The 57671-nt window shown below is 53.6% G+C and carries 49 protein-coding genes and 1 riboswitch (1 of these 50 only partly in view); of the genes, 35 read left to right on the top strand and 14 right to left on the bottom strand.

Features of this window, described 5'->3' with window-relative positions; all coding sequences use genetic code 11:
• Positions 1-227: 227 nt before the first annotated feature.
• Positions 228-503 carry an AbrB/MazE/SpoVT family DNA-binding domain-containing protein gene (locus KGZ92_02020; protein ID MBS3888061.1) on the bottom strand — a complete coding sequence of 92 codons (276 nt, stop codon included), beginning with the start codon at positions 501-503 and terminating at the stop codon, positions 228-230.
• A 221-nt stretch (positions 504-724) separates the two neighbouring features.
• Between KGZ92_02020 and KGZ92_02015 the strand changes: the two genes are divergently transcribed.
• Together KGZ92_02015 and KGZ92_02010 are read left to right on the top strand one after the other, a co-directional pair.
• On the top strand, positions 725-1615 hold the full coding sequence (locus KGZ92_02015; GenBank protein ID MBS3888060.1) for a DMT family transporter: 891 nt from the start codon (positions 725-727) through the stop codon (positions 1613-1615).
• 211 nt (positions 1616-1826) lie between these two features.
• Entirely contained in the window at positions 1827-2654 is an 828-nt protein-coding gene (locus tag KGZ92_02010; protein MBS3888059.1) for a DUF3825 domain-containing protein, read from the top strand.
• Here the strand turns inward: KGZ92_02010 and KGZ92_02005 are convergent.
• Positions 2651-3313 (bottom strand): GNAT family N-acetyltransferase, encoded by a 663-nt coding sequence (locus KGZ92_02005; protein MBS3888058.1) that lies wholly within the window; start codon positions 3311-3313, stop codon positions 2651-2653. The two genes, KGZ92_02010 and KGZ92_02005, sit on opposite strands and share 4 nt — an antisense overlap.
• Before the next feature lie 82 nt (positions 3314-3395).
• On the opposite strand from KGZ92_02005, the gene KGZ92_02000 reads away from it, so the two are divergent.
• The 5 genes from KGZ92_02000 to KGZ92_01980 all read left to right on the top strand — a co-directional run bounded on the left by KGZ92_02000 (position 3396) and on the right by KGZ92_01980 (position 7054).
• Positions 3396-3728, top strand: a complete 333-nt coding sequence (locus KGZ92_02000; protein ID MBS3888057.1) for a cupin domain-containing protein — start codon at positions 3396-3398, stop codon at positions 3726-3728.
• An 11-nt stretch (positions 3729-3739) separates the two neighbouring features.
• A complete protein-coding gene (msrB, locus tag KGZ92_01995; GenBank protein MBS3888056.1) occupies positions 3740-4162 on the top strand; it encodes a peptide-methionine (R)-S-oxide reductase MsrB in 423 nt (140 codons plus the stop codon).
• Positions 4163-4204: 42 nt separating this feature from the next.
• The gene (locus KGZ92_01990) at positions 4205-4732 is read left to right on the top strand and encodes a peptide-methionine (S)-S-oxide reductase (GenBank protein MBS3888055.1); all 528 of its coding nucleotides are present in this window, start codon (positions 4205-4207) and stop codon (positions 4730-4732) included.
• A 151-nt stretch (positions 4733-4883) separates the two neighbouring features.
• The gene (locus tag KGZ92_01985; GenBank protein MBS3888054.1) at positions 4884-5672 is read left to right on the top strand and encodes a C39 family peptidase; all 789 of its coding nucleotides are present in this window, start codon (positions 4884-4886) and stop codon (positions 5670-5672) included.
• Positions 5673-5794: 122 nt separating this feature from the next.
• Positions 5795-7054 carry an MFS transporter gene (locus KGZ92_01980; protein MBS3888053.1) on the top strand — a complete coding sequence of 420 codons (1260 nt, stop codon included), beginning with the start codon at positions 5795-5797 and terminating at the stop codon, positions 7052-7054.
• Positions 7055-7135: 81 nt separating this feature from the next.
• Here KGZ92_01980 and KGZ92_01975 read toward each other — a convergent pair whose 3' ends face one another.
• Positions 7136-7387, bottom strand: coding sequence for a hypothetical protein (locus tag KGZ92_01975; protein MBS3888052.1), 252 nt, complete (start codon positions 7385-7387; stop codon positions 7136-7138).
• 334 nt (positions 7388-7721) lie between these two features.
• Between KGZ92_01975 and KGZ92_01970 the strand changes: the two genes are divergently transcribed.
• From KGZ92_01970 to KGZ92_01955, 4 genes are all read left to right on the top strand, one after another.
• Entirely contained in the window at positions 7722-9212 is a 1491-nt protein-coding gene (locus tag KGZ92_01970) for a DUF3798 domain-containing protein (protein MBS3888051.1), read from the top strand.
• A 106-nt stretch (positions 9213-9318) separates the two neighbouring features.
• The gene (locus KGZ92_01965) at positions 9319-10893 is read left to right on the top strand and encodes a sugar ABC transporter ATP-binding protein (protein MBS3888050.1); all 1575 of its coding nucleotides are present in this window, start codon (positions 9319-9321) and stop codon (positions 10891-10893) included.
• On the top strand, positions 10894-11934 hold the full coding sequence (locus KGZ92_01960; GenBank protein MBS3888049.1) for an ABC transporter permease: 1041 nt from the start codon (positions 10894-10896) through the stop codon (positions 11932-11934).
• A 1-nt stretch (position 11935) separates the two neighbouring features.
• The gene (locus KGZ92_01955) at positions 11936-13231 is read left to right on the top strand and encodes an ABC transporter permease (GenBank protein MBS3888048.1); all 1296 of its coding nucleotides are present in this window, start codon (positions 11936-11938) and stop codon (positions 13229-13231) included.
• A gap of 84 nt (positions 13232-13315) precedes the next feature.
• On the opposite strand, the gene KGZ92_01950 is transcribed toward KGZ92_01955, so the two are convergent.
• Both KGZ92_01950 and KGZ92_01945 read right to left on the bottom strand, forming a co-directional pair.
• Positions 13316-14164 carry a 2-oxoacid:ferredoxin oxidoreductase subunit beta gene (locus tag KGZ92_01950; GenBank protein MBS3888047.1) on the bottom strand — a complete coding sequence of 283 codons (849 nt, stop codon included), beginning with the start codon at positions 14162-14164 and terminating at the stop codon, positions 13316-13318.
• Positions 14157-15845 (bottom strand): 2-oxoacid:acceptor oxidoreductase subunit alpha, encoded by a 1689-nt coding sequence (locus KGZ92_01945; protein ID MBS3888046.1) that lies wholly within the window; start codon positions 15843-15845, stop codon positions 14157-14159. Before KGZ92_01945 ends, KGZ92_01950 begins: the two co-directional genes overlap by 8 nt.
• A 185-nt stretch (positions 15846-16030) precedes the next feature.
• On the opposite strand from KGZ92_01945, the gene KGZ92_01940 reads away from it, so the two are divergent.
• The 11 genes from KGZ92_01940 to pelG all read left to right on the top strand — a co-directional run bounded on the left by KGZ92_01940 (position 16031) and on the right by pelG (position 28562).
• Positions 16031-16918 carry an RnfABCDGE type electron transport complex subunit D gene (locus KGZ92_01940; GenBank protein ID MBS3888045.1) on the top strand — a complete coding sequence of 296 codons (888 nt, stop codon included), beginning with the start codon at positions 16031-16033 and terminating at the stop codon, positions 16916-16918.
• A 102-nt stretch (positions 16919-17020) separates the two neighbouring features.
• Positions 17021-17133, top strand: a riboswitch (TPP riboswitch).
• Between the two features lie 63 nt (positions 17134-17196).
• Positions 17197-17697: an energy coupling factor transporter S component ThiW gene (gene thiW, locus KGZ92_01935; protein ID MBS3888044.1), complete on the top strand. Its 501-nt coding sequence runs from the start codon at positions 17197-17199 to the stop codon at positions 17695-17697.
• Complete coding sequence (thiD, locus tag KGZ92_01930) at positions 17697-18521, top strand: bifunctional hydroxymethylpyrimidine kinase/phosphomethylpyrimidine kinase (GenBank protein ID MBS3888043.1); 825 nt, start codon at positions 17697-17699, stop codon at positions 18519-18521. The genes thiW and thiD overlap by 1 nt, the downstream gene beginning before the upstream one ends.
• A gap of 3 nt (positions 18522-18524) precedes the next feature.
• Positions 18525-19337: a hydroxyethylthiazole kinase gene (thiM, locus tag KGZ92_01925; protein ID MBS3888042.1), complete on the top strand. Its 813-nt coding sequence runs from the start codon at positions 18525-18527 to the stop codon at positions 19335-19337.
• On the top strand, positions 19324-19971 hold the full coding sequence (gene thiE, locus KGZ92_01920; GenBank protein ID MBS3888041.1) for a thiamine phosphate synthase: 648 nt from the start codon (positions 19324-19326) through the stop codon (positions 19969-19971). The genes thiM and thiE overlap by 14 nt, the downstream gene beginning before the upstream one ends.
• Positions 19968-21272, top strand: a complete 1305-nt coding sequence (gene thiC, locus KGZ92_01915; protein MBS3888040.1) for a phosphomethylpyrimidine synthase ThiC — start codon at positions 19968-19970, stop codon at positions 21270-21272. The genes thiE and thiC overlap by 4 nt, the downstream gene beginning before the upstream one ends.
• A gap of 271 nt (positions 21273-21543) precedes the next feature.
• Entirely contained in the window at positions 21544-22821 is a 1278-nt protein-coding gene (locus KGZ92_01910; protein MBS3888039.1) for a hypothetical protein, read from the top strand.
• Entirely contained in the window at positions 22814-24643 is a 1830-nt protein-coding gene (locus KGZ92_01905) for a DUF2194 domain-containing protein (GenBank protein MBS3888038.1), read from the top strand. The genes KGZ92_01910 and KGZ92_01905 overlap by 8 nt, the downstream gene beginning before the upstream one ends.
• Positions 24644-24652: 9 nt before the next feature.
• Positions 24653-25642 (top strand): hypothetical protein, encoded by a 990-nt coding sequence (locus tag KGZ92_01900; GenBank protein ID MBS3888037.1) that lies wholly within the window; start codon positions 24653-24655, stop codon positions 25640-25642.
• Positions 25633-27048, top strand: a complete 1416-nt coding sequence (gene pelF, locus KGZ92_01895) for a GT4 family glycosyltransferase PelF (GenBank protein MBS3888036.1) — start codon at positions 25633-25635, stop codon at positions 27046-27048. The genes KGZ92_01900 and pelF overlap by 10 nt, the downstream gene beginning before the upstream one ends.
• Positions 27049-27110: 62 nt before the next feature.
• On the top strand, positions 27111-28562 hold the full coding sequence (pelG, locus tag KGZ92_01890; GenBank protein ID MBS3888035.1) for an exopolysaccharide Pel transporter PelG: 1452 nt from the start codon (positions 27111-27113) through the stop codon (positions 28560-28562).
• Positions 28563-28585: 23 nt separating this feature from the next.
• Here pelG and KGZ92_01885 read toward each other — a convergent pair whose 3' ends face one another.
• A complete protein-coding gene (locus KGZ92_01885) occupies positions 28586-29656 on the bottom strand; it encodes a histone deacetylase (protein MBS3888034.1) in 1071 nt (356 codons plus the stop codon).
• Positions 29657-29887: 231 nt separating this feature from the next.
• Between KGZ92_01885 and KGZ92_01880 the strand changes: the two genes are divergently transcribed.
• Both KGZ92_01880 and KGZ92_01875 read left to right on the top strand, forming a co-directional pair.
• Positions 29888-30370: a GNAT family N-acetyltransferase gene (locus tag KGZ92_01880; GenBank protein MBS3888033.1), complete on the top strand. Its 483-nt coding sequence runs from the start codon at positions 29888-29890 to the stop codon at positions 30368-30370.
• Positions 30336-31442 carry a dipeptide epimerase gene (locus KGZ92_01875; protein ID MBS3888032.1) on the top strand — a complete coding sequence of 369 codons (1107 nt, stop codon included), beginning with the start codon at positions 30336-30338 and terminating at the stop codon, positions 31440-31442. Before KGZ92_01880 ends, KGZ92_01875 begins: the two co-directional genes overlap by 35 nt.
• A gap of 49 nt (positions 31443-31491) precedes the next feature.
• Here the strand turns inward: KGZ92_01875 and KGZ92_01870 are convergent, their stop codons facing one another.
• The gene (locus KGZ92_01870) at positions 31492-33882 is read right to left on the bottom strand and encodes an AAA family ATPase (protein MBS3888031.1); all 2391 of its coding nucleotides are present in this window, start codon (positions 33880-33882) and stop codon (positions 31492-31494) included.
• 236 nt (positions 33883-34118) lie between these two features.
• Here KGZ92_01870 and KGZ92_01865 point away from each other — a divergent pair, with 236 nt between their 5' ends.
• The gene (locus tag KGZ92_01865; GenBank protein ID MBS3888030.1) at positions 34119-35489 is read left to right on the top strand and encodes a tyrosine phenol-lyase; all 1371 of its coding nucleotides are present in this window, start codon (positions 34119-34121) and stop codon (positions 35487-35489) included.
• 88 nt (positions 35490-35577) lie between these two features.
• On the opposite strand, the gene KGZ92_01860 is transcribed toward KGZ92_01865, so the two are convergent.
• Together KGZ92_01860 and KGZ92_01855 are read right to left on the bottom strand one after the other, a co-directional pair.
• A complete protein-coding gene (locus tag KGZ92_01860) occupies positions 35578-36027 on the bottom strand; it encodes a hypothetical protein (protein MBS3888029.1) in 450 nt (149 codons plus the stop codon).
• A 30-nt stretch (positions 36028-36057) separates the two neighbouring features.
• Positions 36058-36441: a DNRLRE domain-containing protein gene (locus tag KGZ92_01855; GenBank protein MBS3888028.1), complete on the bottom strand. Its 384-nt coding sequence runs from the start codon at positions 36439-36441 to the stop codon at positions 36058-36060.
• Between the two features lie 175 nt (positions 36442-36616).
• Between KGZ92_01855 and KGZ92_01850 the strand changes: the two genes are divergently transcribed.
• Both KGZ92_01850 and KGZ92_01845 read left to right on the top strand, forming a co-directional pair.
• Positions 36617-37207, top strand: a complete 591-nt coding sequence (locus KGZ92_01850) for a hypothetical protein (GenBank protein MBS3888027.1) — start codon at positions 36617-36619, stop codon at positions 37205-37207.
• 130 nt (positions 37208-37337) lie between these two features.
• Positions 37338-37778 carry an SH3 domain-containing protein gene (locus KGZ92_01845; GenBank protein ID MBS3888026.1) on the top strand — a complete coding sequence of 147 codons (441 nt, stop codon included), beginning with the start codon at positions 37338-37340 and terminating at the stop codon, positions 37776-37778.
• Positions 37779-37813: 35 nt separating this feature from the next.
• On the opposite strand, the gene KGZ92_01840 is transcribed toward KGZ92_01845, so the two are convergent.
• On the bottom strand, positions 37814-39358 hold the full coding sequence (locus KGZ92_01840; protein MBS3888025.1) for a gamma-glutamyltransferase family protein: 1545 nt from the start codon (positions 39356-39358) through the stop codon (positions 37814-37816).
• A gap of 229 nt (positions 39359-39587) precedes the next feature.
• On the opposite strand from KGZ92_01840, the gene KGZ92_01835 reads away from it, so the two are divergent.
• From KGZ92_01835 to KGZ92_01820, 4 genes are all read left to right on the top strand, one after another.
• On the top strand, positions 39588-40019 hold the full coding sequence (locus KGZ92_01835; GenBank protein MBS3888024.1) for a hypothetical protein: 432 nt from the start codon (positions 39588-39590) through the stop codon (positions 40017-40019).
• Positions 40012-41778: an ABC transporter ATP-binding protein gene (locus tag KGZ92_01830; protein MBS3888023.1), complete on the top strand. Its 1767-nt coding sequence runs from the start codon at positions 40012-40014 to the stop codon at positions 41776-41778. Before KGZ92_01835 ends, KGZ92_01830 begins: the two co-directional genes overlap by 8 nt.
• Positions 41779-43518, top strand: coding sequence for an ABC transporter ATP-binding protein (locus KGZ92_01825; protein MBS3888022.1), 1740 nt, complete (start codon positions 41779-41781; stop codon positions 43516-43518).
• A gap of 101 nt (positions 43519-43619) precedes the next feature.
• Entirely contained in the window at positions 43620-45011 is a 1392-nt protein-coding gene (locus KGZ92_01820) for an MATE family efflux transporter (GenBank protein MBS3888021.1), read from the top strand.
• A 52-nt stretch (positions 45012-45063) separates the two neighbouring features.
• Here the strand turns inward: KGZ92_01820 and KGZ92_01815 are convergent, their stop codons facing one another.
• Positions 45064-46512, bottom strand: coding sequence for a glutamate--tRNA ligase (locus KGZ92_01815; GenBank protein ID MBS3888020.1), 1449 nt, complete (start codon positions 46510-46512; stop codon positions 45064-45066).
• Between the two features lie 163 nt (positions 46513-46675).
• Between KGZ92_01815 and KGZ92_01810 the strand changes: the two genes are divergently transcribed.
• A complete protein-coding gene (locus tag KGZ92_01810) occupies positions 46676-47950 on the top strand; it encodes an arsenic efflux protein (GenBank protein MBS3888019.1) in 1275 nt (424 codons plus the stop codon).
• On the opposite strand, the gene KGZ92_01805 is transcribed toward KGZ92_01810, so the two are convergent.
• Both KGZ92_01805 and KGZ92_01800 read right to left on the bottom strand, forming a co-directional pair.
• The gene (locus KGZ92_01805; protein MBS3888018.1) at positions 47947-49269 is read right to left on the bottom strand and encodes an extracellular solute-binding protein; all 1323 of its coding nucleotides are present in this window, start codon (positions 49267-49269) and stop codon (positions 47947-47949) included. The two genes, KGZ92_01810 and KGZ92_01805, sit on opposite strands and share 4 nt — an antisense overlap.
• A 9-nt stretch (positions 49270-49278) precedes the next feature.
• Positions 49279-49944 carry a L,D-transpeptidase family protein gene (locus KGZ92_01800; GenBank protein ID MBS3888017.1) on the bottom strand — a complete coding sequence of 222 codons (666 nt, stop codon included), beginning with the start codon at positions 49942-49944 and terminating at the stop codon, positions 49279-49281.
• Positions 49945-50098: 154 nt separating this feature from the next.
• Between KGZ92_01800 and KGZ92_01795 the strand changes: the two genes are divergently transcribed.
• A complete protein-coding gene (locus tag KGZ92_01795; protein ID MBS3888016.1) occupies positions 50099-51607 on the top strand; it encodes a hypothetical protein in 1509 nt (502 codons plus the stop codon).
• Positions 51608-51650: 43 nt separating this feature from the next.
• Here KGZ92_01795 and KGZ92_01790 read toward each other — a convergent pair whose 3' ends face one another.
• Positions 51651-53426 (bottom strand): M3 family oligoendopeptidase, encoded by a 1776-nt coding sequence (locus KGZ92_01790; GenBank protein MBS3888015.1) that lies wholly within the window; start codon positions 53424-53426, stop codon positions 51651-51653.
• 87 nt (positions 53427-53513) lie between these two features.
• Between KGZ92_01790 and KGZ92_01785 the strand changes: the two genes are divergently transcribed.
• Both KGZ92_01785 and KGZ92_01780 read left to right on the top strand, forming a co-directional pair.
• Complete coding sequence (locus tag KGZ92_01785; GenBank protein MBS3888014.1) at positions 53514-56123, top strand: PAS domain S-box protein; 2610 nt, start codon at positions 53514-53516, stop codon at positions 56121-56123.
• On the top strand, positions 56114-57671 hold the 5' portion of the coding sequence (locus tag KGZ92_01780; GenBank protein ID MBS3888013.1) for a PAS domain S-box protein. Its footprint extends 1091 nt past the window's final position; 1558 of the gene's 2649 nt are visible here — the first part of the coding sequence; the start codon lies at positions 56114-56116; its stop codon lies beyond the right edge, outside the window. The genes KGZ92_01785 and KGZ92_01780 overlap by 10 nt, the downstream gene beginning before the upstream one ends.

Here is a 57671-nt window from a genome sequence, read left to right as displayed (position 1 = left end):
ATGAGACCAGGCCTTGGGTGGGCCGGTGTGTAAACAAGTTCGAAGGGAAGTTGACTCAAAAACAGATCCACCGTTTCAAGTTTGGTGGGAAATTTTCGTCGCACCACACGCATTAACTCGTCGACATGTACGAGGAAAGGACTAGCTGATGTTCGGTAGCCACTTTGTAAAACAATGTATTCATTTGTTTGCTGGGAAGTAACAAGGCAGATATGAGAACGTTAGTGTCAATCATCACGCGCATGTTTATTCTCCCAATCCGTGCGGCGAACCTCTCTTACCAAGTTCACAATATCCTGTTCGGTTTTCAGGTTCTTGCATTCGGCTTCCCCCGCGAACGCATCCTGCGCGCATCTAAGCGCTACCATGGCAGCGTTCTCCATAACAATGCGACCATTTTCCTCCACAAAAATTACTTTGTCACCGTCCTTGACACCTAGTTTTCGACGTATCTCAGCAGGAATAGTGATTTGTCCGCGAGTTGTAATTTTGGCAAGTTCCATGACGTTACCCCCCTGTGTTTTGCATTGGAATCAATGCATTCCTTAGCTACAGCATACGCCTCTGGCCCAATAAAATCAACTGCTTCGGCCTTGTGCCGCAGCGAAGCGACGCATCTGCGATAAATAGAAAGATGCAATAGATTGCAAGAGTACTGCCATTGCTGTAGTCTATATGAGGAGATTCATCGGGCAGGGGAGGCAGGCAAGTGACAGAACATGGCATGAAACCATATCTTGCGGGGGTTGGCTTCGCAACGATATTCGGCTTTTCTTTTCTTTTTGCCAAAGAGGCTCTCGACTATGTGGATCCTCTGCGGTTACTAGCTTTTCGCTTTGCCTTAGCGGCCGTGGTGGTGACTGCGCTCACCCTGTGTGGGGTTGTGAAGGTAAAGCTCCGGGGCAAGGATCTGCGCCCTCTCTTGCGCGTCGCTCTTCTACAACCTGTGGCGTACTTTGTCACCGAGACGGTCGGACTGCGCTTTGTCACCTCGTCGCAAGCAGGTATGATGATCGCCCTCATACCTATCCTCGTCGCTATCTTTAGCGCCTTGTTCCTAAAAGAGAAGACGACCATGACACAGTGGAAGTTTATTTTGCTGTCGGTCAGCGGCGTGGCAGTCATTGTGACCATGCAGAACGCCGGGGCAGAGGGGGCTAATCTTCTTGGCCTACTGCTGCTCTTTTGTGCCGTGACTGCGGCAGCCCTCTTCAACATAGTCTCGCGCGAGGCCACGGGCAAGTTTACGCCTTTTGAGATTACCTTTGTCATGATGTGGACCGGAGCCATCGTATTCAATGCCATGGCCTTTACCAGCCATATGTTGACTGGCTCTCTGGCCACCTTTGGGGATGCCTTGCGCTACCCTGATGTTTGGATTGGCACCTTGTACCTGGGAATACTCTCTTCTGTGGTGGCCTTCTTGCTCGTCAACTACTCATTGTCCAAGATACCTGCTTCTCAATCGGCGGTGTTCGCCAATGTTGGGACAGTGGTGGCGGTTTTTGCGGGGGTTACTCTGCGAGCGGAACCCTTTTACTGGTACAGCGGTCTAGGGGTCTTAATGATACTCACCGGGGTCTGGGGAGCGAACTACTTTGGTGCAACGAAGTAGTTATTCTCGCTCTCAGCACCCTTAGCTGTACTTCCTTGGCTATAGATGAACTTAGATTTGAGCGGCCCGCAGTTACTTGCCTAGCCGAGAACAGACCCTGTCCGCATAAACGCTGGGCAGGGTCTTAGTATGTCCCTCATCTTGGTCATAAACTGGTAGGCCGCTAAATATAACTTAGAGACGTGAAAGTAAAAATCGAAGGGGTGAGTGCATGGGGGAAGAGAGAAATTGGCCGCTATTTGAGTATGCCTTCTGCCCGAGGTTTTCGGAGGAACTACTGCCTAGGTTGGCTTACGAGGCGTCCCCGGAAACCTGGAGTCTACCGAGCCAAGATGCAAGTCAGCCATTTTTTATACTCTACTACTATATCCACTGCACATTTAAGCGACTAAAGGAGCAGTACGATGCTGCCCCAACTGCGAAGGAAAGAGACGCGGCTATATTTGAATGTGGTGAGCATGCCTGTTTTGATACCGGTCTCTTCACCGCTAACTATGAAGCACTATATGGTTACTTCGTAGCCAACAGAATTGCCAACCAGCAAAAATGGTTTCTACGAGGCTTCTACAAAGAAAGCGATCCCTGTCTTAACAGGTTTTTTCCCTTGCCAGCACGCGCGCAGTACCTAAGAAACACGGTGGATATCGTCTATGATTACCGACTAGAGTGGCGCATTAATGTCGACCATATAATCGATCATCCCGAAAACATAAAGCGCCTACCAGCCAGATTTCAGAGCCTAGAGAACAGGGTGCTCGCCAGCAATGCCTTTAAAGGGGCCGTTGTCACTGCTAAAAAAAGGCTCTTAGCAAATTACCGACTGGCAGTGCCGCAGTACTACGAGGGATCGGTGCAGCTACTGGTGCCCATTTGTCTGGAGGACGAAAGCCGGGCTGATGTCTCCCTGGTTATATATCGGCAAGACAATATCTATCAGGGCCGTACCTGCCTGTCGCTCGATATGGCCTACAACAATGCCCGCCTGCTAGCCAAGCCAGAAAGCGACTGGCTGAGCGGACTGACCATGAGGGCCATCTAAGGGGCATCGTCGCTCCGTCTTGACGCAGAAATGCTGGGCGCGCCACTGTCGCGGAAGAGGTGGTAAACATCCACCCCTGCCGCCTTGGCGTGCCCTACAACCTTGTAGCCGCAGTGCTCATAGAAACGTAGGCTACTCAGGGCCGTGGTGTAAAGGTAGATGCCTGAGGCGGCAGAGTCCTTTGCTACCTTCTCTTCTACTGCGACGAGTAGTTCGCGAGCCACCCCCATCCCTTGAAACTCGGGTGAGACGGCCAGCATAGACAACTCGCAGGAATCAGGGGGGACAAGCTGCGGACGTCTGGTCGCCTTCAGCATAGCCAGGCCTACGCCAATATTTAGGCCCCAGACCATGCTCAACATGGCGGGTAAGATTTGGCGCAGGGACCAGCGCACGGCGCTGCCGTTTAAGCCTGCCAAGCCCACGACACCGACTAATTGCCTGTCTATGCTCACCCCCAGCAGGTTGTGGCCCTCGCTAAGGGAGTTATCTACCCAGGTGGCCATAAAGCGGCGATAATGGGCGTCCTGATCAGGAGTAGTGCCCTTGAACAGGCGGACAAAGGCGGGGTCGTGGCGGAAAGCGGCGGCGAGTATGGTCGCCATACTTAAGCGTGACTCAGGGCCCAGAGTGACCACCTCGCGTGTATGTTCTTGCATTGTTTTACTCTCCTCCTTGCCATTGCGGGGAACTAAGTTTGTGGTAAGATTTATATAGAATGCGGGAAAGCGAGTGAAAAACATGGAACACAAAAGTGAAAACATTAGGGGCCAGGTGCTATGTACGGCGACTTTAGCGGATTATCAGGCGGCTTCGGTGGTGAGCCGTACTCTCATCAACAAAAAGATTGGCACAGTTACTTTCTTTGCTTTTGCAGCAGGGCAGGGGCTAAGCGAGCACACCGCACCCTACGACGCTATGGTTCAGGTGCTAGAGGGCGAAGCCGAGGTAACTATTTCGGGTCAGCCACTCTGCGTGCGAGAAGGTGAGATGATCATCATGCCCGCCCACGAACCGCATGCCTTGCAGGCTGTCACCCAGTTCAAGATGCTACTCACCATGATTCGCGCCTAGCTGTGAGCAACATACATCCCTTTCGCGTTGCCAAGAGCGAGGAGGAGTGGCGCCAGATTTTAAGCCCAGAGGCGTACCGATGTTTACGGCAGCGTGGCACCGAGCCGCCCTTTACTAACGCCTACTACCACCACAAAGCAGAAGGTGTGTATGTGTGCGGGGCTTGTGGTGCCGCTTTGTTTAGCTCTAGCACTAAGTACGAATCGGGCTCTGGCTGGCCAAGTTTTACAGAGCCGCTCTCGTCGCAGGCCTTGCAAGAAGATGTCGACCTGCGCTTTGGCATGACGCGACGCGAGATTAACTGCGCGAACTGCGGGGGGCATATCGGGCATGTCTTTACCGATGGCCCCGCGCCACTAGGACTCAGGTATTGCACCAATTCGGCTGCGCTTATGTTTAAGCCTCTCTCTACCATCACGCTTGGCATGGGCTGATTTTGGGGCCCAGATGCCCAGTTTGGGCTAGTGAACGGCGTGGTGCGTACTCGTGTCGGCTATGCCGGTGGGACAACCATGAGTCCTACTTACCACAGTATGGGCGACCACACCGAGGTGGTGCAGATCGATTACGATATGACGCGCGTAGGGCTCAAAGAATTGCTGGAGATTTTCTGGCATAGTCATCGCCCGCGGGCGCGCGCGTATGGCCGTCAGTATATGTCACTAATTCTCTGCGCCGAAAAAAAAGATCAAGATGTCGCTATCTTAAGCAAGGCGGAGTACCAGATGCGCTATGGCGATGTGCTGACCGAAATACGCTTGCTGGACAAGTTTCATCTGGCCGAAGCCTACCACCAAAAATACTACTTGCGTCGCCTACCCGCAGTTTTTAAAGAGGTTGAGGCGGAGCACAAAACTCTCGCCGGGTTACTAGACAGCACCGAGGTGTCACGGCTAAATGGCTATGCGGGAGGCTTTGGCTCGACAGCAGAGCTAGAGGCCGATTTAGCTATCTTTAAGTTAAGCCTAGAGGCAGGGGCTCGGCTACGCGCGCTGCTCGAGTAAGTACCTACTTCCATGACGGTTTCGCAAACACCTTCCCGCACAGGCTGAATTTTTTCGCGAGCACATAGTAGTAACGTTGTCGTAGCGCGGACAAGCCTGGCATTAAAGAATGAGGCCACGCATCCGATTACTAAGTTGGGAGGGGATGCAAGTGAAAACAGTAGGAGGAGTTGCGCTATTTCTTTTGCTCTGCGCAGTTATGGTTGCCTCCTTACAGGTGATGCGAGAGGACTTCTTGAGTGGGAGGCGACTTGCTCCCGCCAGCCGTCAGGCTCGAGCTGAGACTAAGATTGCGCTCCCCGTAAAAGCAAGTGAAAACTCTCCCACGCCTGCACCGGCACGTTTTCTGCGGGACGCCATTGTTATAGAGGGAGTACCGGTAGTGCATCAAATGCCGCGCTGGCCTACGGGGTGTGAAGTCGTATCCATTAAAATGCTGGCCGAATTTTATGGAGTTAGTAAGAGTGTCGACGAATGGATTGCTCGTATGCCACAGGGGGACATTTACTGGCGTGGTGGTAGAAGACATGGACCGGACCCAAGGCAAAAGTTCGCCGGTAGCCCCTACTCCGTGCATAGCTACGGGGTATATCATCAGCCGATGTTGGCCATGCTTAAGCCCTACTTTGGTGACCGCCTCGTAAATATGACAGGCAGGCCGTGGGGTGAGTATGAAGACATGATCATTGCCGGAAACCCAATTGCCATCTGGGGCACCATTGAAAATCTCCCAGTGGTTTTGCGTGGCACTTGGCTTACCCCAGCAGGTGATGAGTATCAGTGGCGAGGCAATGGTCACACCATGTTGCTCGTGGGTTTCAGCAAAACAGAGGTAGTGGTGAACGATCCCTATACTGGCAGGCAGAGAAGGTTTGATAAAGAAGTCTTTTTGCAGCGCTGGGCCGCCATGGGCCAGCAAGGAATCGCGATCAGGCCTTAGTTAAGGCAAAATGAGACCCTTCTAGCAAAAGGTAGCTCTATTTGCGACCAGTTTTGCCTTCTACCCTTGCTCAAAAGGTAGTACTTCGCTACACTAAGTAAGTGAGCGGGGAGGAAGTTGTTATGTCTTTCATCTATGACTATGTGCAGAAGATCAAATCTTTTAGTTACAATGCGCGACTGTTCTTGCTGGCGGGCATTATCGGAGCCCTTTACCAGAGTGTCTATGGAGTGCTGGGCAATTTGTATATTTTGCAGGCTGGGCTGGGAGAAGACTTTCTCGGACTTATGATCTCGCTTTCGTCGTTTGCCAGCGTGTTGTTTGCCTTGCCTGCGGGCATGCTCAGCGACTACGTAGGGCGTCGTCGCTCCCTGCTTAGCGCTGCGGTCATGGCTGCGGCCACCCATGTGGCCATAATTTTGCACCCTACAGAGCTTGTCATTGTGGCCGCTACAATTATAGGCGGAGCGGCTGGAGCGGTGATGATGGTGACCTCCTCGCCGTTCCTCGTGGAGAACAGCTCGCGCGAGGAGAGAAATCATCTCTTTAGCGTCAATGGCGCCACCTGGACTATAAGTGGCATCATCGGTAGCTTTCTTGGGGGCGCCTTGCCCCTTTTATGGGCGACATGGCTCAATGATGTGCCAGATTCATTTGCAGTTTACAGGGCGACACTGCTTATGACATCGCTCTTGTTGGTGCTTTCCGTCGTTCCTTATGCGCTGCTACGTGATACGCATGCGGCAGAGAAGGCGAAAGGCAAGCGCGCATCAGGCATTAATTTTCCGCCATGGCGGCTTGGAGTACAGTTTCTTGTGCCAGAGTTTATCATGGGTTTTGGCGCCGGGATGATTATTCCGTTTCTCAATGTCTACTTTGCCCATCATCTGCAGGCTACTGCCGCTGAAATAGGTCTTATTTTTTCTGTGATGATGTTAGTTACTACGGTGGCCATCTTGGCGGCGCCCCTACTAGGCGCGCGCTACGGCAAAGTGCGCGCGACAACAATTACTCGGCTTTTGTCGGTGCCGCTCCTCTTAACCATCGCCCTGACCAATAATCTATGGGTGGCTTCTATGGCAGCCTGGTTTCGGTCCGCGCTGATGAATATGAGCGGCCCACTGGTGAGTAGTTTCACCATGGAGATTTTAGACCCCGCCGAACGTGCCACCATGAGTAGCGCTCTGAGTATGACTTGGACACTAGCCTGGGGCATCAGCGCACGGCTGGGCGGGCACATTATGAAGACTTATTCCTACAACTTGCCTTACTTCTTCACCGCCGTACTCTATGTACTAAGCGCCTTGGCCTTCTACTATTTTTTTGCGCCCCGCGAGGCAAAGATGATGGCTGATGCGTCAGCCCTAGTATCCGCAGACTAGTGAGAAAAGTGAGCGCCCCGCGTGGGGCGCTCACTTTTTTGGTGCTTCTGGCGAAGGGCCAGTCTTTACGAAGAGGCGAGGCTATTCAAACCGAATGTACTTTGCCTGCACTTTCTCTAGGGAGTTAAGCTCTGCGAGCAGTTCGTCGCAGACGGCCACGCCGCCATCCATCTGTAGAATGATTAGTCCGTCCTCCGTACAACTGTCTTGCGACGTATGATGAAAACCCACGCGCGTTCTGATATGGCAGCCGTACTGAGTGAGAATATGCTGCACTGCCGAGGCACTAGCGGAGCGATTAGCAACGTTAATGGCGAGAACATAAAGTGGCATGTAAATTCTCCTCTCGCGTGTTTCTGTGCTCAGCATAGCCGAAATCTTTTTCTCGGGCAAGGGTAGCGGTCGGAGTTCGCGGGGGCAAAGAGGGAAGCAGCAATAAAAGTCTGGGCCAATAAAAAAAGTCGCGAAACTGTGTCTAGCAAGCAGGAATATTGCTTTTAATTCTGAATAGTACACATTGTACCACATGCGCAAATGTTCAGCCCACAGGCGCGACTTCAAGCACCAAGATGGGGGAGATTTTAGGGGGGGGGATGCGCTCGCACCATGTTCTGGGGGAGGCAGAGTCATTTCACTAGTGGGAAGAACTAAGGGGAGGGTAAGTTTAGTGAAGAAAGTAGCAATAATCGCTTCTGTAGTCGCCTTGCTGGCAGTCGGGTTCTTAGTACCGAACATGCAAGTGTCAGAGGCATCGGCCATCCGCGTGATGCTAGATGGCGAATTCCTCAATTTGCAGGTTCCGCCGGTTATCAGTGGAGGCAGGGTGCTCGTACCCTTTAGGGCTTTGTTTGAAGGGCTAGGAGCGAGCGTCGGTTGGGCCGAAGCCACCAGCACAGTGACGGGAACTCGGGCTGGCACCACGGTGTCGTTAGTTATCGGCAGCCGTAATGCCACGGTCAACGGGCAGCCCCGCACTCTCGATGTTGCCCCCACCGTTATGAACGGGCGCACCATGGTGCCGCTGCGTTTCGTGTCGGAGACGCTCGGGGCCGCCGTAAACTGGGTTGAGCGCCATCAAACCGTAGTAGTTAGGGGACCCGCCCCGCCCGGCACCTTTAGAATTGGGGTCATGACGGGCACCGCCGTACAAAATGAAGAAGAACTACGCGCTGCTGAAAACATGAAGCGCAAGTACGGCGATCGCATTGTGCTCTCTACATACCCTGCTCGTTTTACAACTGAGACGGAGACAACTATCTCTAATCTTCGCGCCCTCGCTGCCGATAGAAGCGTACGCGCCATTGTCATTGTGCAGGCCGTGGTCGGTACTGCTGCCGGCATTGACGAAGTGCGCAGACTGCGTCCCGATATGCTTATTATTGCCGGTACTCCTGGCGAGGACCGCGACGTCATCGCCGCCCGCGCCGACATCGTCTTGCAGACCGATGATATGTCTCGCGGCAGAACGATCGTAGAGCAGGCGCACCGCATGGGTGCCACAACCTTCGTGCACTACTCCTTTGCCCGTCATATGGCCAACGCCATGCTATTTGAGCGTAGGCAGCTTATGGAGCAGACAGCTAATCGCCTCGGCATGAGATTTGTCTTTGTCGACTCCCCAGACCCCACAGGCGAGGGCGGCGTACCAGGAACTCAGCAGTTCATTATGGAAGATGTTCCCCGCCGCATTGCCCAGTTTGGCACCGCCACAGCATTCTTTGGCACGAACTGCAGCATGATGGAACCCATGATTAGGCAAGTCATTGCTGGCGGAGCGATCTTCCCCGAGCAGTGCTGCCCGTCTCCCTACCACGCTCTACCTGGAGCACTAGGCCTCTCTATCCCACAGGCAAGACAAGGGGATCTGCCCTTTGTTATTGGCTTGATTAGGGACGCCCTGCGCCGCGTTAATGCCGACAAGCGCGTTTCCACTTGGCCGGTGCCCGTCAATATGCTCTACGTCGAAGCCGGGGTTGAGTACGCTATGGCGGTACTCAATGGTCAGACAATGGGGCGCGTGGACTTAATTACCCTCGAGGGGATACTCATGGATATGGCTGGCGGTCCAGTTACTCTTTCTAACTTGACTACACCGCGGGGGACGTACAACCATTACTTCCTCTTCTTGTCAAGTTCAATTGATTTCTCCGCCCGTTAAGTAATATGCGCCCTTGGTGCAGGGTTACCGGCTCAAGGTAGCCCTGCATCTTTATGGTGATAAGCAAGGGGGTTACGCCGTGGCACAAGACAACTATGTGCTTGAGATGCAGAACATCGGCAAGGTCTACGCGGGCAACCGTGTACTGAAAGATGTCAATCTACAGCTAAAAGCAGGGGAAATACACGCCGTGCTCGGTGAGAATGGCGCCGGCAAGTCGACATTTATGAACATCCTTTTTGGAATGTCGGTCATTCATAGTACAGGCGGCTTTGAAGGCAAAATTGTTATCGATGGTAAAGACGTGAGTATTACCTCGCCATATGATGCCATGAACCTAGGTATCGGCATGGTGCACCAAGAGTTTATGCTTATTCCGGGGTTTACGATTACCGAGAACATCAAAGTTAATCGTGAGATTACGCGGCCAAATATTGCTAGCCGCCTCTTTGGGCCGAAACTCGAGAGCCTTGACATGGACGCGATGAACCGCGACGCCCGCAAAGCCCTCGACACTGTAGGCCTGAACATTGAGGAATGGACTAAAATCGCGGGGATGCCGGTTGGCCTGATGCAATTTGTCGAGATTGCGCGAGAAATCGACAAGGCCAATATGAAGATCATTGTCTTTGACGAGCCGACGGCGGTGCTCACAGAAAGTGAAGCCGATACTCTGCTCAAGGCCATGCAGGCAATCGCCCGTTCTGGAATCGCCATTCTCTTTATCACCCATCGTCTCGACGAAGTAATGACCATCGCCGATAATATCACCGTACTCAGGGACGGTGAGTTAGTACGCACCTTGCCCAAGACGGAAACGAATACCTTTCAGCTGGCCGAGCTTATGGTAGGGCGCAAAGTAGAGAAGATCGTGCAGGCGAGTGAAAACAAAGTCAAAGAAGGCATCGCCTTGTCTGTGCGTGGCCTTAAAGTGCTTATGCCGGGAGAAGAAGTGCAAAAGGTTGACCTCGATGTCTTTGAGGGCGAAATAATCGGCATTGGTGGTCTAGGCGGGCAAGGCAAGCTTGGCATAGCCAACGGCATCATGGGGTTGTATCTGGCCGCGGGGCAGGTCAGTGTTTTTGGCAAGCCACTGCAGTTAAACGATACTAAGGCCGCCTACCAAGCCGGCTTAGCCTTTGTCTCAGAAGATCGCCGTGGGGTAGGCCTCTTGCTCGATTCCTCCATTGAAATGAATATTGCCTTTACGGCCATGCAAATGCGCAACCGTTTCTTGTACCGCTTCGGCCCATTTTCGCACCTGGCCTATGGGAAAATTAGGCGACACGCCATGGAAAAAATCAAGGAGTTAGACATTCGCTGTACGGGGCCCATGCAGTTGACGCGGCGCTTAAGCGGCGGCAATCAGCAAAAAGTCTGTATTGCCCGTGCTTTAGCTCTAGACCCTAAGATCCTCTTTGTGTCGGAGCCGACGCGTGGTATTGACGTAGGCGCCAAGAAGATAGTCTTAGAAGAGCTAGTGCGACTTAACCGCGAGCTCGGGATGACCATTGTTATGACTTCGAGCGAGTTAGCGGAACTCCGCTCCATATGTCATCGCATTGCCATCGTCTGTCATGGTGCGGTCGAAGGCGTGCTCTCACCAGACGATAACGATGTTGACTTTGGTTTGATGATGGCCGGCAATTACCACAAGCTGCGCGGCAGGGAGGTAGTGTAGGTGGGCAATTTATGGAAGAACATAGTTGACAACTTGGGTTTCGCCCGCTTAGTAATTATCGGCTTCCTCATCGTGCTTGTCTTTGGGGCGGCATATTTTGAAATACCCCTCGGGCCGCTGCTTTCAGCCGCGCTGGTGCGCACAGGAATGAACGGCATTTTTGTGTTGGCCATGCTGCCCACTATTAACTCGGGAATCGGGCCAAATTTCGGTTTACCCCTAGGTATCCTCTGTGGGCTAGTCGGGTCCCTGCTTTCTATTGAGTTAGATATGCGTGGCATGCCCGCCATACTTTTTGCGGCCGCCGTAAGCATACCCCTAGCCACTGTAGTGGGGGCAGCTTATGGCTGGCTACTGAACAAAGTAAAGGGTTCTGAAATGATGGTTAGTACTTATGTTGGTTTTTCCATCGTCTCACTAATGAACATCGGCTGGATCATCATGCCCTTTACCAGCCCCGAGATGCGCTGGCCCATTGGCCGTGGCTTGCGGGTAACGATTGCCCTCGAAGAGCGTTTTGCCAGTGTGCTAGATGAATTGTTGGCTTTCGATGTCGCTGGCGTGGTGGTTCCGACCGGTCTCTTGTTGACCTTTTTCTTGATGTGCTTGCTGATGTGGTTTTTTATACGCAGCAAGACAGGTATGGCTATGCGAGCTGTCGGTGATAGCAAGCAGTTTGCCGTCGCTAGTGGACTCAATGTCGATGGGTATCGTCTACTGGGCACGATCATGTCCACCGTTCTCGGCGCAGTTGGTATTGTGGTATTTTCACAGAGCTTTGCCTTTATACAGCTCTATGAAGCACCCATGACCATGGGTTTCCCGGCTGCCGCGGCAATTCTTATCGGGGGGGCTACAGTCAAGCGCGCCAATATTCTTAATGTTATTTTGGGCGCATTTTTGTTCCAAAGCCTCTTGGTGGTGTCGTTGCCAGTAGCTAACAAGATAATTACAGTGGGAGGCGTAGCGGAAATCGCGCGGATAATTGTCTCAAACGGCATTATTCTTTACGCCTTGACCCAAGTGGGCAGGGGTGATTGACATGCAAGTAGAGATTAAGCAAATCCCAGCCGCAAAAGTGTCTAAGGCCCCGCCGCCAGGCGCTCGCCTCAGGGCCTTCCTCTTTGACAATATGGTCGTGCTCTTGTTCGTCGTGCTCAGCGCAGTAGGTGTGTGGTTGTCCGAATTACCCCTCGGCTTCGTGGCCATGGACTTGGTGAGCCGCATTGCCCGCAATGGCTTCTTGATTTTAGCCTTGCTCATACCGGTCATGGCAGGCCTTGGTCTAAATTTTGCCATTGTTCTCGGCGCCATGGCCACACAAATAGCTGTCATTTTCGTAATCCACTGGGGCATAGGTGGAGTGTCCGGAGTCTTGTTGACCGTAGCACTGGCCACGCCGATGGCGATTTTGTTTGGCATCCTCATTGGTCGCCTGTTAAACCAGACGCGAGGTCAAGAGATGATTACCTCGATGATGGCCGGTTTCTTTGCCAACGGACTCTACATGTTGCTGCTGATGGTCATGGTGGGCACCGTAATCCCGCTGCGTAACCCGAAGTTGCTCTTGCCTCATGGTATCGGCATTTTAAACACAGTGGACCTCGGTATCATTCGGCAAGCTGTCGACAATATCTACACTATGACCTTTGCGGGCTTTATGGCGCTCTTGGCGGGGCTGCTTGGCGCGATAGGCTTGTGGGAGCACTTTAGGCAACGGGGCCGTTCTCGCCCTAGGACGCCTCGGGCGTTGTACTTTGCGGTCGGCGCCATACTCGCCGCGGCCTCCTCACTGCTGACGCGTTCGCCTGACTCTTCATTTGCCATGGTGAGTATACCCCTTGTCACCTTCGCTATCATTGGCCTAGGTTGTGCCTTTGTGGGCTTTATCAGTAGCACTAAGCTCGGGCAAGACTTTAGAAGTGTGGGCCAAGACCAGCATGTGGCCAAGGTATCTGGCATTGATGTTGACCGCACTAGGCTCGTGGCCATGGTTATTTCTACCGTTATGGCCGCTTGGGGGCATGCATTGCTCTTGTCTAACTTTGGCAATCTCAGTACCTATGGCAGCCATGAATCCGTGGGCGTTTTTGCCATTGCCGCACTCCTCATCGGCGGCGCGACTGTCACCAAGGCCACTGTGGGGCAGGCACTCACCGGCCTCCTTCTGTTCCACACGTTGTTCTTGGTATCGCCTATGGCGGGCCGTAACTTGCTCGGCGATGCACAACTAGGCGAGTTCTTCCGCGCTTTTGTCGCCTATGGTGTCATTGCGGCGTCACTAGCGATGTATGCGTGGAAGCGGACCTATGCTGCGCGCAAGCGGCTAAACTCTTAAGAAAAAGTATGCCTAGCGAAAGAACGTTCCCCCTCGCGGTGGAACGTTCTTTTTTTGCGCAAAGTGCTCTGTGCCAGCCGCTACTTACTTAAATTCGTCTTGGACATGGGCTAGGTCGAGGGGGTTAAAAGGACGGTGCGCTAAGGGGGCTCCGGCCAGTAAAGGAAACTGCTCTTCAAAGGTGGGGCGCGGCACACTGTACAGGATGCCGAGCGGAATCCGGTCGCCCCATTGCCGAGCTAGGGTCAGGGCAGCGTTCCAGTCGCCTTGGTCATGGTTGGTGGGGAAGTAGACCCTCTCCTTGTACCAAGCATAGGTATTTAGTTTATTGAAGGTAGGGCAAGGCTGCAAGATGTCTACCAAGGCGTAGCCAGGAAAAGTAATAGCTGCCCGCATAGTCGCTTTAAGGTGCTCTTTCTCTCCCACAAAGGCGCGTGCCACAAAGCCTGCACCCATGGTCAGGGCCACCGCCAGGGGGTTAAAGGGCGGCAGGTATACGCCCGCCGTCTGCACATTAGTTTTCATGCCAACTTCACTGGTCGGGCTGGCCTGCCCCTTGGTCAGGCCGTATACTTGATTGTCGTGCACAAAATGTGCTAGGTGGGGGTTGCGGCGAATGTTGTGTATAAAGTGGTTTCCGCCTTCTCCGTAGGTATCGCCATCACCTGACTCCACAATTACGGTCAAGGTCGTGTTCGCCACACGCGCGCCGACTGCGGGCGGCAAAGCGCGGCCGTGCAGTCCATTAAAGCCGTTAACCCTGAGATACTGGGGCATTTTTGCGGCCTGGCCGATGCCAGAGCACATTAGTACTTCATGAGGTGCTAAGTTCATTTCGGCCAGGACTTCGGCCACTGCCTGTCTAATGGCGAAATTGCCGCAGCCCGGGCACCAAGCCGTTTCTTTACTCAGATAATCTGCAGCCTTAGGCATTATGCCACACCTCCCGGACAATTTCTGCTGCACTAAAGGGGCGCCCATCGTACTTCAGAATTTGGTGGGTCATTCGCAGCCCTGTTTCTAGACTAATTAGTGCTGCCAACTGACCTGTGGCATTGTTCTCTACGCAGAAGCTTAATCTAGCTTTAGGCAAGAGTTCGCTCACCCTTGCCGTTGGCAAAGGCCAAAGATCGGCAAAGTGGAGCAGGCAGGCGGGTTTGCCGGCTCTAGTCAGGGCGTCTACGGCCTCGCGCAATGCCCCATAAGTGGAGCCCCAGCCGATGAGCAGTATGTCGGCCTGTTGGTCGCCGTACCACTCTGGCTCGTCCATTTCTTCCGCGAGCGCTGTCATGCGCAGCATTCTCTTGTCCATCATCAGCTTTCTGGTGGCGGCGTCCTCTATGATGTGGCCGTCGGCATCGTGTTCGTCGCTGTCAGCGAGCACCACCTCGCCGGCAAACTGCCCCGGAATGGCGCGCGGTGAAAGACCGTCTTCCGTTAGGCGGTAGCGCTGATAGGGTAGGGCGGCTGTACTAGCTGTGGCCAAGTGTTGGTCGTAAACTAGCCGCGAGAAGTCAAAGGGCGTAACGGCGCGGGCGGTATCGGCGAACTGTTGGTCAGAGAGAAATATCACCGGAATTTGGTATTTATCAGCCAGGTGAAAAGCCTTGTTGAGCCGGTAAAAAGCGTCTTCTAAATGGGTGGCGGAAAGTACCGCACGCGGAAACTCGCCGTGCCCACCAAAAATGGCGAAATTAAGGTCGCCTTGCTCGGTGCGAGTCGGTAGCCCCGTTGCGGGACCTGGCCGCATGGCGAGCACAATTACGATTGGTGTTTCGGTCATGCCCGCGAGAGAAAGCCCCTCAACCATCAGCGCAAAGCCGCCGCCTGAGGTAGTGGTCATGGAGCGCACGCCAGCGTAAGACGCGCCTAGCGCCATATTAATGGCGGCGATTTCATCTTCGGCTTGTTCAACTACGACCTCAAACTGCCCCTGTTTCGCGGCGAGGTAGGTCATGACCCCGGTGGCGGGTGTCATGGGGTAGGCCGAAAGGAAACGGCAGCCGCTACCAAGCGCCGACATACCAAGGGCCTGGTTGCCATCAAGAAAGATTTGCGTGGCGTTCGTGGCTATGGCGGGCAAGGCCAACCGCATCTCTGTGGCCTTTTGCATAGCGTCGAAGCCCTCCTGCAGAGCAGATAAATTTTGCGCTGCTAACTCTGGCGAGAATTTTTCTTGGAGCAGGGCTTCTGTTGTCAGCAAATCGCACTCGAGCAGGGCCAGCACTGCGCCCGTGGCCACCGCACTCACGGTTAAGGGCCCCCCGCTTTGACGCGCTATGGCCCCCAAGGCGATGGGTAAGCCACGCTGGTCGCCATCTACGAGGGCAAAGAGTGCGGGGTCATAGACCACCATGCCCGTAGGTTCTAACTTGTGGGCGTGCTGGGCATAGGTCTCTTCATTAAGGGCGATTAAGAGATCGGCAGTTTCGGGCGTTACCCATGGTGTGGCTGACCCGATAGCGAGAGTGGAAAAGTTATGACCACCCCTTACCCGGGACATATAATCCTTGGTTAGCAAGACACCTCTTCCTACACGCGCTAAGGACTTGCCGAGCAGTTCCGCAATGGTGTCCATACCCTGTCCAGCTGCTCCGCCAATTATGATGTTCATTGAATCATCCTTTCTCCAAAGATTGGCTATGTAGATATCAGTTCTCCTCCGAGGAGTAGATCTCCTAGTAACATATTATTAAATTGACGACATGTCTGTGGGCACAAAGAAGGATCACTTGCCAATAATAATTACTTTTCCTATAATAGATAGAGAGCTTGATGATGATATGGGGGAACTCTTAGATGAAGATGATGCGCGAGATGCTTACCGCCTTGGTACCAGTGACTTTAGCGGCCCTGTGGTTTTTTCGGTGGCCCGCTTTGTTTCTCTTAGTTGTTAGCGTCGGAGCGGCCGTAGCCACGGAGGCCTTGTGGCAAACAGCGCGTAAGCAGCCCCTAAAAATCAAGGATCTCAGTGCCGTGGTCACGGGGCTACTTTTTGGTCTTAGTCTCTCTCCTTCTTTACCACTCTATATTGCCATAGTCGGCTCCGTCTTCGCCGTAGTTGTTGGCAAACTGCTTTGGGGTGGTTTTGGCAAGAATCTTTTTAATCCCGCTCTGCTCGGGCGCCTTTTCATCGTCCTAGCCTTTCCTGGCACAATGCGGCCATGGCTTGCTCCGGTAGACTTAGTGACGACAGCCACTCCCTTGCAGATTTTCCGGGCAGACGGCGCGATGGCGTCACTCGTAGATTTATTTACCGGGCAAGTGGCAGGCTCCATAGGTGAGACCTCGGTAGTAGCGTTACTCCTTGGCTTTGCTTGGCTACACCATAAGAAGTTCGCCAACTGGCGCATTCCCGCTGGTGGCGCGCTAGCCGTGGCAGCGTTGTCTGTAGTGGCAGGGCAAAACCCCTTGTTTCACCTCTTATCCGGCAGCTTGCTCCTCGGGCTTTTCTTTATGGCTACTGACCCGGTGACTTCCCCGCGCACCCAGGTAGGGAGATGGGCTTTTGGGGCTGCCATAGGAGTGGGGATAATGGCCATGCGCTTCTTTAGTCCCCTACCGGAAGGCACCACTTTTGCTATCCTAGGCCTTAACGCCGCGGTACCACTCATCAACCGCTACACCATGCCGGCGAAAAAATCTGCGCCGGTTCCGGCCAAAGCAAAGCCGACAGAAGGAGTCTAAGAGCCCGTTGTCGCCAGGGGCTAACGTGGGCGAATTGCCGGGTAGAGTTGTGCTTGTGTTTCGCGTCAGTTTACCTTAGTATAAGTAGCTAGGAGACAAGTGAATAGTGAGCAGGGGAGCTGGAGAGGCCGGCTGAGATAAAGAACCTAGGAGTTCTTTGACCCTTTAACCTGATCTGGGTAATGCCAGCGTAGGGAAGTGCATGAACTGCTTTTTTGACGAGCACGGCCTTCCGCCTTGCTCGTCTATTTGCTTGCCAAAGAAAAGGAGGAAACGAGATGGATCTTAAAAAGCTCACCCTAGCTGCAGTACTGGCTGCGGTAGGCACTGTGGCGGCCACAGGGGTAGTTATCCCCTTCGCGGGGGCAAGGCTATTCCCGGTGCAACACGCCATCAATGTGGTGGCGGCAGTGCTGCTCGGCCCCGTACATGGCGTTCTTACAGCCTTTACGGTGTCGCTTTTGCGCAATCTACTCGGCACAGGGTCGCTACTAGCCTTCCCCGGTAGCATGATCGGCGCATTCGTGGCGGCCTTAGTTTACCAGCGGACGAAGTGTGCTGGTAAAGCGGTGTTAGGAGAGGTCTTCGGCACTGGTGTACTCGGCGCTCTCGTCGCTTTCCCCGTGGCCAAAATCCTGCTCGGCAGGGATGTTGCCGCCCTTGTATTTGTGGTGCCTTTTTTGCTGAGCAGCCTGCTCGGTGGTGCGACGGGCTACGCTTTGCTCTCGGCTCTCAAGATGAGTGTATTTAAAAAATTCGGCTTAAGTGGTCGGGCATGATGCGCACCGCTCTCACTATCGCCGGCTCAGACTCTAGTGGTGGGGCGGGCATCCAGGCTGATCTTAAGACCTTTGCCGCGCAGGGCGTTTATGGCATGAGTGTGCTCACCGCTGTGACGGCGCAAAACACTTGCGGGGTTTTCGCAGTGCAAGATATTGCCCCCTCGCTGATCTTGGCACAACTTGACGCCATCTATTCCGACATCCCAGTGCATGCTGTGAAAATCGGCATGGTTTCACGTCGCGAGACGATCATCGCTTTGGCGGACGCCCTGCCAAGGTATGGCCCCGTGAACTTAGTTATAGACCCGGTGATGATCTCTAAGAGCGGGTATCAGTTGTTGCAGAGCGAGGCCAAGGAAGCGTTAGTTGCTCTGCTCCTGCCGCTCGCCGACCTGGTGACGCCCAATATTCCGGAGGCCGAGGCCATTGCCGGCCGCCCTATTGCCACCTTGGACGAGATGGAACAGGCGGCGCGACACCTTGTGGCCCGTGGTGCGCGCGCGGCCTTAGTTAAGGGGGGACATTTAGTCGGCGAGGCCGTCGATGTACTCTACGATGGCGAGAGGGTAAGCCACTTTACTTCCACCCGCCTAGCTACAGTGCATACTCATGGCACAGGTTGCACGCTCTCCGCCGCTATCGCGGCGCAGTTAGCGAGGGGGGCCACGCTTCGAGAGGCTGTTAGACTAGCTAAGGCCTATATTTCTGTGGCCATAGAGCATGCATTCCCGCTAGGGAAAGGCGTCGGGCCCACTCATCATTTCTATGAGCTGTATGAGCGAGCCGGGCTTAACATTTCACCCAAGGTTGAGGAGGAGTGACCCATGGAAGTAGTTTGCCGTCTGGCAGAAATCGTAGCCAAAGTGCGGGGGCAGAGACCACTAGTACATCAGATCACTAACTATGTCAGCGTCAATGACTGTGCCAACATTGTTCTCGCCTACGGCGGGGCACCTGTTATGGCAGATGACCTCGAGGAAGTGCAGGAGATGGTAGGTATAGCCTCCGCGCTGGTCCTCAATATTGGCACTTTAAACTCACGCACTGTCGCGGCCATGCTCTTGGCAGGCCGAGCAGCCAATGAGCGTGGTATCCCCGTGGTGCTAGATCCAGTAGGAGTAGGTGCGACTACTTTGCGCACTAAGACAGCCCAAGAAATTATGTCGCAGGTAAAACTGGCTGTCATTCGCGGCAATGCCTCGGAAATTGCTGTTCTAGCAGGGGAAGAGGCGGTAACACGGGGGGTAGATGCGGGGGGTGTGCAAAGCGGCACGCTTCTGTTTGGCAGTGCCTTGGCAGTGTCAGAGCAATGTGTGGTGGCCATCACGGGGGAACATGACATTATCACTGATGGGCGCACTACATTGGTGTGCAGCAATGGCCACCCGTTGATGGCGAAGATTACCGGCACGGGCTGCATGGCTTCAGCTCTCGTGGGGGCTGCCGTTGGAGTAACAGACGATTACCTGCTCGCCACAGCCGCAGCCTTGGTCAGTATGGGGCTGGCGGGTGAGTATGCCGCGCGAGAAAGTGGTTTAAGCAATTTGGGGTCGTATAGAACACATATTATTGACTATGTCGGCAAATTCACCCATACCGACTTACAAAGCGGGGCCAAAATTCATGCGCAGAGATAAGGCCTTCGACTGCACACTCTACCTCGTGACCGATACGGGGCTACTGGCAGGTAGGGATTTTTTGTCCTCTGTGGGCGAGGCGATAGACGGTGGCGTCACCATGGTTCAGCTCAGAGAAAAAAGCCTTTGTGGGCGTAACTTTTATGAACTCGCTCTGGCTCTTAGTGCCTTGACTCGGGCACGACGCGTACCCCTCATCATCAACGATCGGCTAGATATCGCCCTAGCGGTGGATGCGGACGGGGTGCATCTTGGGCAAGACGACCTGCCAGCGAGAGCCGCGCGAGAGGTGCTCGGTGCGGGTAAGCTGCTCGGTATATCCGCAGCTAACTTTGACGAAGCTCTACAGGCAGAGCGGCAGGGTGCGGACTACATTGGGGTAGGGGCCATGTTTCCGACGACCACCAAAGAAAATGTACGCAGCGTTTCACTCTTGCAGTTACGGGTCATTAAGCAAGCGCTGTTGATTCCGGTGGTGGCCATAGGGGGTATCACCGCGGCGAATGCGCCGCAGGTGCGAGATACAGGTGCAGATGGCATCTGTGTCGCTAAGGCTATCCTCGGCGCAAGAGACATTAGAGGGGCTGCCCTAGGGCTTAGGCAAGTGTGGGCAGATAAGGAGGAAGTAAATTGACTCAGTTAGAATGGGCTCGTCAAGGCATCGTAACGCGAGAAATGGAACTGGCCGCAGCGCTAGAGGGGATTACTGGCGAAGAATTGCGGGGGCGGATCGCTTCTGGAGAAGTGGTCCTACCTGCCAATAAAAATCACCCCCACCTCACGCCCATGGCCGTAGGTAAAGGTTTGACGACCAAAGTCAACGCGAATATCGGTACATCAGAGGCTTATCCCCACGCAACGCCAGAGCTCGCTAAACTAGGCGCGGCTATTGCGGCGGGGGCGCATGCGGTCATGGATTTAAGCACCGGCGGCGATATCGCTATGGTACGCCGAGAAATCATTGCCGCTAGTACGGTGATGGTGGGCACCGTTCCCGTGTACCAAGTCATGGTTGAAGCGCAAAAAGAGGGGAAAGGCCTAGGCGAAATTACGAGCGAGGACTTCTTTGCCGCCATTGCAGAGCATTGCCGAGATGGGGCCGACTTTATTACGGTGCACTGCGGCGTTACACAAGAAGTGGTGGACACGCTGCTGGCTACGGGGCGGCTTTTAGATATTGTTTCGCGCGGGGGCTCATTCTTGGCAGCCTGGATGATGCACAATGGTCGGCAAAACCCGCTGTTTGCGGAGTTTGACCGCTTGCTCGACCTAGCGCGGCAGTACGACGTCACCCTTAGTCTAGGGGACGGACTGCGCCCGGGCTGTCTAGCCGATGCCACGGACGCCGCCCAAGTCGCCGAATTGATAAACTTAGGCAGCTTGGTTAAACGCGCACGTCACGCGGGGGTGCAAGTACTGGTAGAAGGCCCTGGCCATGTGCCCTTAGACCAAGTAGAGAGTAATGTCAAATTGGCGAAACTGCTCTGTCATGACGCTCCCTTTTATGTCCTTGGCCCGCTGGTGACGGATATCGCTCCAGGTTATGACCATATTGTCGCGGCTATCGGCGGGGCCTTGGCCGCCTCGCATGGTGCCGACTTTCTCTGCTACGTCACCCCTGCGGAGCATCTAGGCTTGCCCAGTCTAGACGATGTGCATGCCGGTGTCATGGCCGCGCGCATCGCCGCACATGCCGCCGACATCGCTAAGGGTGTCTCGCGGGCCAAAGAATGGGATGACAAAATGGCCACGGCCCGCAAAGCTCTCGACTGGGAGGCGCAGATTATGCTCGCTATTGACCCCGCGCTGGCGAGACGGCTGCGGCAAGAGAAAAACCCGCAGGGTGAAAACTGTTGTACCATGTGCGGGCAGTTCTGTGCTTACAAGGTTAGCGGCGAGTATGTAGCGCGGCAGGCCTTACCCTGCCAAGGCTAGATGGCGGCTGGGTAAGGGATTGATTTATAAGAGAAAAGGCCTTCCCGCACATTTGTCTCCGCTGCGAGACTATAATGCGGGGAGGCCTTCACTGCAGTGCGCCAAGCTAACTAGATAAGAGTCCAGAAAACGCGTATATTATTCATAGCATTCATCTTAACCGGATTATGGTGGTACACAAAATTGCAAGTATGTGTTACTATTTAGTAAAGGTCGCACTTTCCATCTATAGGAAAGTAGTAGAGGACTTTATGATGGGAGGCAGTCATTTATGAGGGCGCTGGAGTGGAATAGCAGGGCCTATCGCAGTGAGCGTAGAGATCGCCTATGGTACTGTATAGCGGAGAACATCGTCTTAAATGCGGCTATCTTCTTGCTGTTTTTTCACTTTAACCCCTTGCGGGCAGCATTTATTACTATGAATATTCACCCGCTCTTAATTCTTGTATCCTTGATGTCGCTTCGCTATGGGAACTATCTAGGGATTTTGAGTGCAGTTTTCGCTAGCGCGACTTTTGTCTACGCCTACCATCTCCTAGGGAGAGACCTCGTTCTCTTTGTCTTGGAGTGGAGTCACTACAAGTTTATTTTGATGTTCTTCCTGGCAGCTGTAATTCTGGGGAGCTCTAAAGACAGGGCCGATTTTATGATTGACAGGCTGCAAGACGAGCTCTTCGAGACAAAAAATGCCTTGACAGATTTGAGCGAGGCTGAGCGTAAGTCACAATTTGTGGCGGCAGAACTGAAGAAGCAGATTATCGGGGCTGAAGACAGCATTCTTTCTTTGTATGAAGTAGCTACAGCGCTCGATTCCTTGCACTCTGAGCGAGTTTACACCGAAATTATGACGTTGCTGGCGAGATTCCTTAAAGTTAAATCGGTGGGCATCTACTTGGTAGATACAGACTCGCGCTACTTGCGTCTTAAGGTTCACATGGGGGACAACGAGCGGATGCAAGTTTCGTTGCGAGTTGATGAGCACGCCTACTTGAGGGATGTCGTCCAGGAACTGAAGGTGGTCAAAGTTACGGGCGACAGTGCGGCGACAGACCCTCTCTTGTCGGCGCCCATCTTAAAAGACGGCAAGGCCATTGCCGTTATCAACGTAGAAGAGGCAGATATCACCATGGTGACCGAGTACTCCTACAATCTCTTTAAGATAATTGTCGAATGGATTTCTAAAGCGCTGACGCGGGCTTTAGAAATAGAGCATATTGTCGAAAAGGATGCGTACCTCCCGAATACCATCATTAGAAATTGGGAGAATTTTACTTTTCGCGTCGAAGAAGAAAAGCTGCGTTTCAGCAAATTTGGCCTGCCTTTTGGGCTAGTACGTGTGCCAGTTGGTAGTCACTCCTTAGAGCAGTTGAGTGTGAAGTTGCAAGGTTTGATCAGACAGGTTGACGCGGTGGGCTTTGATGTTTTAAACAACGAACTGCATATTCTTTTTCCTATCACTTCGTGTGAGGTCTTAGAAAAGATTGTAGCAAGGATTGCCGGCGCGCTTCACCCGATAACTGATCTGACGGTAGAGAGTTGCCATGTTTAGGAAGCTGGCCTTTCTTATCGTTATGGTGATAGTAGCCGGGCTAGCTGTGCAACTAGCGCGCACAGCTGATATGTTTTGGATCAGTTGGGTAGCAGAAGGGCAAGCACTAGCAGTGGACACGAGTGCGCTGCCGTCTGAACTTCCTGTGCCCGATAGCTACGAGCAGGTCATTGTTCTCTATGCAGATGAAGATGTGGGCTCACAGTTGTTGCGGGAAAACGTGTATCATACTTTGCGGATGGCGAAGATAGAGGCCAAGTATGTTCATGTGCAAAGCGAAGAGGCTAGCGCTAGGGTTCTATCCCTGCGCAATGTGGACTTGCTAGTGGTAGCCACGGAATTGCTTGTCGACGACAACCTTGTCCGGGCCATTATTGATTTTACCTATGGAGGCGGAAATAGCGTTTTCTTAATAAGGAGCCCTATTCCCGCGCTTGATGCAGTGGTGGGGATAACCCAAAATCGTGGTTTTTCAGTGAAAGATGCCATTGGTATAAACTTGGTCGCACATATGTTTCCGGGCCTTGATACCACGGCACTTTCCGGTTTCGTGCAGTCACTTTTAGATGTAGAAGTGCGGGAAGACGTCACTTTGCTAGCCACTGCTGACGACGCCAGACCACTTATATGGACGGCCATTTATGGCGAGGGGCAGGTTCTGTATGTTAATTCCACTATGTTCCAAGCCAAAAAAAATCGTGGCCTACTCCTGCAGTCCATAGCTTTCCTTCCCAAGCACTTCCTGACCACCATATTTAACGGCATCATCGTCAACATCGATGATTTTCCTGCCCCTACTAGCCTTGGTCGGCATGACAGAATATTTAAGGATTACTTTATGACCACGCCTGAATTTATGCGCCAAGTATGGTGGCCAGACACTTACAATTTCGCTCGGCGCTTTAATTTGAAGTTGACGGGACTCGGGATGTTAACCTTTAACTCCGACACTAAGAGCCCCTTAGACCTACCTTATGATGTAACTAAGCAGCAATGGGCGTACTTTGGTCGCAGGTTGCTGGAGTCGGGTGGTGAGCTTGGCATACATGGCTACAACCATCAATCCTTAGCTTTAGAAGGGCAAATGTCGTTTGCTGATTACGGCTACACGCCCTGGGACTCACAGCAGACGATGGAAGAGGGTCTGCGCATGTTAGCGCAGGTCATCAGGGAGCTATACGGTGAGCTACGCATCTTTAGTTACGTGCCGCCCTCCAATATTGTTTCGCGCGAGGGTAGATTGGCTGTAAAGAGCGTTTTCCCTGATATCAGGGTGTTTGCCGGACTTTACACCGGTGAGCCCGAACTTGGGCTCCTGCTGCAAGAGTTCGGGCGCGATCCTTATGTGCCCGAAGTAGTAAGTTTTCCGCGCTTTTCTGCTGGGTACCTCCCCGATGACAATGTGCGTTGGGCCCTCTACAATGCCGTGGCGCACTATGGCTTGGTGCATCATTTTGTTCACCCTGACGATGTACTCGACGAGGTTCGATCCCGCGGCTTGTCCTGGGAGGCGATGGATCGCCAAATTAACTCCTTGTTTGCTGATATACGCCGCCTCTTCCCCTTTCTCAGGCCTATGACCTTGACGGAGGCCTACGCTTACTTTGTTAAGACGGAGAATTTGGGTGTTTACACTAACTCTCGTCCGGGAGAGATCACCATCAACTACAGTAGAGAAGTGACCCCGGTGTATCATTTCCTCAGGCTCAAGGGGCAGAGCATACTGCGCGTCGAAGGCGGCACATTTCAACTCTTTTGTCAGGAGAACAATATCTATCTCATCCAAGGACTTGCTGGGCAAGTGCGAATTTTGACGAGGTAGGTGGTTTGTGTGAAAATCATCTATTACTGTGTAGCAGCAGTATGTGTTTTGGTGAGCTTATCGGCCCTAGTCCAGGCTCTATATTGGCAACGCATATCGCCATTTTTTCTGTTCGCCATCAATGGAGCGATGGTGGCAATAATTTGGTGGTTATCCGCGGTAGCCAAACTATCGGTCGTTTCGGCCCTGCTCTACATGGCCTTTTTATGGCCGGGCATCGGTCCGCTGCTTCTTTGCTGGGCTATGCACTGGAACAGACGCAGAGCTAGCGAGAGCGAGCAATTGCGTGAATACCAGAAATACATCGAAGCTTTACAGCTGGCACAAGGCCTTCGACCGCTCAGTGCTGGCGATGTACAGACAGACATTAATACCTTGACGGGTCAGGATGTCATGCACTTGACCAGCCCCACTCGCAAAAAAGACTTTATTATTGGGTCTAAGGAACAGGATCTGCCCCATCAGGTAGCGGTTTTAAGCAAGGCTCTCCGTGACTCCGACCCTGAGGTGCGTCATTACGCTGCCGCCATGATGGCGGCTCTTAGCGATGGCTGCGAAAAGGAGATCCAGGGACTAAAGGAGAAGGCAGTGCGAGACCCTGAATTACTGCTCCCGCTAATTGACGCTTATGACCGTTATATTCATTCTGGCCTTATGGCGTTAGCAGTCAGGCGCGAATTTGCCAAAGAATATTTGTCCCTGCTCTGGGAAGGCAAAAAGTTATGGCCACAAAATTATGAGGTGGCGCTGAAACTGCTTAACACCTTAGTGGAGCAGGCCAAGTATGACGAGGCCCGGCAGATCCTACCGGAAATCGCTACGAGCTTTCCTCTGCAACCCTTTCCCCTGCTCGTCCAAATGCGGCTAGAATTCTTGCAGGGCAATTTCAAGCAAGTGGCAGAAGTCGCCAGTAATATTAGGGAGGCGGGTTGGTCTGTGCCTACGGACTACCAGCCGATGGTGGAGTATTGGCTAGGGGAGGGAAAAACATGGAAGTAGCTTTGATTTTGGAGGGGTCCTACCCCTATACTACGGGCGGATTGTCCAGTTGGACGCAGCAGTTGATGACACATTTGCCGGAAAAGAAATTTAAGATTATCTCCATCATGCCTAGCCGCTCAACACTCCCCTCGCTTAAGTATCGACCGCCGAGTAATGTTACGGAGCTAACCACCTTATTTCTCGAAGACTTCATGCTGCTCTCACCAACTAAGCGCGGTCGTAGTATTCGACTATCAACCCAAGAGAGGCTGGCTGTGGAGGGTTTCCTGACTTTTGGCAGCGATACAAATTGGGAGTTGGCCGTTACTACTTTGGCAAACATCGCGAAAGTTGGCACCTCGGTCGAGTTCCTGAAGAGCGATTTTTTTTGGGAGTACTTACTTCGTACCTACAGCGACGGACATGCCACGAAGGACTTTAATCGGCACTTTTGGTCTTTGGTGTCCATGTATGTGCCGCTACTAACGCTTATACAGCAGCAGGGACCGCGCGCAGACGCCTATCATGCCCTTTCAACTGGCTATGCGGGGCTAATGGGTCTGGTGTATAAATTCAAGTACTCCAAGCCTTTAATTCTCACTGAGCACGGCATTTATGCGCGTGAACGGGAGGAAGAAATCATTAACGCAAGTTGGGTCGCTCCGGACTTCAAAAAAATCTGGATTAGCTACTTCTACGCCATGTCCACTGGGGTGTACAAAAGCGCAGACATGATAATTTCCCTGTTTAATCGCAATCGCGACATTCAGTTGGAGCTAGGTGCGCCGGCGTCTCAGACGAGGGTGATTCCCAATGGAGTCGATACAACAAGGTTTGCTGAGCGCTCTAGCTGGGATAGTAGGCAGAATATAGGAGCTGTCTTGCGTGTAGTTCCCATCAAAGATGTCAAAACACTAATCCGCGCCTTCAAAATTATAAGTAGCGAGCTCCCCGGCACAACACTATTCATTATTGGCAGCGGTGAAGAAGATTTGGCGTACTACTTGGAATGCAAGCAGCTAGTTGATTTACTGTTGCTCACGGATAGAGTAGTCTTTACCGGGCATGTCGACATAAGGGATTACTTGCCGCGGCTTGATGTGCTACTTCTAACCTCTCTCTCTGAGGCGCAACCGCTTGTTATGCTCGAGGGCATGGCTGCGGGACTACCCTTTGTGGCCACCGATGTTGGCTCCTGCAGCGAACTTTTGCTCGGTCGGCCCGGTGAAGGCATCGGCCCTGCAGGGATTATAGTCCCTCAGGTTTCACCGGAAGATACGGCTCAAGCAACCATTCGCCTGCTCACTGATCATGCCTTAAGGAGAGAGATGGGTAGTAACGCGCGGCAAAGGGTGGAGCAGTTTTACAATCAAGAACAATTCATCAACAGTTACCGACAAGCTTACGAGAGTTTCGGCATATAGACAGAGATCTGCTCTTGCAGGATGCCCTTGCACTGTTAAATTGGTCGCAGGAGGAATATAAGATGGCTGGAATTGGTTTTACACTGAAGAGATTGTTTTACAAGGACACGTTTAGCGACAGATTTAGGGCCTATGCCTTTTCTTCCCTCGTGGCCGCCGGCCCTTGGCTGTCGGCTGTACTGGTCGTCAACATTCTTTTGCTAGTGGCTGAACGCTACATTATGGCACCCTCCGATAGATTATTGTTTATGAGCACCATAGTGTATAGCTTTATTTTCAGCCAAATTATAACAGCGCCATGGCAATTTGTCGCCACGCGCTATATAGCAGACAGATTATTCCATAAGGAGTACGACTATATTAAGCCTTCTCTCATGGGTGTCAGCAAGATTGTTTTCACGTTGGCCTTTGTGGCGCAGGCTATTTTCTACCTCCGGACGCCTCTGCCGAGCTACTATATTTTCATGGCGGCGTCACTATTTCTGATCTTGACCTTGACATGGATTCTTATGGTATACATGAGTGCGGCCAAAGACTACCTTGCAATAGCTCGGTCCTTCATATGGGGTGGAGTGGTAACAGTGGCCCTCAGTTTCTTGTTGTTTGCCAAGCCGATTCACTTTCCTCTGCATCTTTACGCTAGCAACATGCTCTTGGCCTACGTGGTGGGTTTAGCGGTAACTCTGTTACTGCTGGTGCGTACCTTCTTGGTAATCTTTACTTTTGGCAACAACTACGAATTTGATTTTCTCAGGTACCTGAACAAAGTGGGCAGTCTATTCTTTATAGGGCTCTTTTACACCTTGGCCACTTGGATTGACACCATCTTGATCTGGAATTCGGAGTACGGCGGCCTTATCTATGGCACCTATCGCTTTGCTCTCCATTATGATCATGCTAAATTTCTTGCTTACTTGACAATTATTCCGACTTCTGTCCTGTTTTTGGTATACGTCGAGACTGAGTTTTACGATAAATTCAAGACTTACTTTCAGGCGATACGTGGTGGGGCTAGCCTTGCGGAAATAGTGGCTGCAAGACAGGTCATGGTCCAGCTCGCTTACCGCCACATTGTCTACTTGCTGGAACGACAAGTACTCATCACCTTCACAGTCTTGGTGCTGTCCAATTCCCTATTTGTAGCGCTCGGGTTTTCGGTGCTGCTCGTAGACGTCTTTCGCATAACTGCGCTTGCTGCGATATGTAATGCGATAATGCTTGTAGTGCTCCTCATGCTGCTATACTTCGAAGCACGATTAGAGGCCTTACTGGTTGCAGCGGTGTTCTTCGTGGCCAATCTTGTTTTGACCGCCGCATTTATACCCCTAGGCTCGGCTTACTTGGGGCTCGGCTTGTTTTTATCCGCCTTAATTGCTCTGCTCATGTCTATCTGGATCTTGTCTGCCTATCTCAGGCGGATTGAGTACACTACCTTTACGCGACAACCTTATTTTGCGGTGCCAGAGAAAGGGATGTTTATCTCTCTGGCTGACTACCTCAATTCGCATAGCTAGGTCTCGTTGGCGCTACTAATTGGCTAGTTGGAAGTTGTGTTGCTAAGCGGCCAGTACTCGCCCTGCAAGGCGATTACCTGCGCTAAGAGGCCCTTTGACCCGTGATTTAGCATTGCGGGTGGCAGCTCACTTGGCGGCATATCGGGGTGCTCCAGTAGCGCGTCAATAATGTAGCGGACTGCCTGTGCTGCCCCGTTGAGATGGTAGCCGCCTTCAAGGCAGAGCAACATGCGGCCCTGCGCACAGTGCTTGGCAACGCGTGTCAGCGCTCTCGCCATGTAGTCAAAGCCCTGCCATGTTACTTGCATGCCGCCCAAGGGGTCTTTGTGGTAGGCGTCTTGGCCAGCTGAAATAATAATTAACTCGGGCTGGTAGGCATCGAGCACGGGAATGATGACGCGGTCAAAAAACAGTGCGTAGTCGGCGTCGTGGCAGCCCCCAGGCAGAGGGATATTGATGTTATACCCGCGCCCCTGTCCGCGGCCTACTTCGTTAAGGTGGCCAGTACCGGGATACCCCGGGCTGTGGTGGAGAGAAATGACGAGCACGCTAGGGTCAGTATAGAAAGTGTTCTGTGTGCCGTTGCCATGATGAGCATCCCAATCGATAATGGCGATGCGCTTAAGGCCGTACTTGTCTAGGGCGACGCGGGCAGCAATGGCTACATTGTTGAAAAGGCAGAAGCCCATTGCTCTGTCGTATTCGGCATGATGACCTGGGGGACGGCAGAGGACAAAAACCTTTTGCAGCGCGCCCTCCATAATGGCCGCAAGGCCTATCAGTGCACTGCCCGCGGCTAAAAGAGCGACCTCGTATGACTCGGGCACGATGTAGGTGTCCGGGTCGAGGTAGTGTTCGCCGCTTTGGCAGGCGACTTCCACCGAGCGAATATAGGGAGCGGTATGTACGGTGGCGATTTCTTGCGTTGTCGCGTAGCGCGGCGTTAGCCGGGGAAGCCTAGCTAAGTGACCCGACTCCTGCAAAACAGCAAGAATATGCTCTAGACGCTCTTTCCCCTCTGGGTGCTGCGCAAGGCTATGCGCGAGAAAGGCCCTGTCGTACACTAAGCCGCAAGCAGGTTGTGTCATCTTCAATTTAATTCCTCCAATACAAGAAACAGGATACAAGAAGCAGGAAACAAGAAGCAGGAAACAAGAAGCAGGATACAAGAAACAGGAAATAAAGAAGCAAGAGGCGAGAAGCGAGAAGCAAGCAACAGCGGGGACGGTTTCTAGCTCCTTGCTGTCGTATCCCTTGGGGATATTATATAATAAAGGCATAATCGACGCCAAAGTGGTGGCGTTATTAGAGCGGGAGGTCAGACGATGAGTCTTCACATCAGAAAGGTTGTACCTGATGATTTCACAGCCTTGCTCGCGGTAGAGGAGGCCGCCTTTCTTGGCGACGGGTATAGTCCTTACTTTCTTAAAATGGCGCCGCTACTTTATCCGCAGACCTGCTTCGTGGCCGTAAGTGACGAGGTAGTGGTTGGCTACAGTCTTGGCGCGAGGGACGGAAGTGACGCGGCCTTAGGCTGGCTACTCACCGTGGCCGTTATCCCGGCCTTCCATGGGCAAGGTATTGGGCAGATGCTGACTGAGGTATTGATGCAAGCGATGGTAGCCTTGGGCATGAGGACACAGCTTCTCACTGTGGCGCCAACGAACCCGGCCCGCAAGCTCTACCAGAAATTAGGTTTTGCTGAGGTGAGGTTAGAGCGTGACTGCTATGGTCCCGGCCAGGACAGACTCTACATGGAGAGGAGGGTGAGCCATGAAAATAGTCCGTGCGGAAATCAGACGAATTAATTTGCCGCTGCGAACTCCCTTTGTCATTGCCTACAACACTTGGACTTCTATGCCCTCTGTCATCGTAAAGTTAACGACTGATGAGGGCGTCGTCGGCTGGGGAGAGAGTGTGCCGGATGAGGGTGTGACGGGGGAAACAATTGATGGTGTCTACGCGACACTATCTCGGGTGCTCTTGCCGGCTTTAATTGGCGAGAAAGCAAGTAATATCGAGGCCTGGCATGCGCGGGTTGGGGCAGCTATAAATGGCGCCTATGCTGCTAAAGCCGCCATCGACATCGCCTTGTTCGATATCCTAGGCCAGGTTGCGGGGCAGCCACTCTACGAACTACTAGGCGGAGACACTAACCTTGTTAAAGCGCCGGCTGTCATCGGTATTTCGCTACCAGAACAACTCAGAGAAAGCTTAGCGCCCTATGTTAGTGAGGGTTATGAGCACTTTAAGCTTAAATTAGGCGGCCGAGTGGACCTAGACACTAGGCGTGTGGCTATCGCGCGAGAGTTTTTGGGGCCAGAGGCCATCATTAAGGTGGATGCCAATCAGGGCTGGGGTAGTTGGGATATGGCCCTCAAGGCTATTCGCGCCATAGAACCCTATGACATCGAACTCATCGAGCAGCCGGTCAAGCACCATGACTACGAGGGTCTGCGCAGGGTGCGCGAGCATTCACCCCTGCCGATTATGATTGATGAGGGCGTGCGTGACTTGCGCGACTTGCTATTCATCGCGAAGCAAGGGGGCATGGACTGGGTTAATATCAAGCTCATGAAGTGCGGCGGCATTATGCCGGCTCTTAAGATGGCTGCCTTGGCAGAGGCGGCAGGCATTAAGGTGCAAATTGGCTCTATGCTGGAGTCTTCTATCGCCAGCTTCGCCGGCGCACATATCCACCGCGCCCTAGCCGTGGTTAGGGCGAGCGAAATGGTGGGGCCGCGCTACTTTGCGGAAGACATAGGCAATTTTAAGTATGACCAAGGTACGGTCGTTTTTTCAGAGGAGCCAGGGCTTGGGGTTATCGTCGATGAAGAAAAGCTGCTGCATTTGACAACTTGCTGTCAGTACATTACATAGCAACAGTCCCCAAGCACAGGGCTTAGGGGACTGTTCTGGGTGCCGGCAGTTAGTTTTGTCGCGGGCTGTCCTTTAGCGACTCTAGGTAGTAGCGTTCTAAGCGAGTGGCCACTTTGTGGAAAACGGTGCCAACAGGGAAAGCCCCTTCGGCATCAGGCACCCCCGCAGGGACTCCCGTTAATAGTTCAATGCCCTGCTCGATGGTGCTAGCCGACCAGATATGAAAGGTGCCTGCGGCCACGGCGGAGATAACTTCGCTGTCTAGCATGAGATTCTTGACATTAGTATGGGGGATGAGCACACCTTGCTTGCCCGTCAGTCCTTTGCGCTTGGCCACCCGGAAGAAGCCCTCGATTTTTTCGTTGGCCCCTCCGATGGGCTGAATCTCGCCTTTTTGGTTAACGGAGCCGGTGACGGCAATGCCCTGATCAAGGGGGATGTCGGACAGGCTGGAGAGTAGAGCGTACAATTCCGTGCTCGAGGCGCTGTCGCCATCGATGCCGTCGTAGGATTGTTCAAAGCACAGGGTGGCCGTCAAAGTCAGAGGGAATTTCTGGGCAAACATCTTGCCGAGGTAGCCACTCAGGATATGCACCCCTTTGTTGTGCGAGGGGCCGCTCATCTGGGCTTCTTTCTCGATATTAATGACGCCGCTCTTGCCGGCGAAAGTATTGACGGTGATACGGGAGGGGCGCCCAAAAGAGTAGTCTCCTAAATTGTAGACAGCCAGACCATTAATCTGCCCCACCTCATGCCCTTCGGTAGAGATAAGGTAGGTACCCTCCTCGATGAGCTCATGGATTTTCTGTTCGTACTTGTCGGAACGATAGCGTTTTTGTTCAAGGGCTTTCTCCACATGCTCGTCATGAACGACCGAGGAGCCGGCGATATCTGCCCAGATGTTGGCCTCAGCAAGCAGCTCGACAATGTCGTTAAACCTGGTGCTTAACTTGCCTTGATTGTCCGCTAGGCGCGAGCTGTAATCGACAACTGCAGACACCGCATGGCGTGTGAAATGGCGCAAACCCTTAACTTGGCAGTGTTTCGAGATGAAGGCCGCCATCTTGTAGATATAGTCGTCTTTACGTGTCATCTCGGTTTCAAAGTCAACTTTGACCTTAAAGAGCTTCTTGAAGTCCTCCTCGTACTGGTAGAGTACTCGGTAGATCTCGTAACTGCCAATTATGAGCACTTTCACATTGAGGGGGATACCCGCGGGTTTGAGGCCGGTAATCACGGTGCTAGCAGAAGGCACATTTTCAATCTGAGTTATACGATGCTTAAGGGCTCGCTTTAGGGCCTTCCAGGATAGCGCATTGCTAAAGAGGTCCTCGGCTTCCAAGATCAGAAAACCGCCATTAGCGCGATGGATTGCTCCCGCCTTGATGCGTGTAAAGTCAGTGGTCAAGACACCCATGTTGTGCTGCATCTCAATCATACCCATTAGATTGTAGTAGGCGGCATGTGGTTCGCGAACAACGGGCGCACCTTTAGTATCCTTATTGTCCACCACTAAGTTGACTTTGTACTTCATATCCCATGCTTCTTTGACGCCCTGCTGCAGGTTGGCGAGCGGGTTCTGTGGGGCATCTTCTTCGGGCCAGAAATTCTTGATATGTTTTAGGATATCGCTCTGTAGGTCTTCAAAATAGGCCTGTGCCGCCTGATTGCCACCGAAAAGGTTCTGCAGCGCTTGTACTAGCGGCCCTAGCACCGCTAGAGCAGTCTGGTGCTCAAGCTTAAGTAGTTTCTCCTGGGCCTCTTCCTCACGGGCACGGATCTCGGCAAAAATGTCCTCGGCGCGAGCGCTGAACTTGGCTACTCGCTCCGTAATCTCGCGCATGGCGCCTGCGTCAAGGCCTGCCACCACTGCTTCAGTGGCGGGTTGGCCATCGATGATGGGCACGGTGATGTAACCTTTGCCAGAGGGCTTAAAGAGCAGCTGATTTTCTTTGGCGACTTGCTCAATTTGCGCCATGAGAGTGATGCTCTGCTCTTGAAACCCTTGTATTATTTCTTGGCGAGAGGACTTAAAGGCATCGTCCTCGAAGGCCTTGGGGAGCTCTTTCTTAAGCGTTTCAATCAGCGAGGACATAGATTCTTTAAAGGTTGTGCCCTCACCTGCTTTGAAAGAAAGGGCCATGGGTTGATCGGGCCTTTTAAAGTCATATACATAACACCAATCATCAGGGGTGGGCAGTTTCTCGGCTACTTCTTTCACTATGGAGGCGGTGTAGCTGTTGCGTCCCGTTCCCGTCATGCCCATGATGTAGACATTGTATCCTTCGTCTTTAATGCGCAAACCGAAAGCGAGAGATTGCACGGCGCGATCCTGGCCCATGAGTCCTTCTAGTGGCGCGACTTCCTCCGTGGTCGTGAAATTGAGTTGCTCCAGGCAACAGCGGGCGCGTAGGCGGTCGTGGCTTAGTTTCTCGAACACTCTTGTTCCCCTCCTTTGTTTACAAAGCTGCACAAGCAAATTATACAGCATGCGCATATCTTTGTGGCGATTGCCACAAAAATGAAACATGAGGCTTTCTGGTGCACATTGCGCCATCGAGCGGTCTTAATGCACCTAACGTGAGGGACATTCCGCCTGGGATGCGCATAATTTGCCTCTACGGCCCGAGTTTATGGTAGAATACGAAGTGTATTTAAGCACAGAGGAGGCTAACTATGAGAAACTATCCCCCCGAACCATTCAGAATTAAAGTCGTCGAGCCGGTAACTATGACCAGTCAAGCAGAGAGGGAAGAAGAGATCATCCGCGCTGGGTACAACACCTTCCTCATCCAATCGGAGAAGGTCTACATAGATCTGCTCACCGACAGCGGTACCACTGCCATGAGCGACGCGCAGTGGGGAGCCATGATGCAGGGCGATGAAGCCTATGCGGGTAGTAAGAATTTCTTTCAGCTAGAGAAGGCCGTGCAAGAGGTTTATGGCTTTAAGTACGTGGTGCCTACCCATCAGGGTCGCGGCGCCGAGAACATCTTGTCGCGCATCATGATAAAGCCGGGCGACTATGTGCCAGGCAATATGTACTTCACCACCACGCGCTACCACCAAGAAGCTAATGGTGGCAAATTTGTGGATGTCGTTATTGATGAAGCCCATGACTCGCAAATTGACCATCCTTTTAAAGGCAATATTGACATCGCCAAGCTAGAGAAGTTAGTAAGTGAAGTGGGCGCAGCGAAAATACCCTACATTTGCTTAGCGACGACCGTCAATCTAGCGGGTGGTCAACCTGTCAGCATGCAGAATATGCGTGAGGTGCGCGAGTTCTCGCTCCGTCATGGCATTAAAATATTCCAGGATGCCACCCGCTGCATGGAGAACGCCTACTTTATCAAGAGGCGCGAGTTAGGCTACGCCAACAAGAGCATCAAGGACATCGTCAATGAGATGATGAGCTATGCTGATGGCTGCACCATGAGCGGTAAGAAAGATTGTCTGGTCAACATCGGTGGCTTTTTGGCCCTAAATGAGCATGATCTCTATGTTAAGGCGTGTGAACTGGTTGTCGTTTTCGAAGGCATGCCTTCCTATGGCGGCATGGCAGGGCGCGACATGGCCGCTATGGCCCGTGGAATTTACGAAGCCATAGACTACCCCTACCTTGAACACAGGGTAGAGCAGGTGCGTTACTTGGGTGAGCGACTAAAGGAAGCAGGCATACCGATTGTCCTGCCCATTGGCGGGCATGCAGTCTATCTAGATGCTAAACGCTTTTTGCCGCATCTTGCTCAAGATGAGTTTCCGGCGCAGACGCTCGCCGCTCACCTCTACCTAGAGTCTGGCGTGCGCAGCATGGAGCGGGGTATCATCTCTGCCGGGCGTGATGAGCTAGGCAACCATCGCTACCCCAAGCTAGAGCTAGTCAGGCTCACCATACCGCGGCGTGTCTATACTTACGCCCACATGGACGTCGTGGCCGATGCCGTAATTTCTCTTTACGAGAAACGTGACACCATTCGCGGCCTCAGGTTTACCTACGAAGCACCGTCTCTCCGTTTCTTCACCGCACGGTTTGAGATTAAGTAGCTGCGATTTTCAGTTTGGGTATAAATGCAGTAACAGCACTCCCTTGCCTGCTGGCAAGGGAGTGCTTTTTTCTGTCGTGTGCGGATTACTACCCGATGTGACCTTGGTAATGGAGTGTGATGGTAGCCGGCCTGATGTCCACACTAGTTATGGTTGTTCTCACGAAGCGCGAGAACACAGCTGCGACTAGGCTTGTTGTCTCATTGGCGAAAAGCGGGATGACCGGGCCGTCGGGGGCAAAGTTGCTGCCGTCTGGTGAAGTGAATAGTCTTAGTTCTACACTCCCTGGGCCATTGTTGGTTGCCCATATACTGATTGGACTGAGCAGGCTGACATCCTTATCATGGTAGGTGTTGTCTAGGCTAGGGACCGTAAATACGTGTTTCTCATCTGTGAACTGTGGAGTCAGGGAGCCGGCGATGACTGTAAGGACGGAATAGGTGAGCTTCACTCTGGGCCAAAAGTCTGAATTGATAGCATTCGCCGTGGACGCTCTAAAAAAGGCGGCATAGGGAAAATCACTGTAAGGCCCAATCATGACCCCTAGTGGAGCCGCCGAGCCTAGAACTCAAGTCTGCACTGCCCCTGTTATGTCTATGACTAGGGGCCCATGTTCTGGTTGCGCAAAAGTGCTTACGGGCAGGGCCTCAAAGGTGGGCTGTTTTCTCCACGTAGCAGTAGTCGCACTCCATCTTTGCAGTATCCTGTAAACGCCATAAACCTGGGATAGCGCGTGCCTTTCAGTATGCAGCACATGAAGTCGCAGTTCCGCTCTGGTAACTACGGCCCCTGCCGGCAGCGCAGAGCTAATGGGGAAATTTAAGAGGGACATACCGAGGTAGCCAGACTCATCACGACCCGCGAACATCGAAGTACTCCTGGCGTAGTTTTTCTTGGGGCGTCCCTGATAAATAAAGGTATCGGCGGTAGGGGTAAGATACATGGTCGGCATTGACATCACTCCTTGGTGTTATTTAGGCATGACAATCATGCCTTTCAGTACAGTCTATGTAGACGTACTTGTAGAGGTGTAATTGTCCACCCCTTTGCACCACCCCAATGACCCGTGAATAGGGTGTTAGTGGTAAGGGGTTTCCCTTACACACCTAAGCAAAGGAGGAGAGAAAATGCCAAACTACAAGGTCTTTCAAGACTCGCCTGCCAGTTTGCGCACAAGGATGCATGGCGTCCTAGGCGACACCGACCTGCCCCTAGTTGTAGACCCCTCGGGCGTCATGGCAATTCAGGATAACGGCGGTGCCATTACAGTTGATGCGGTAAGTCTCGATGTGCGCAACCTTGGCCATGTGAACGACAGTATTCAAGTATATGGGTTCGATGGCACGGTCAACAGGCCGCTACTGACTGATGCGAGCGGCAGAGTGCAGTGCATTGTGACCACGATGTTTCTGGAGGCAACTCAGACTGTAGTTACCGGAACGGATTTTGTCGGCGGAACAGAGCGCGACGTGAGTACAGTTCCAACCTACACCTGGTTTGTGCAGAACATCGGAGGCGTCAACTCGGCGGAAGTGCTGCTTGAGATTAGCCCTAATGCCGTAGACTGGGTAACTGACGGCTTACTGACGGCAGTGCTACCAGGCACCTCGCTCGTTCTCGTGCCCAGTATATTCCTGCGCTACACGAGAATTTCCTACAGATCGGCTGTCCCTCTGGCAGACACTTCATTGGTGCTGACATGGCAAGCGCACAACTAAGCCGAGGGCGAGCTAACCCTGGGGTATACGGGCTTCGCAGCAGAGAAAGAGCAGGGTAACCTGCTCTTTCTTGTCGAAACTTATTCTGCTGTGTTGCGTAAGAAATGTTAGAAAGTGCGGGTGGTGTAAGATGGGAAGTGGACAAAAGCTAGTGACTATAGCTGTGGTGACGCGGGTTAGAACAGAAGGCAGCCCCAAGGCCGAGGTGGTGGCCGAGCTGCCGCGAGACACGGAAGTCGAAGTGCTGATTAACGGCGATCCCTTTGTGCAGATTTCGGCCTGGCATGCGGAGCGTGGGCGAGTAGCGGGTTGGGTACACAGGAGTTTTCTTTCTGGTTTAGAGGGCGCGGGAACCGCGCCAGAGCGCACGCAGATCGTGGACCCCCCGTGTAATGCCTGTGGCGCCTTGAATTGGGTGCATACGCCTGCCGAGCGCTTTATTCATCTGTCCTTACTGAACTTAGTTGGGGTTAGGCATAGAATTTGCACGTCATGTGGCCTAGTCCAAGAGTGTATCGGCGCCAAAGAAATTGAAGAAGTAAAGAGCTGGCAGCAAAGTAGAACCACCTAAGGGTGCAAAGCGCAAACCTTCGTTCCGCTTTGACTTTAGAAGCAGGCGATGTGGCCGTCGGCGCGGCTCTCGGTGCCGCCGCAAAGGACGCCTGTGGCAGGGTTTCGCCAGATGATTTGGCCGCGCCCGAAGCTGCCGCTATCTAGGGTGCGCACTACCTGATGTCCTTGACGAAGTAGAGCGAGGGCTAGGTGGTTGGGGAAGCTGGGCTCGACATGCACTGTTGTGCCACTAATCCACTGCCAGCGCGGGGCGTCTAGTGCGGCTTGGGGGTTCAGGTTGAAGTCAATGCTATTCATAAGTACCTGTACATGCCCTTGCGGCTGCATAAAGCCGCCCATCACGCCAAAGGGCCCTATAGCCTGACCCTGTTGGGTGAGAAAACCGGGGATGATGGTGTGGTAGGGGCGCTTGCCGGGGGCTAGGGCGTTAATGTGGGCGGGGTCTAGAGAGAAACTATTGCCGCGGTTCTGCAGGGCAATGCCCGTCTCGGGGATGACGATGCGCGAACCAAAACCCATGTAGTTGCTCTGAATCAGGCTGACCATGTTGCCTTCGCCATCAGCCGTGGCCAGGTAGACAGTGCCGCCACCAAGTGGGGTGAGCGGTGCTGGTTCGTGAGCGTTTTCGCTGATACGGGCACGGCACTCGGCCACGAAATCGTCGTGCAAGAGGTCCTGCGGACTAAGCTTCATGTAGGCGGGGTCAGTAATGTGGGCGAAGCCAACGCTAAAGGCAAGTTTGATTGCTTCAATCTGTTTGTGGTATGTCGCCGTGCTTGGTGCGTTATTAAAGTCAAATTCTCCGAGTATTTTTAGCGCTAAGAGAGTGACAAGCCCTTGCCCATTAGGTGGCAGCTGCCATACATCGTAGCCGCGGTAGTTCGCAGCAAGGGGCTCCACCCATTCTACGCGGTAGCTCTCTAGGTCCCCTCGCTCTAGAAAACCGCCATGTTTTTTGGCGAAAGCGACCATGCGCTCGGCTAGGTCGCCCCGATAGAAGGCCTCGCCCCGTGTCGCAGCAATGGCGGCGAGAGTGGCGGCATGATGCGGAGAGCGCCACATTTCGCCAATCTCCGGCGGTCGGCCATTAGGGGCAAAAAGGGCGAAGTAGGGGTCAAACTCGCAGCCTGTGAACTGCTTGCGGTCTGCTGTCAAGGCTCTTTTCCAGCTGTGGCCTAGCGTGGGTGAAAGGGGGAAACCGCCCTCTGCCAGTTCAATGGCTTCGGCAAAGACCTCGGTGAGGGGCAGGCGTCCAAATCTCTCGGATAGTGCGGCCCAACCTGCTACGGCTCCCGGCACGGTCACCGGGGCAAAACCGAATTTGGGCATTTCGGTGTGGCCTTGTCGGCGGAGAGCCTCAAGGGAAATAGTCTGTGGGGCCCCGCCGCTAGCATTGAGACCGTACAACTGCCCTTTATGCCAAACAATAGCAAAAGCGTCGCTGCCGATACCATTTGAAGTTGGCTCCACGACGGTCAGGCAAGCGGCGGTGGCGATAGCGGCATCTATGGCATTGCCACCCTTCCTCAGGACATTAAGACCAGCCTCAGCGGCCAAAGGTTGTGACGTCGCCACCATGCCGCGTTTGGCATAGGTAGCCACGCGCTGTGACGCATGGGGATAGTAGAGAGGATCGAATTTCACGGCTAGCCCCCCTTAGTATTTACTATGGCGTAATTTACGCCATGCGTATGTATTAGCCATGGGTACGGTAAGTCCTGCTTGACAGGGCTACTTTCGCGTGTTATAAATTCAGTATATACTCCATGTGGATGGTGTGTAGAGTATATTTTAAGAGGTGGCCATGGTGGAGCAAGAAAAAGTCACGCTTAATCTCAGCATTGTCGATCTCGGCAAAATGGATTACTTAGTCGAGCAGGGGTTCTACAGTAATCGCAGTGAGTTTATGCGCACTGCCATTCGTAATCAGCTCAGAGAACATGACCCTGTGGTTTCTGATGAGTCTCTGCGCGGTAAAATGCTCAGTGTCTCGACAGAGACGCCCGAGGTGCGGAGCGTATGGGCCATTGGTGTCTTTAAGCTCGACAAGGCGCTCGTGGCTAGACACGCCACTGCCGCGACTAAGCTCAGCATCTTTGTCGTGGGCGCACTCATTGTCGATAAGGACACTACCCTAGAGATGCTTAAGGAGGCAGTTGTCTCGGCAAAAATCTACGGATCTATCAGCGGGCCGCCAGATGTGGTGAAATATCTGAAAGAAGGGTTCGAGAATGATTAAGGATGCTAAGTCCCCCTCCGTCTTCAAACAGGCTGCTCGGCTATGGCCGCTCCTCCCGGGCAAGGGGCGCCTGGTCTTTGTCGTATTCGCGTCCCTAGGGTTGGTGGCCTTTGCTATCTTTCTCGCCCATCTCATCCGCATGCTCTTTGACGCCCTTGTGGCGAGCGACGGCACAGAGATTTTTCACTGGCTACGCATTGCTGCCGTGGTGATTGCCGGCGAACTATCACTGCGCTACCTGCGCATCAGGGCGGCGGGCGCTTTCGCCGAGAACAGCATAGCTCTCCTGCGGGAGAAAGTCACCGCGCACCTCCTGCGGGTGCCCATGGGTGAGTTTACCAAGCAGCATGGAGCGGACTACATTTCGCGTTTGACAAATGACCTGGGCCGCATGCAAGAGTTCGTGACGAACACTCTAGGCAATATTATCTTCATGCCCCTAGCAGCCATCTTAGCACTCGCCTACATGCTCTATACCTCGTGGCAGTTGACGCTCATCGTGGTGCTCGGTACGCCCCTCCTTTTGCTGGTAGCCTCGGTCCTAGGTGGCCCAATTGGTAAACTAAGCAAAGAGTTGCAGGAGAAGCTCGCGGTGGCAAGTGCGCTGACACAAGAGTCAACACAGGGCATGGAAGTAGCGCGGGCCTTTAACCTTCGTGGCCACTTAAGTCAGCAGTTTGCCGAGGCCCTCAGGCAGGCGCTGCTGTGTCAGTGGGCCTTGGTGTGGCGACGCCTCTCTATGGGCGCGGTGTCCTTTCTCTTGACTCTGGTATCCTTCTTTCTGTGTTTTGGCGCAGGCGGCTACTTTGTGATCCGCGGGTTTATGACGGGTGGTGAACTGATGGCCTTTGTGCAGCTTATGGACCACTTGACGGGGCCCATGAGTAGATTGCCAGGGCTACTCGCTTCGGCTCGGGCCGATCTCGCAGCGGGAGACAGAATTGTCGAGCTACTGCAGATCAAAACAGAAAGAACAACTGGCATGGTGCAGGAACAAAACGCTGCGCCTGCCCTCGAACTTGACGAGGTGGACTTTACTTATGATGGGCGCGAAGGAAAGGTGCTTGATGGTGTTAGTTTCTCGGTGAAGGTGGGCGAGACAGTGGCCTTAGTGGGAGCGAGTGGTTCCGGCAAGACGACCTTACTCCGACTGATCTCACGGCTTTACCAGCCGAGCGGCGGTGAGCTAAGAGTGAGGGGGCTCGATGTAGAGCAGTGGTCTTTAGAAGACCTGCGCGGAGAAATTAGCATTGTGGCCCAGGACAGCTTTCTCTTCCCCATTTCTGTGCGCGAAAACATTCTCTATGGGCGACCTACCGCCAGTGAAGAGGAGGTAATCGCCGCGAGCAAAGCCGCGCATGCCCATGACTTTATTATGAGTTTTCCGCAGGGCTATGCCACAGATGTAGGTGAGTTGGGGGGTCGCCTCTCCGGTGGGCAAAAGCAACGCCTAGCACTGGCGCGGGCCATTCTTAAGGATGCACCCTTGCTGCTACTAGACGAAGCTACTTCAGCTCTCGACGTGCAATCGGAGGCGCTTGTGCAAGAGGCCTTGGAGCGCTTTATGAAGAAGCGCACCACCCTCGTCGTGGCGCATCGCCTTAGCACGATTATCAATGCGGATCGCGTTGTCGTCCTAGAAAAGGGGCGTGTCGTTATGCAGGGCTCGCACCATGAGCTGCTGGCTAGGGGAGGCACCTACGCAGATCTTTACGAACGCCAGTGGCAGAGCGGCCAGGCCAGATTGGAGGCGGTCTAGATGAAGAACAATCCTTTGCTCACCGTCCTGCGCTTGGCCGATAGCGGCTTTACCGCCTTTGTCTTCGGCGTGGTGGTGCGGGCACTGGGCGAAACGGGCATTCAGCTGGTGTTTGTATTCCTCTTGCGCGACGTTTTCGCCGCCATGATTGCCAGCGATCTAGCCCTGCTTCTGCTGAGCTTGCAGCGCTCCGGGCTGCTTTTTCTCGCCTCTCTCACCGTTTTCTTGGCCGGGTTCTTGCTCTTGCAACGCAAATTAGCCGAGGTCACGGCGAAGGTGCGTCAGACCATCTTTGAAAAACTCCATGCCCTGCCCATCAGTTACTTCAAAACACATCATAGTGGTGACGTGCTCTCGCGCATGACCAATGATGTCAATGCCACCGTGGCGCTCCTAGGCGAAATGCCCAGTAAACTTCTCTTTGAAATTCTGACCTGTCTGGCTTCGGGGTTCATTATTTTCAGTGTAGACATGAGGCTTGGTCTCGTCGCGGTCTTATCGGGTATACTCGGCGTAGTGGCGAACACCCTGGCCGCGCGTAAGCTGCGCACTATCAGTCGCGACCTGCAGGAGAGCCAGGCTAAGCTCACCACCGTAATGACAGACCTATTTGCAGGGGTGCAGGTGGTCAAAGGTTTCTCCCTTTATGGGTTGATGGACAAGATGTTTGCCGGGCATAGTCAGAAAGTGCGGCACTTAGGCTTGTCGCGAGTAGAAACGCACGCCGCCTTGGAAGCAGCCAACTTTACTACCTCGACTCTAAACGTCATGGGGCTATTAGTTGTCGGGTCGTTCCTCGCCCTAAGGGGAGAGATCAGTGTGCCCGACATTGTTATGGTTACGCAGGCCCAAAACGGCATTGAACGATTTTTCAGCGCCATCGGCACTCACCTTACAGGGATTCAAACTTCACTCGCCGCGGCAGAAAGGGTGGTTGCCCTAGTGGAGGAGACAGAGGAGCCTTTGCGCTACGCAGGCATGCTAGAGATAGCAGGGGAGCCCCTTTGTCTCAAGGACGTGGAGTTTGGCTACGACCGCGAGGAACGCGTGTTAAGCGGAGTCTCGCTGACCGCCCGGGAGGGAGAAATGGTGGCCTTGGTTGGACCGAGTGGTGGTGGGAAATCGACCTTGCTCAAGCTGATGCTCGGTTTCTATGAGCCTCAGGCTGGCTCCATATTCATAAATGGTCAGTCGCTCTCGCAGCAGACTCTATCCGAGGCCAGAAGCCTTGTTAGCTACGTTCCCCAAGACGCAATGCTCTTCTCCGGCACAGTTGCCGACAATATTCGCATGGGAAAATTAGATGCCACCCCAGATGAAGTGGTTCAAGCGGCCAAGGTGGCCAACGCCCATGATTTCATTGTGGCGCTAGAGAAGGGGTACGAAACTCTGGTGGGCGAGAAGGGCGCACAAGTATCGGGTGGACAGAGGCAGCGCATAGCCATCGCCCGAGCCGTGATCAGAAATGCCCCCATCCTCTTGCTGGACGAGGCTACTGCCTCACTGGATTCTGAATCAGAAGGGCTCGTGCAAGAAGCCCTAAGTCGCCTGATAGAAGACCGCACCGTCATTGTCGTGGCCCATCGCCTATCTACGGTAGAGAAGGCAGATAAAATCGTGGTGGTTGCGGAAGGGAAGGTAGTAGAAGAGGGCAGCCATAACGAGCTCTTGGCGCGAGGCGGGCTTTACCGCCAGCTGCACGACCAGCATTTGTCCGGGCAGGCGGCTGTTGCCAGCTAGGCACAGGTAGTTGTTCGCTATTTTTTCGACTACCATAGTAATTAAATGCCGGTATGTGTTATGCTATTCGTAACATTTTACCGGCAAGGTGGTTCGACACAATGATCAGGGACATGACCCAGGGCTCACCCGCGAAACTGATCTGGTCTTTCTCCATACCCATGTTCATTGGCAACTTGTTTCAGCAGTTCTACAACATGGTCGATGCTATTGTCGTGGGGCGCTTTATCGGCCCGCAGGCCTTAGCCGCGGTCGGCACGAGCTTTCCTGTTATCTTTTTGCTCGTCTCTGTGGTGCTTGGGCTCAGCATGGGCTCTGGCATAGTCATTTCACAGTACTTTGGTGCTAAGGACCACGCCAAGACTCGGCGGGCCATTTCGACAGCAATCACTTTTCAAGTCATTAGTGCCGCTGTGGTGAGCATAGTGGGGGTTTTCGCGAGTAGACCATTGCTAGTTCTCTTAGGCACGCCAGAGAGTATCTTGCCAGATGCTGCTGCCTACATGCAGATTTTCTTTGGCGGAGTCGTGTTCATGTTTGTTTACAACGCTCTGGCCGGCATCTTGCGTGCCCTAGGCGACTCTAAGACACCCCTCTACTTTCTCATTGTTTCTACCATCGTCAATGTGGTATTGAATGTGTACTTTGTCGTCTACCTGGGCTGGGGTGTTCCGGGTGTGGCCTGGGCAACCGTCATTTCACAGGGGCTGTCCTCGGCGCTTAGCCTGATATACATCTTTTACCGCATTCCATTTCTCAAATTTTCGCGACACGAATGGTCTTTTGACAGAGACATTTTTGCCACTATGGTCAAAATTGGCATACCCTCCTCACTACAACAAGGTATTGCCTCGGTCGGTATGCTCGTCGTGCAGTCTCTGGTCAATGGTTTCGGCCCCACCACCATGGCGGCTTTTGCCGCAGCCGGACGCATGGACTCTTTCGCCATGATGCCCATCATGAACTTTAGTATGGCCATCTCTACTTACACTGGCCAAAACATTGGGGCAGGACGCTTTGATCGCATCGGTGCGGGGCTTAAGGCTACCCTAGCCATGGTGATCGTGAGCACCCTCATGGTGACGATCCTGGTATTTACGGTCGGCGCGCAGTTAGTAACTGTATTTGTCTCAGCCGCAGAAACTGAAGTTATCGCCATGGGTGTCGATTACATGCGTACTGTATCGGTCTTCTACGTCGTTTTCGGGACCTTGATGGTGCTAAATGGCGTACTGCGCGGCGCAGGTGACGCTTTCATTCCTCTCTTTACTTCGCTAACTAGCCTAGTGGTTCGTGTCGCCATGGCCTACTGGCTGACTACGACAGCACTTGGCTATCGGGGCATTTGGTGGTCTATCCCCATTGGTTGGAGCATTGCTGTCTTCGTCCCTGTCCTCCGGTACCTTGGCGGAGCATGGAAGGCGAAGGCCGTCGTCCGCCAACAGAGCTTTGCTACACCCACTCCGACCGAAGTTTGTTCCGATGCCAACTAGTAACGTAAGCCCTCGCCATAATGGCGAGGGCTTTGTCTTAGTATGCATTACACTAGATATTGCTGATGGTGCGGGTGAGCCGTGCAATTACGCGTTCCTTGCCCAGGACGGCAAGACTGGCAAAGAGCGGGGGCGATACCGTACTGCCGGTGGTCGCTAGGCGCAAGGTCATGAAGTAAGTTTTCATGCTGATGCCAAGGCTCGGTTGCAGCCCACGCAGAGCTTTCTCGATTTCGACCTCGTTCCAGGTGGTGGCAAGGAGAGTATCGAGAATGCTCATAAGAATGCTCTTGCCCTCGGCCTCGGCCAAGGTCTGCCTAATTTCCTGGTAGGGCAGGTCAGGTTCCACGAAAAAGAGGGCCGAGATAACGGGGGCCTCATCTAGGCGGGTCATGCGCTCCTGCACGAGAACTGCTAGGCGTGAGAGCCAGTTAATGTCGACTTCGTTGTCGGTGAGGCCGGCGCGCTGCAAAAATGGCAACATGCGTACGGCTAAATCTAAGGGGCTCAAACGGCGAATCCACTTGGCATTTATCCAGTCAAGTTTCTTGGCATCAAAAATAGCATTAGAAACGGTGCATTTGTCTAGTGAGAACTTGGCGATCATCTCGTCTAGGGTCATAATCTCGTCGCCAGAGTCTCCCGGGCTCCAGCCCAAGAAAGCCAGGAAATTAAGCATGGCTTCAGGTAAGTACCCCATGTCCGCATACTGGCCGATGAAAGTCGCCCCTTTGCGTTTGCTCATTTTAGTGCGATCCTCATTGAGCATGGTGCTGAAATGAGCAAATTTGGGCATAGACCAGCCGAGGGCCTGGTAAATCAGCACCTGGGGGATGGTGTTAATGATGTGCTCGGCAGCGCGCGTGACATGGCTGATTTCCATGAGATGATCGTCGATGACCGTGGCAAAATTGTAAACGGGGATACCATTTGACTTGAGAATAATGAAGTCGCCCATGAGCGAAGTGTCGGTTTCTATCCACCCCCGCACCAAGTCATCAAAGCCTACTATGCCGCCCGTAACCAAGAGGCGCACCGTAGGTACGCGCCCAGAAGAGGCAAGGGTATTCTTCTGCTCCGCGCTGAGTAAGCGGCATTGACCGTTGTACTTGGGGTCTTCTTTAGCCTCTTGCTGGGCCATGCGCATGACCTCGAGCTCCTCTTGCGAACAGAAACACTCGTAGGCCTTGCCTTCGGTGAGCAATTGTTGTGCATAATGGTGGTATGTGCTTAAGCGCTCGCTCTGTCGGTAAGGGCCATGCTCGCCACCTTTATCGGGGCCTTCGTCCCAATCAAGGCCGAGCCACTGTAGCCCGCGAATGACCCCCGCTTCTGAGTTGGCGGTGTTGCGAGCTGTGTCGGTGTCGTCGATGCGTAAGATAAATGTGCCAGCGTTTTGCTTGACTAAAATATAGTCATAGAGCGCGGTTCGGGCATGCCCCACATGGGCATCCCCGGTGGGACTCGGCGCTATGCGAACGCGATATGCTGGTGTAGCCATCAAAAATTCCCCCTTGACATCAATCTACCCTGCCAAATGCCGAGTGTCAAGTCAGGGGAGTACCGTGGCCTAGCAGGAAAAAGAAGTGGTTGTCGCGAATTACTGGCTAGGGTGCGAGCAGGATGCGGGTGCTGGCACTACGTATTGATGTAGGGGGAAGTGGATGATAGAGACAGTATGGCAGCTCGTACTAGAAAGTATGGCAGGGGCATTCATTGACGTGGGCGCTTTTGTGGGGGCGGTGCTTCTGCTTTTTGGTTTCATCAATTATCGTAAGGGCGGAGCATTTGTGGCCACGATTGAAAGATCAAAGGGGTGGCAACCTGTGCTGGGGGCCCTCTTTGGGCTCATCCCTGGCTGTGGGGGCTCGATTTTTATCATGCCTTTGTTTATCAAGGGTACCGTTACTTTTGGTGCGGTAGTGGCGACCCTAGTGGCCACCACCGGTGACTCGGCCTTCGTGATGATAGCTACCATGCCAGTGCAATATGTTTATGTCAGCGCCTTAGCTTTCGGTGCGGCTGTTTTAACCGGCTACTTGGTGGACAGAACTTCACTCGGCGAGAAACTGCTTCGTAACTACCGTGCCTCACGTCTCACCAAGAAAGAAGTGGAGAAATTGCACCGGCATGTGGGGCCACATGCTCACGCACCCCATATCGGTCATGGCGAAGGCGATGACATTGACCTAGTGCTCCATCACCAAATTAGGGGTCATCTACCTCAGGAAACGCTCGGCTACCGTCTCACACACCAGGGTTTTATTGTATTCTGGGGTCTTTTGTCGGTGGGGCTAGTGCTGGCGGTCCTAGGGCTGGCTCAAGTGGATACGGATGCCCTCTTTTTTCCAAACTTTGGTCTACTGGTCGGAGTGACAGGTGCCGTGTTGTCCTTCGTTCTCATGGTTTTCGGCAAGAAGTTCTTAGACAATGATACGCATGAGGAGACAGAAATTAAGGCGACCTCCCTGAAAGAGACCTTTATTCATAACGCACAGGAGACTGCCTTCGTGGTAGTATGGGTCTTTGTCGGATTCTTGGTCTATGAGCTGGCCATTCTTTTGCTGGGCAGGGGCGACTATGCGGCGGGCGAAGCTTTGCTGGCAAGCGTCCTCCTTGCTGCCGGGGCCTTGTCCATCGTCATGGGTGGCTTAATCGGGCTTATCCCCGGTTGTGGTCCGCAAATTATGTTTGTCACTCTCTATTCTCGCGGGCTTATCCCTTTTGCGGCACTCTTGGCGAACGCCATCTCCCAGGATGGCGACGCCCTCTTTCCTCTTATGGCATTACATCGTCGCTCGGCTCTCCTGGCCACGACAATCACCGCCATCCCAGCCATACTCTTTGGTTTCGCCATCTACTGGTTTGAATTGCACACTAACCTCGGGCTGTGGCTGAATTCTGGCCTTGGTTACTTAAGGGCACTCTTGGTTTTCTAGGGTCCTAGTTGCTCTAAAACAGAGTGGGCCTGTTGCGAAAAGTCGGTGGGGCTTAGTTCGCCCTTCATTAGAGACAGCCACAGCGGCTCGAGTGCTGCTTCCCAATCGGCCATTTTCTCCGCACCCTCCCCACCCAGGCGGTAGGGCGTGCGGAGGGCAAAGGCCATGTTGGTAGCGGCTTCTCCCTCGCTCTGCCAAGGAATATCAGTCCGAGGGGTAGAGGTGGCGTGGGGGGGGATAAAGGACAGGTGCTCCCCAAGCACTTGCCCTAGCTCGGGGGCTACGTACTTGGCTAGCTCTGCCACCATGCGTTCATGGTCAGGCCTCTGCCGTGAGCGTTGCCTAAAAGCAATGAGATTTACGGCCCGCATGTCGGTAAAGGCCCCGCCTTGCAGAGAGGGTACAGGCAAGACAGCGAGCGTCAATTTTCGTGCCCTGGCTTCATGGTGCAGCCAGGTAGTCAAAGGGGGATTCAGCGGTCCGATGAGGGCCGCTTTTCCGTTTAGAAAGAGGGCCAGGGCATTTTCAGTGGCACTGCTTGGCTCTGCTCCGCTCTGGGTCCGCGCCAACTGATGCCCAATTGTCGCGAGGGCTAGCAGGGTCTCTTCGCCCCAGTTCAAGCGTCCTTCGCTGTCCCATGGCGAAGGAATCCCTAGGGAGGCGGCGAGAGTCTGGAGCAGCGGCGTGCCAACATTAGTCAAGACCAAGCCAGGTCTCGCTTTAGAGGTCGAGGCAGCTACGCTCTGCAAAAACTGCTCCCAAGTCCAGCCGTGCAAAATTATGTTCTCTAAGGACAATCCCGCAGTCTGCAGAACACCCGTACTAGCTAGGAACACACGTGGCGAAAAACCCACAGGCAGACCCAGCTGTGCCCCACGAAAAGAGGCCTGAGCGAGGGAGCTAGGGCTGTAGTTTTCTTTTTCTAACTTGGTAAGGTAGCGTCCGAGGGGCAACTGAAGTTCGCCGTAGTTGATTTGTGCCTCGGCTGTGTCGAGAACAAGATCGGGTGGAGTACCCGCGGTGAGGGCCGCGGCCAAACGCTCCTTTAGGAGATGGTCGGCCACAAACAAGGTCTCCACTGTGATGCTCCCCTCTAGGGCAGAAAAGTCGGCCAATACCTGCAAAATGTCACTGCGGTAAGCCTCCGCAGTGGCAATGACCGGCAGAGCGATCCACACGGTAATGCGGTAATGCAGGGCTGGGTCTAGCCTCGCCGTGGGGTCTACCAAGTAATCCTCCGTACGTGGGGGACGCCTATGGTAGAGCCCTGCGCCTATCAGTAGCGCAATTAAGATAAAAATCCCTACACGTTTAAACATTTTACGTCCTCACCTCCTTAGCCCGAGGAGGATTAGTACATTGTCGTCGGCCCGGCCATTGACGGTTAGACCGTAATGCCTCTGCAAATGAGCGACTGCAGCCCTCGTCGCCTCGCCGAAGCGGCCATCGAGAAAACCCGGTGCAAAACCTCTTTCTCGCAGCGCGAGTTGCAGTTGCTGCACATCTTGGCCACTTTGCCCCATGCTTTGCGGCGAGGTCACCCTTGTTTTAGCTAAGGGACCGACAATGTGTACGCGAGTCCCCACACGCACCAGGCGGTAGATTTCTTCGATATCGCGGTTTTGTAGCCGTATGCATCCGGCGCTGGCCGCCGCACCGATTGAACTTGGCTTATTTGTACCATGAATACCGTAGATGCCCCAGGGCACATTTATCCTGAGCCACCTTGTGCCAAAGCCGCCACCCCAGTCCCTGTCCTTCTGTATAATAGCCCATTCACCGACGGGGGTAGGAGTAGCTGCCATGCCCACGGCCACGGGGTATGTCCGCCAGGGTTGCCCATTATTTAGTATCGTTAAGTTGCGTTTGGCGATGTCAATAACGAGGCTCACTTCTTTTAGGGGCTCGTTGGCCTTAGCAGGGGCGCGAAATAGGGCAGGGGTGAAAATGATTAACAGGGACAAACACAGCGCTAAGTAGGCTCTCGTGTGCATTTCTTCACCTCCTTGCTACCTCTAATTTTATGAGCGAAAAAGGGCCCCTAGCACAGGGAGGACGGCCTCTCGGCAGGATTTTACTCCTCCATAGCGAATGTATGTAACGATAGCTCCCTGAGAGGAGCGCTGACTGAGAAAGGCCAGGTACACTGTGAAGAAAAGCATTGCCTTATTGTTGGCCCTAGCACTGTGCGCGGCTGTCCCCTTGTCCTTGACGGGATGCCAAGCAGAAGTTTCTCCCTTGTTGATAGCTATTGGTGGGGAGCCTGTATCCCTTGATCCCTTCAATGTCGTCGATCACTTATCTCCTGTCATACAGCAGGCCATCTTTGAGGGACTACTGGCCGTAGAAGAGAAAAATACGCTGGTGCCCCGTCTAGCCCGCGAATTTAGCATTAGCCCCGATGGGCGTGCCATTACTTTTCTCTTGCGTGAAGGGGTGCAGTTTCACGATGGGGCTAAGTTAGACGCAGAGGCCGTGAAGGTAAACTTTGACTTCTTACTTGACCCCTTAAACGGCATGGCGAGACGCAATCTTTTCGCCTTCGTAGAGGACATAGTAATCAACTCGCCCTATTCCATTACCTTCACGACCACGGGGCCAAGTTTCGCCCTAGCCTACTACTTTGCACATCCCGCCGCTTCTTTAAAGTCACCGCGCGAGTTAGAAAAACGACTTAAGGACAGCAACTACAACCTCACGCACACTGCTGTGGGGACTGGCCCCTTCAAGTTAAGACAGTGGTATGGTGGCGAGCGACTTGAGCTAGTGCCAAATGCTAACTACTGGAATAAAGAGGCCTTGGCGCCTACGGGCCTGACTTTCTTCTTTGTCCGTGAGGCTAGTGAGCGCTTGGCGATGCTTAAGAGGGGCGAAGTAGAGATTATCTATGATCTGACTTCTAGTGAGGTCGAAGCCCTGCGCGATTACCCGGCGGTGCGCAAGGTGTCCTTGCCCAGGCAAGAGCTTTACTACATTGGCATGAATGGCGACCTGCCACAATTTCGTGATGTAAGGGTGCGGCAAGCCCTGAACTACGCCGTGGACCGCAGTTGGTTGCTTAGGGCACTTAGTATTTCTGGGCAGGCTGCCGATGGGCCGGTATCCCCCGCGGTGTTTGGGCACGCCGAACAAGCCGCCTACACCTACGACCTAGCGCACGCCAAAGAGCTGCTGCGGCAGGCGGGCTTTGCGCGGGGCTTTGCAGTCACTTTGCACACACGCGAAAGCCACATACACCTCACTACAGCCAGAGAAGTGGCGCGGCAACTGTCGGCCCTCAACATACGGGTTGAAATCGTCAGCCATACGGCAGGAGAGCTCTTTGATTTGCTCGCGAGCGGGCAGGGCGTCGATATGTGGGTGGGCAGTTTTATACCCTACACAGGTGAAGTGGGTGAGGCCTTGCGGGGTGACCCGGAATTAGCACTCAGTCCCTCACTAGAGGCCAGGCTCCTGTACGCAGAGCAATTGTTCGATCTTAGCGCAGCATTAGCGGAGTATGAAGAGATACAGGAAACGCTGTACCAAGAAGCTAACCGCATCTTTCTCTTCTACCCGACGCGCTTGGCAGCCGTACACACTAGTATCCGTGGAATACAGAGCTCGACGCAGGGGGTGCTGCTCTTGCGCGGCGCCTACCGGGGCGGCGAGGAGTAAAGAAAGAGCCCCCACTTCTTAATCTAGTGGGGGCTTCGCTAGCTTAATCGGTCGCTGTAAGGAGTAGGTACTCATCTAGCTCCGACAAGGCGGAGTCGATAGCCGCTTGCCAGAACTCGGTCTGCGATAAGTCGACATTGAGGTGACGTTTGGCTAGGTCTTCTACCTTCATGCTGCCGGTATCGCGCAGCAAGGCCACATACTTCGCGGCGAAGGAGGGACCTTCTTTAGCAGCCTGAGAGTATACCCCGGTGGCAAAGAGGTAGCCGAAAGTGTAGGGGAAGTTGTAGAAGGGGACTCCGGTATTAAAGAAGTGAAGTTTGGCCGCCCAGAAATGCGGGTGATATTCGTCGAGGCTGTTGGCAAAGGCCTCTTTCTGCGCCTCCACCATAAGTTCACAGAGGCGTTCCTTGCTCACTGGGCCCGCCTGGCGTTCGGCATAAAAGCGGGTCTCGAACAGGAAACGGCATTGGATATTCATCAAGAGGGTGACGGCGCGTTCGAGTTTGTCTTCAATGAGGGCTAATTTTTCTACTTTATCGTGGGCTTGTGCGACCGCGGCGTCAGCCACTATGACCTCGGCAAAAGTAGAGGCAGTTTCGGCGACGTTCATGGCATACTGCTGCGCCATGGGGGGCAGGTCGTTCATTACCGCCTGATGAAAGGCATGGCCTAGCTCATGGGCCAGGGTGGCGACATTGTTCATAGTTCCAGAATAGGTCATGAATACGCGCGACTCTTGTTTTTCGGGGAAGGTAGTGCAGAACGCACCTGGTCGCTTGCCGGGGCGATCCTCGGCTTCAACCCATCCTTTGGTGAAACAAGCGGCGGTGAAATCGGCCATGTAAGGGTCAACTTTACGGAACTGTTTCACAATAAAATCGGCAGCCTGATCAAAGGGCATCTTGCCACCAGTTGTCGTGCTCGGTGCGGCTACATCATGCCAGCTTAGTACGCCCGTCCCCAGGAGTTTTTTCTTGCGCTCGAGATAGGTGATTAATCTGGACTTGTTATTGTTAATGGTTGTCCACATGGCCGCGAGAGTCTCGGGCTCCATGCGGTTGTAGTCGAGCGGTTCCGCGAGGACATCTTCCCACCCTCGATGGCGGTACAAGTTTAACCTGAAGCCGGCCAAGTTGTTTAGGGCCAAGGCAGAGAAATCTGCCTCTTTGGCCCAGGCTTCTTCCCATCGCCTAAAGACATGGCTGCGAAAGGCGCGGTCTGGGCTGACCATCATGTTGGCAGCTTGGCCAGGGGAAACGTGCACAGTTTTGTCGCCTTGCTCGATGGGTATGGTCATGCGCCCTACAACCGTGTCGTAGAGGCTGGACCATCCATGATAGCCGTCGACAGAAAGGTCATTAACCAGGGTCTCCTGTGCCGCCGGCATTTTCGCCTTGGCGCGGCGACGGCGCTCGTCTAGGTTGAATTTTAGAGGCGTAAGTTCGGGGTCAGCCAAAAGTTGTTGCCAATCGGTCTCGTCTAGTAGCAGCAGGTGTTTGTCGAGGTTAGTTAGGACCGAGGCCAAGCCGGCACCGATGGCTCGCACCTTCGCCCCGAGAAGTTTGGCTTTGTCGTCCTTGACATTCTGGGCTGCTAGGCAACCCACAAAAGCCCCCGCGTGGCGCATGCGGTTTGTTAGTAGCTGCACCTTCTTGAGAGCCGCAGCGCAGTCTGTGGCTCCTAACTTTTCCGTAGAAACTGCGGCTAGAAAATCACGTATGTCACTCTGTAGGCTTTCAAGATATGTTGCATACTGTGCCGAGTTGCTACCGCCTGAGAAGATGGAATCTAGGTCCCAATTTTGACGCGCAGTCATGGTTTTCCCCCTCCGTTATTTTCTTGACTAGCTACACTGTTATTGTACTTGAGGCGCTCTCCGGTGTAAACTTGGCACAATCAAGAGGTGATCATTGTTAAAGAGCTATACGTAAACGCTGTGACAGCCAGTATTAGTGTCGGCTTAGTAAGTTTAATCACCGTGTTTGTCTTCTACAAACAAACGCGCTTGGTAAAGGCCATGTTGTTTGCGTTAGTCGCGGCCTTTGTCGCTATGGGCATGCCCTACGTAGATGGTTACTTAGTGTTCCCCCACTTTGTATACTTTGGCGCGGCCTACTTCGGGGGTTTACCTGCTCTCTTACTATCCATCGTGAGCGGGCAAACGGTGGCAGCCTTACTAGGCAATGTAGTGGTCGGCATGCCGCGCTCTGTTCTCATAGCTGCGATATGGGGGCTTGTGGCAAGTAAAGGAGTAGTGACGCCGCGCTGGCAGGAGGCCATAGTCGGCCTGTGGCCTGCGGCCCTCTTCTTGACGGTGCCAGGAAGTCTGCCTGGCGAGGCCCTGCTATCCGCGGGCGGCATGGTGCTCAGTGCGCTACTTTGTTGGTACTTGGCTCTGCGTGGTTACAGCTACTCGGTGATAACTGCTTTTTTACGCACTTCAGGCTATGTCATGTTTATTGACGGTAGTGGCGTCATTAGCTACACCAGCCCTGTCCTAGCACAAAAGGAAGCGCTCTCGGCAAGCCTTGGGCAGGAGTTGATGGCGGCGAGAAGACGCGGCTTAGGGCAGGCAGAGGTGGGAGAGGCAGAAATCGCCTGTGAAGTGGCCGGCGAGCGAAAGGTGTTTTTGCTCAGGGTGTCGCGACTAACTCTGCCCATGGCTGATAGCGGGTGGATGGCCTTATTTCGCGATGTAACCGCTATTAAGTCCGCGCAAAGTCAACTCCAGCAGTTTTTCGACTTATCCCTACACGGTTTCGCAGTACTACATGTTTCAGGCGAGGTACTGTGGGTCAATCAGGCTGTGGCGCAAATGCTGGAACGCAGCGAAAGCGACCTAGTGGGGAAGAATTTCTTAGACTTTATTTCTCCCCGAGATATAAGCGAGCTAGCCGACATTTGGCAGGCGCTGGCCTCTGGAAATATGGCTCCGCGCTACGGAAAAGTACGCGTCATCACTGCCAAAGGGCGAGAGTTATGGCTTTCCTGGTCAGGAGTGTACTCCCCCACAGAAAATGCCGTACATGTGGTGGTGCACAATATTCACCAATATACAGAGCGCCAAGAGCGCTTGGTGCAGCAAATTAGACAGCACAGCAATCAAGCGCGGTTGCTCAACTTAGTGCAAGAGGCCATACTGGTTTACGATCTTTCTCTAAGATTACTCTCGGCCAACGAAGCCGCTGGCACCCTTTATGCCACTGATTTTAACAATTGGCGCCATGTTCAGGTCGATGATCTTTTGGCTACGAGGTACCCACAGCCTCTTGGCGAGATCAAAGAGCAGCTGTTGACGGCAGGGCATTGGCAAGGGGTCATTTGTCGCACCACACAAGAAGGCAGGCCGCTTATAATTCTGGCGCGCTGGACACTAAGTCGTAGCGCCACAGGCGAAGCGGTTAAGATAATCGAAATTTGTAGCGATTATACGACCGCCCTGCAAGATGCCCAGAGACGAAGGCTCTTGGCGGCAGTCGTGGAAAGTACGGATGACGGCGTAGTGAGCTTGGCGGAAGACAGTACCGTGCTCACCTGGAACAAGGGTGCCGAGCAGATTCTTGGTTATACTGCGAGTGAAATTGTAGGGCGAAGGTTGCAGGAGCTCTGCCTGCCAGAGGCCTGGCCTGCAGTCGACGCCGCCCTCGCGGCCGCAAGGAGCGGCCATACTACAGAGGGTTGCCGTGACGTTCTGCCTCACAAGGCCGGCACGGCCGTCTATACTTCGGCCGTCTTCTCACCGCTAGGAGGGGCAGAGCCCGCTCTGCGAACTATATCCATGCTGGTGAATGACGTGACCGCCCAGCGGCTCATGGAGCGAGAGAAGTTACGCGTTGATCGGGTCAATGTCAGTGGCCAAATCGCCGCGGGCCTTGGCCACGAGTTGCGTAACTCGCTCACCACTGTGCGAGGATTTTTGCAGCTCTTTCGTACCTATCCGGCTTTTGAGGTAGTTAAGTCACAACTAGATATCGTGCAGGATGACTTACTATCTGCCCAGAAGGTTGTCACCAGCTTCTTGGCCTTGGCAGGGTTTAGCGATATGGCAAGAGAGCCTGCGCAGTTAAATAACATCGTGGCAGAGGCAGTGCCTCTTCTGGTAGCGGAGGGCCTCAAGAATACACACCATATTAAGCTAGCGCAGAGCGCGACAGAGCAACTCTTGCTATGTACAAGTTGTATTCGGCAACTCGTAACGAACCTCGCCCGCAATGGCTTGCAGGCCATGCCAGAGGGCGGTACTCTGACCATAGCGACAGAGCAGACCGAGTCCTCCATCTTGCTCTTGATAAAAGACGAGGGTACGGGCATTGACCAGAACATCCACGACAAAGTCTGGACGCCCTTTTTTACCACCCGCCCTGGTCATTCAGGGCTGGGCCTGACCGTGTGCGAAAGTATCGCTGTCTTGCACAATGCCACGATCAGTTTCCTGTCCACCCCTCTGGGCACGGTTTTTACGGTTGCCTTCCCACGTGAGCTTAAAGAGGAGGGGAGCGCGCCATGCAGCTGATACTCCCTCTGGCCATAAATTTGCTCATCGTAGTCGGTGTTTGCCTGATTGGTGTTGCTCTAGCGTTGGCATCGCATCGCAAGGCATCTGACTGGGTCTGGGGTGTTGTTTTTGGTGTGGCCACAGTGCTGAGCATGGCCACCGCGATGGAGGGCATGAGTGGATGGTTTCTTGACTACCGCAATGTTGTTCTAGCTCTGGCTGGTTTTACGGGGGGCACGCTTACTGCCTCGCTCGCCGTGCTCATAAGTAGCGCCTACCGCCTCCTGCGCGGGGGGGAAGCGATGTGGGTCGGCGTGGCCAGCATCTTAATCTATACGCTAAGTGGTCTGGCCCTACGTCGGCAGGTCGCTAGGGGGCAAACACCCACTAGCCGTACCTTGTTCTTCTTCGGCCTCTACTTGGGCTTAGCCAAGGCCGCGGTCGTTCTCGCATCCTCGGCCGTACTGCCGATGGGCATCTCTGTTTTGCGTGCCACCCTGTTGCCAAATCTCATCCTGACACCGCTAGGTACGGTGGCGGTTTTCAAGATTTTCTACTCGCTTAGGCAACGCCTGGCGGCCGTGGCCATGTTTGAGGCGGCCTTAGCTTCTATGCCACTAAGGCTGCTGCTGCGCGAGCGCCCTGGGGAGTGGTGGAGCCTTAACCCATCCCGCTCATCTGAGGAGAGGGAGCAAACTGTTGCCCTAGAGCTAGAGGCACCCCCATGGGGGTTGATGGCAGAGAGGGAGGGTCGTATTACTACCCCACAGGGTGATTACTACTATCATTGGCGCGTCTTGGATTTCTTGTCTCCGCAGGGGCGCGCGGGCAAGCTGGCTGTGCTAGACGACATTACGGCCATTAAGCAGGCCACGCGCCAGCTAGACCTGTTCTTTGATTTATCACCAGATGCCATGCTAGTGATGGCTCCTAGTGGAGCAATTCGGCACTGTAATGCGGCGTGGAAACTTCTCTGCGCAGAGGCCAAGGAAGGACGAGAGGGCACATCACTATGGGATCTACTAGACCCCTTCGACCATTGCGTGGGCCAAGAGGCACTGCTTGAACTTAGTAGGTGCGGTGGCCGCAGGGCTAGCGTGGTGTCTGTGAGCGGAGAGGGCCGTGCTCTGCGCTGGGTGGCGGTTAATTTCGTCGCCATGGTCGAGGAGCAGGCAATTTATGCCACCCTGCGCGATATCACCCCTGACAAGAACGCAGAACTTCAACTTTTAGCGCAACAAGAGTTGCTACGCGAGCAAGCTGAGCTGCTTGATGCCGTCTATGATTCCATCATCGTCTACAATGCCCAAGGTGAAGTGGAATACTGGAATATGGCAGCGGAGAGCACCTATGGCTGGAGCAGGAGTGAAGCCATGGGGAAACATCACCATGAAATATTTCCACAAGGTGAAAGGGTGCGCGAAGAAGTGCATACCGCCCTGCGTGCTGCGGGGCAGTGGAGGGGAGAGCAAGCTCGCCTACGGCGAGATGGTGTAAGCATCATCGTGGAGTGTGATATATCAGTTCATCGGCATGAAGATGGGCTCGTAGACGTCTACTTGGAAG

It is taken from the genome of Bacillota bacterium, assembly GCA_018333655.1.
In the GTDB taxonomy this organism is placed as follows: domain Bacteria; phylum Bacillota; class UBA994; order UBA994; family UBA994; genus BS524.
Note: the sequence above shows the minus strand (reverse complement) of the source record. Positions and strands in the feature narration are given on the sequence as shown.

What these genes read in the sequence shown, in the direction of transcription:
- KGZ92_01790 (MBS3888015.1), bottom strand. Translation starts at nt 53,426, where the DNA reads ATGACTGCGCGTCAAAATTGGGACCTAGATTCCATCTTCTCAGGCGGT.
- KGZ92_01945 (MBS3888046.1), bottom strand. Translation starts at nt 15,845, where the DNA reads ATGAACATCATAATTGGCGGAGCAGCTGGACAGGGTATGGACACCATT.
- KGZ92_01850 (MBS3888027.1), top strand. Translation starts at nt 36,617, where the DNA reads ATGCCAAACTACAAGGTCTTTCAAGACTCGCCTGCCAGTTTGCGCACA.
- KGZ92_01980 (MBS3888053.1), top strand. Translation starts at nt 5,795, where the DNA reads ATGTCTTTCATCTATGACTATGTGCAGAAGATCAAATCTTTTAGTTAC.
- KGZ92_01825 (MBS3888022.1), top strand. Translation starts at nt 41,779, where the DNA reads ATGAAGAACAATCCTTTGCTCACCGTCCTGCGCTTGGCCGATAGCGGC.
- thiM (MBS3888042.1), top strand. Translation starts at nt 18,525, where the DNA reads ATGGAAGTAGTTTGCCGTCTGGCAGAAATCGTAGCCAAAGTGCGGGGG.
- KGZ92_01880 (MBS3888033.1), top strand. Translation starts at nt 29,888, where the DNA reads ATGAGTCTTCACATCAGAAAGGTTGTACCTGATGATTTCACAGCCTTG.
- KGZ92_01865 (MBS3888030.1), top strand. Translation starts at nt 34,119, where the DNA reads ATGAGAAACTATCCCCCCGAACCATTCAGAATTAAAGTCGTCGAGCCG.
- thiE (MBS3888041.1), top strand. Translation starts at nt 19,324, where the DNA reads ATGCGCAGAGATAAGGCCTTCGACTGCACACTCTACCTCGTGACCGAT.
- KGZ92_01965 (MBS3888050.1), top strand. Translation starts at nt 9,319, where the DNA reads ATGCAGAACATCGGCAAGGTCTACGCGGGCAACCGTGTACTGAAAGAT.
- KGZ92_01805 (MBS3888018.1), bottom strand. Translation starts at nt 49,269, where the DNA reads ATGTTTAAACGTGTAGGGATTTTTATCTTAATTGCGCTACTGATAGGC.
- KGZ92_01875 (MBS3888032.1), top strand. Translation starts at nt 30,336, where the DNA reads ATGAAAATAGTCCGTGCGGAAATCAGACGAATTAATTTGCCGCTGCGA.
- KGZ92_01820 (MBS3888021.1), top strand. Translation starts at nt 43,620, where the DNA reads ATGATCAGGGACATGACCCAGGGCTCACCCGCGAAACTGATCTGGTCT.
- KGZ92_02005 (MBS3888058.1), bottom strand. Translation starts at nt 3,313, where the DNA reads ATGCAAGAACATACACGCGAGGTGGTCACTCTGGGCCCTGAGTCACGC.
- KGZ92_01845 (MBS3888026.1), top strand. Translation starts at nt 37,338, where the DNA reads ATGGGAAGTGGACAAAAGCTAGTGACTATAGCTGTGGTGACGCGGGTT.
- KGZ92_02000 (MBS3888057.1), top strand. Translation starts at nt 3,396, where the DNA reads ATGGAACACAAAAGTGAAAACATTAGGGGCCAGGTGCTATGTACGGCG.
- KGZ92_01860 (MBS3888029.1), bottom strand. Translation starts at nt 36,027, where the DNA reads ATGATTGGGCCTTACAGTGATTTTCCCTATGCCGCCTTTTTTAGAGCG.
- KGZ92_01975 (MBS3888052.1), bottom strand. Translation starts at nt 7,387, where the DNA reads ATGCCACTTTATGTTCTCGCCATTAACGTTGCTAATCGCTCCGCTAGT.
- pelF (MBS3888036.1), top strand. Translation starts at nt 25,633, where the DNA reads ATGGAAGTAGCTTTGATTTTGGAGGGGTCCTACCCCTATACTACGGGC.
- thiW (MBS3888044.1), top strand. Translation starts at nt 17,197, where the DNA reads ATGGATCTTAAAAAGCTCACCCTAGCTGCAGTACTGGCTGCGGTAGGC.
- KGZ92_01905 (MBS3888038.1), top strand. Translation starts at nt 22,814, where the DNA reads ATGTTTAGGAAGCTGGCCTTTCTTATCGTTATGGTGATAGTAGCCGGG.
- KGZ92_01830 (MBS3888023.1), top strand. Translation starts at nt 40,012, where the DNA reads ATGATTAAGGATGCTAAGTCCCCCTCCGTCTTCAAACAGGCTGCTCGG.
- KGZ92_01815 (MBS3888020.1), bottom strand. Translation starts at nt 46,512, where the DNA reads ATGGCTACACCAGCATATCGCGTTCGCATAGCGCCGAGTCCCACCGGG.
- KGZ92_01800 (MBS3888017.1), bottom strand. Translation starts at nt 49,944, where the DNA reads ATGCACACGAGAGCCTACTTAGCGCTGTGTTTGTCCCTGTTAATCATT.
- KGZ92_01840 (MBS3888025.1), bottom strand. Translation starts at nt 39,358, where the DNA reads ATGGTGGCGACGTCACAACCTTTGGCCGCTGAGGCTGGTCTTAATGTC.
- KGZ92_01855 (MBS3888028.1), bottom strand. Translation starts at nt 36,441, where the DNA reads ATGCCGACCATGTATCTTACCCCTACCGCCGATACCTTTATTTATCAG.
- thiD (MBS3888043.1), top strand. Translation starts at nt 17,697, where the DNA reads ATGCGCACCGCTCTCACTATCGCCGGCTCAGACTCTAGTGGTGGGGCG.
- KGZ92_01940 (MBS3888045.1), top strand. Translation starts at nt 16,031, where the DNA reads ATGAAGATGATGCGCGAGATGCTTACCGCCTTGGTACCAGTGACTTTA.
- KGZ92_02020 (MBS3888061.1), bottom strand. Translation starts at nt 503, where the DNA reads ATGGAACTTGCCAAAATTACAACTCGCGGACAAATCACTATTCCTGCT.
- KGZ92_01910 (MBS3888039.1), top strand. Translation starts at nt 21,544, where the DNA reads ATGAGGGCGCTGGAGTGGAATAGCAGGGCCTATCGCAGTGAGCGTAGA.
- KGZ92_01950 (MBS3888047.1), bottom strand. Translation starts at nt 14,164, where the DNA reads ATGCCTAAGGCTGCAGATTATCTGAGTAAAGAAACGGCTTGGTGCCCG.
- KGZ92_02010 (MBS3888059.1), top strand. Translation starts at nt 1,827, where the DNA reads ATGGGGGAAGAGAGAAATTGGCCGCTATTTGAGTATGCCTTCTGCCCG.
- KGZ92_02015 (MBS3888060.1), top strand. Translation starts at nt 725, where the DNA reads ATGAAACCATATCTTGCGGGGGTTGGCTTCGCAACGATATTCGGCTTT.
- KGZ92_01810 (MBS3888019.1), top strand. Translation starts at nt 46,676, where the DNA reads ATGATAGAGACAGTATGGCAGCTCGTACTAGAAAGTATGGCAGGGGCA.
- KGZ92_01955 (MBS3888048.1), top strand. Translation starts at nt 11,936, where the DNA reads ATGCAAGTAGAGATTAAGCAAATCCCAGCCGCAAAAGTGTCTAAGGCC.
- pelG (MBS3888035.1), top strand. Translation starts at nt 27,111, where the DNA reads ATGGCTGGAATTGGTTTTACACTGAAGAGATTGTTTTACAAGGACACG.